This is a genomic window from Pseudomonas sp. BE134, from assembly GCF_031456105.1.
Classification (GTDB): domain Bacteria; phylum Pseudomonadota; class Gammaproteobacteria; order Pseudomonadales; family Pseudomonadaceae; genus Aquipseudomonas.
On the sequence record NZ_JAVDUA010000003.1, the window covers coordinates 169088 to 226220 of the forward strand.

A 57133-nucleotide genomic window follows, 5' to 3' on the forward strand; every position below is an offset into this window, starting at 1 on the left:
CTGGTCTTGCGTCCGCTGATTGCCAGTCACAAGCAGGACATCATCGATCTGGCCAACGAAATCGGGACGGCCGACTTCGCCAAGCACATGCCGGAATACTGCGGGGTCATCTCGGTCAATCCGAAGACGGCTGCCAAGCGCCACCGGGTGGAGCACGAAGAGAAAGAATTCGACATGGCGGTCCTTGAGCGTGCGCTCGAGAACGCCAAACTGGTACCGATCGATCGCGTCATCGACGAATTGGGCCAGGACTTGCAGATTGAAGAAGTCAGCGAAGCGCTGGCGGGGCAAATCATCATCGACATCCGTCACCCGGATGCCGCTGAAGATGATCCGCTGGCCCTGGCTGGTATCGAGGTACAAGCGATGCCTTTCTATGCATTGAACGCTCGTTTCAAGGAACTGGACCCTACTCGCCAGTACCTGCTGTATTGCGACAAAGGCGTGATGAGTCGCCTGCATGCCCACCATTTGCTCAGTGAGGGGCATGCCAATGTGCGCGTTTATCGACCGAGCTAAGAGCCCGGGGCTGTATGCCTGTGGCCTGCGTCACCGGCCCCCCGACTCTGCCGTCAAGCTGTAACGGCAAGGCCTGACTCTACTGTAATCGCTGCCAAGACTTGTCAGCACACCGAATCCTCTGATCGAGATACACAAGTGATCGAAAATCTACGCAACATCGCCATCATTGCTCACGTTGACCATGGTAAAACCACCCTGGTAGACAAACTCTTGCGTCAATCCGGCACCCTGGAGCGCAACGAGCTCAACGACGAGCGCGTGATGGACTCCAACGACCAGGAGAAAGAGCGCGGTATTACCATTCTGGCGAAAAACACCGCCATCAACTGGAACGGCTACCACATCAACATCGTGGACACCCCGGGCCACGCCGACTTCGGCGGCGAAGTTGAACGCGTAATGTCGATGGTTGACTCCGTTCTGCTGCTGGTTGACGCTCAAGACGGCCCTATGCCGCAAACCCGTTTCGTGACCAAGAAGGCTTTCGAAGCCGGCCTGCGTCCAATCGTGGTCATCAACAAGGTTGACCGTCCAGGCGCGCGTCCGGACTGGGTTCTGGACCAGATCTTCGACCTGTTCGACAACCTCGGTGCTACCGAAGAACAGCTGGACTTCAAAGTCGTCTACGCCTCGGCCCTGAACGGTATTGCCGGTCTGGACCACACTGCCATGGCTGAAGACATGACCCCGCTGTACCAGTCGATCGTCGACGACGTACCTGCGCCGAAAGTCGACCGTGACGGTCCGTTCCAGATGCAAATCTCCGCTCTGGACTACAACAGCTTCCTGGGTGTTATCGGCGTTGGCCGTATCGCTCGTGGTCGCGTCAAGCCGAACACCCCGGTAGTAGCGATCGACGCCGACGGCAAGCGCCGTAACGGTCGTATCCTGAAGCTGATGGGTCACCACGGTCTGCACCGCATCGACGTTGAAGAAGCAGCGGCCGGCGACATCGTCTGCGTCAGCGGCTTCGACCAGCTGTTCATCTCTGACACTCTGTGCGACCCACTGAACGTCGAAGCGATGAAGCCGCTGACCGTTGACGAACCAACCGTTTCGATGACCTTCCAGGTTAACGACTCGCCGTTCTGCGGCCGTGAAGGCAAGTTCGTGACCAGCCGTAACATCAAGGAACGTCTGGACAAAGAGCTGCTGTACAACGTTGCTCTGCGCGTTGAAGAAGGCGACTCGGCTGACAAGTTCAAAGTCTCCGGCCGTGGTGAGCTGCACCTCTCGGTACTGATCGAAACCATGCGTCGCGAAGGCTTCGAAATGGGTGTTGGTCGTCCTGAAGTGATCATCCGTATGGTTGACGGCGTCAAGCACGAACCGTACGAAAACGTGACCATCGACCTGCCGGAAGAATCCCAGGGCGCGATCATGGAGCAAATGGGCCTGCGTAAAGGCGACCTGACCAACATGGTTCCGGATGGCAAGGGCCGTGTGCGCCTTGAGTACAACATCCCGGCTCGTGGCTTGATCGGTTTCCGTAACGAGTTCCTGACCCTGACCTCCGGTGGCGGCATCCTGACTTCGATCTTCGATCGTTACGACGTGATGAAGTCCGGCGACATGTCCGGCCGTCAGAACGGCGTGCTGGTATCGGTTGCTACCGGTAAGGCTCTGACTTACTCGCTGGAAACCCTGCAGGCGCGTGGCAAGCTGTTCGTAGAACACGGCCAGGACATCTACGAAGGTCAAATCGTTGGCTTGAACAGCCGCGACAACGACCTGGGTGTCAACCCGACTAAAGGCAAGAAGCTCGACAACATGCGTGCTTCGGGTAAAGACGAAACCATCGCACTGGTTCCGCCTGTCAAGTTCACTCTGGAGCAAGCTCTGGAGTTCGTACAGGAAGACGAACTGTGTGAAGTCACTCCTAAGTCCATCCGTCTTCGCAAGAAGATCCTGGGCGAAAGCGAGCGTACCCGCGCTGCGAAGAAGTCCGGTAACTAAGTCATTTAGTTAGCTGATAAAAAAACGCCCCCGACCGCAAGGTCGGGGGCGTTTTTGTTTGTCTGGCTGTAGCAACTCTTTCGCCTCTGTAGCAGCTGTCGAGCCCCAGCGAGGCTGCGTTCGACTGCGCAGCAGTCGTAAATTCTGTGAATGTAGTCCCCAGGAATCACCGTGGCGCATGGTTTAACGACTGCTTCGCAGCCGAACGCAGCCTCGCTGGGGCTCGACAGCTGCTACGGGGGATTGATGGGGGGTTAGAACTTCTCGAGCGGCCGGCGGCTGGCGCTGGTCTCACGCGCCACTTCCTTCGGCTTGTACGCGCAATACCCCGGCCGCGGTCCGATTTTCGGGTGGTTGCGGCAAGTGTCCGGGCGCTTTTCATAAATAGTGCACAGGCGGCTCTTACGATCCAGATAGAGGCAATCGTTGTTGCTCATGCGCTGGAGGGTGAAGATTTCGGTCTTCTGACTGTAACGCTCGACGATCCCTTCCTTCTGCAGGCGCTTGGCGATGTTCTTCGCCGGCTCGCCGCGCTCGAATTCGTCGACGATGCCGATACGGATCAGGTCCTTGATCTTGACCTCGACCGGCAGCGTGCAGCAGCTGGACACGCAGGAACCGCACATCGGCGCAGAGTACTTGGCCCAGGTATCGAGGCGATCGATCTCAGCGGCGGCGATCAGGTTGGGTTTCATCATCGGTTGTTACCAGCACGTGCATCAGGGCGCGCGATCATACCGGGACTGGTGGATTTTTGAACAACCTTTCGCCAGATTTTTTCTGTAGCACCTCAATAGCACCGTTAATCCGGCACGCCCCCTGCATTGATTCAGGCACACGACAATGTAATGCCGACCTATCTCGCACTATCAGGAAAAACTGCCGAACCCGAGCTCCCACCGTCTGTCAGACCGTCTAGGCTCAACAACTCCACGCTCGCTCGAGGTCTTATCGATGACTCAAGAACCACTTGTTCGCGAAGCAGAGGTGGCCGCATTCCGCGACGCCGTCTTGACCAAACTCACCTACGCGGTGGGTAAAGACCCGGATCACGCCTTCGACCACGACTGGTTCGAAGCCATCGCCCTGGCGGCACGTGATCACATGGTCGAGCACTGGATGGATCACACCCGGCAGATCTACCGCAAAGGGCAGAAGCGGGTTTATTACCTTTCCCTGGAATTCCTCATCGGCCGGCTGCTCTACGACAGCCTGAGCAACCTTGGCCTGCTCGACGTCGCCCGTGCAGCGCTGACCGAGCTTGGCGTCGACCTCGAACGCATTCGCCTGCTGGAGCCCGACGCGGCCCTGGGCAACGGCGGCCTCGGTCGTCTGGCGGCGTGCTTCATGGAAAGCATGTCGACCCTCGGCATTGCCGGTCACGGCTACGGCATTCGCTATGAGCACGGTTTGTTCCGCCAGGCCATTGTCGATGGATGGCAGCAGGAGCAGACCGAACACTGGCTGGATTTCGGCAACCCGTGGGAATTTGAACGGGCGGAGGTCGTTTACCCTATCGGCTTCGGCGGCGGCGTTGAAACCGTCATCGATGAAAACGGTAAATCCAAGCAAGTCTGGACCCCGGTGGAAACGGTGCGTGCGATTGCTTACGACACCCCGGTGGTCGGCTGGCGCGGGGCGAGCGTCAACACACTGCGTCTTTGGCGTGCCCGGGCGATGGAAGATTTGCACCTGGAGCGCTTCAACGCCGGTGACCACTTGGGTGCGGTAGCGGAAGTGGCTCGCGCCGAAAGTATTTCCCGCGTGCTTTATCCAGCGGACAGCACCGAAGCCGGCCAGGAACTGCGCCTGCGCCAGGAATACTTCTTCGTCGCCGCGTCCTTGCAGGATTTGCTGCGCCGCCATCGAAACATGCACACCTCGGTGCTGACCCTGGGCGACCACGCGGCGATTCAGCTCAACGACACTCACCCCTCGATTGCCGTGGCTGAATTGATGCGCCAGCTGGTCGATGTCTACGACGTGGCGTGGGATGCGGCGTGGCAAGTCACCGTTGACACGCTGTCGTACACCAACCACACGCTATTGCCCGAAGCGCTGGAAACCTGGCCGGTCGGTTTGATGGAGCGGATGTTGCCGCGGCACATGCAGATCATTTACCTCATCAACGCCCAACACATCGACTCCCTGCGCGCCAAAGGCATTCATGACTTTGACGTATTGCGCGCTGTATCGCTGATCGAAGAAGACAACGGTCGCCGTGTGCGCATGGGCAACCTCGCGTTCCTCGGCTCCCACAGCGTCAACGGCGTGTCCGGGCTGCACACGCAGCTGATGCGCAAAACCGTGTTCTCCGAACTGCACAAGCTTTACCCCGACCGGATCAACAACAAGACCAACGGCATCACCTTCCGCCGCTGGCTCTACCAGGCTAACCCCGAACTGACGTCGATGATGGTCGATGCCCTCGGGCCTGATTTGCTGGATAACCCCGAAGAGCGCTTGCTCGACCTGGAACCGTTCGCCGAAAAAGCTGCGTTCCGCAAGGCATTCGCCGAACAGCGGCTGCACAGCAAGAAAGCCTTGGCCTACCTGATTCACGAGCGGCTGGGGGTGGCGGTCAACCCGGCGGCGATGTTCGACGTGCAGGTCAAACGGATCCACGAATACAAACGCCAGTTGCTCAATCTTATGCACACCGTCGCGTTGTATCAGGCAATTCGAGCCGAACCGGAAATCGACTGGGTGCCGCGGGTGAAGATCTTTGCCGGCAAGGCCGCCGCCAGTTATCACCAGGCCAAGCTGATCATCAAATTGACCAACGACATTGCCCGGGTGGTGAACAACGACCCGACTGTGCGCGGCTTGCTCAAAGTGGTGTTCCTGCCCAACTACAACGTCAGTCTGGCGGAGAGCATTATTCCGGCGGCGGATTTGTCGGAACAGATTTCCACCGCAGGCTTCGAGGCTTCCGGCACCAGTAACATGAAGTTCGGCCTCAACGGCGCACTGACCATCGGCACCCTGGACGGGGCCAACGTAGAAATGTCCGAGCGCATTGGCGTCGAACACATGTTCATCTTCGGTCTCAGTGCGCAGCAGGTCGAGGCGCGCAAACAGAACCACGAGTTCAATGCGACACCGGACATCGCGGCGTCCCATCGACTCAATGACGTGCTGCAAGCGATTCGCGGCGGGGTGTTCTCCCCGGATGATCCGTCCCGTTACACCGGGCTGATTGATTCGCTGGTGGACTACGATCGCTTCCTGGTCTGCGCCGATTTTGACGCTTACTGGAATGCGCAGATGCGCGTCGAAGCCCATTGGCACGATTCCAAGGAGTGGTGGCGCTCGGCGGTGTTGAACACGTCGCGGATGGGTTGGTTCTCTTCAGACCGGACCATTCGCGAGTACGCCACGGATATCTGGAAAGCACTGGAGTAACTTTTCGCAATAATTGCATGCACGGCCCGGCGGGTGTCGGGACTGGCCGATATACTAAGCAGCGGTTACACCGGATAGCATGCCTTGGCGATCCATTGTGGGAGCGAGCCTGCTCGCGATAGCGGACTGACATTCAATATTGATTCTGAATGTCAGTCCGCTATCGCGAGCAGGCTCGCTCCCACAGGTTTGTGTGGTTTCACACTAAACTTTGCCAATGCTGTCTTTCCGGAATCGCCCTATCGCGGGGTTGCTTAAGGATATCGACCATGCAATGGATTTTCGTGCTGATCGGGCTGGCGTTCGGTTGGATTCTTGGCTGGATATTCGACGAATCGTTCGACGATGCGCTGTTGGGCGCGTTGCTCGGCTTGGGTATTGGCCAGGCTATCCGCATCGCCCGTTTAGGTTCACAAGCTGCCAGGCAGCACCTTCTGCTGGAGCAGACGCAGGTTGCGCTGAGTGCAGTGCAGCAACGCCTGGCCTTGCTGGAGGTGTCAGGCGTCAAAGCGCCTGAAACCAGCGAGCCGGCTGCAAGCGAACCCATTGGGCCTTCTGATTTTGCCCACGACGAAACCCCTGTCGAAACCCCGGAACTGATCTGGGACCTCCCCCCCGAACTCGAACCGATCACCGCTATGGCAACTGACACCAGTCAGCCACTGCCTGTCGACGCCTGGAAACCCGAGCCGCAAGCCCCCGCCACCCCACGCGTCCCTAACCTCTTTGATCGCGCCATCAGCGGCGCCCGCGCCTGGCTGTTCGGCGGTAACACCGTGCTGCGGGTCGGCGTGGTCCTGTTGTTCCTCGGTCTGGCCTTTTTATTGCGGTATGCGACCGAAGGCATGGTGGTGCCGATCGAGCTGCGTTACGCCGGCGTCGCGGCGTTTGCGTTGGGGCTGCTCGGTTTGGGTTGGTGGCTGCGTCATCGCAATGCCAATTACGCGTTGATGCTGCAAGGCACCGGCATTGCCGTTTTGTACCTGACTGTGTTCGCCGCCATGCGTTTGCATCCGCTGCTGGATCCGACGGCAGCGCTTGGCCTGCTGGTGGCGGTGACGGCGTTCTCAGCGATTCTGGCGATCACCCAGGATTCATTGGCGCTGGCCTGCGCAGCAGCGCTGGGCGGTTTTGCCGCGCCGATTCTGACGTCTACCGGTGCCGGCAGCCACGTCGCGCTGTTTAGCTACTTCACCTTGCTCAACGCCGGCATCCTCACCATTGCGTGGTTCAAGGCCTGGAGATTGCTCAACCTGATCGGCTTTGCCGGCACGTTCAGCATCGGTTTCGCATGGGGGCTGCGTTCCTATACGCCGGATTTGCTGTGGAGCATCGAGCCGTTCCTGATTGTGTTTTTCCTGATGTACCTGGCCATCGGTCTGTTGTTCGCCCGGCGCAAATTGCTGGCAATCAGCGATGCACCGGAAGACGACAGCCGCGAGGCGTTGCTGCACTGGTCGGCGCGCAAGGGCGATTACGTCGACGGCACTCTGCTGTTTGGCCCACCCGTGGTGGGATTCGGTTTGCAGTTCACGCTGGTCCAGCACATTGAGTTTGCTGCAGCCTTTAGCGCATTGACGTTGGGCATGATTTACCTGGGCCTGACCCGATTGCTGGTGGGAGGCCGCGCATTGTTGTTGGCAGAAACTTGTTTGGCACTGGGCGTGATCTTCGCCAGTCTGGCCATTCCGTTGGGGCTTGATGCGCGCTGGACGTCTGCTGCCTGGGCCGTTGAAGGCGCCGGGATCTTCTGGCTCTGCCTGCGTCAGCAACGACCCACGGCACGAGCTTTTGCCTTGCTGCTGCAACTGGGCGCAGCGGTGGCGTTTATCCGCGAGCTGCGACTCGGCGAAAGCAGCCTGCTCGACGGCGCACCGTTGGGCGCGTTGATGCTCGGCATGGCGTTGCTGTTCAGCTTCTATCAATTGCGCAACGCGGCACCTGGGCAGACGGTGGAATGGGAGCGCAAAGGGAATGCGGTTCTGGCATGCCTCGGTTTGATGTTTCTCTACCTGCTGGCGCCCTTGTTTTTCTTCACTCAGGGCACCGCGATCAGTTGGGCGCTGGCCGGTTTGGCGACGTTGTTTGTCGGCCTGCGCCTGCAATCGCGCACGTTCCTGTTCACCGCGTTTGTCGTGCAATTGCTTGGCGGTGCGTTGTTCCTGCTGCGGCTGGAAAGTAGCGGGGGTGAGTCTGCGGCGGTGTTCAGCGCTGGCTGGAGCGGTTTGCTCAGTGCCTCGCTGATCGGTCTGGCGTTGGTCGCCGGCATGCTGCTGGCGGCGCGGGATGAGATGGTGCGCAGCGACGTGCGGCTGCTACTCGGTGTGTCGGTGGTGTTGCTGGCCGGTCTGGTACTGATCAATCTGGCCGTTCTGTTCGTCCTGCCGTGGCAAACCGCGAGTGCGGTGTGGGCGGCCAGTGGTTTGTTCATCATCTGGTTGAGCCTGTTCCTGAAGCTGCGCGTCAGTTTTGTCTTCGGTTTGCTGTTGCAGGTGATTGGCGGCGCGGCGTTTGTGCTGGCAGGGCCGGCCCTGCTCGGACCGTTGGCCAGTGAAGGTTTGAATCCAATGGCGCACAGCGGTTTCTGGACGCCGTTGGCATTGGGTTCGGCGGCGCTGGTCGGTGCCTGGCGCTTGCAGGTCGGCAATCATGCTTCGGCGTTTGATGTGCTGAGTTTGAGGCGGCTGTCCGAAGTGCTGCTGTTGTGGGGCGGGGGTTGGTGGGCGTTGGCGTGGATCAGTGAAGTGCTGCGTTTTGCGCCGGTCAATCTGCAAGCGACGCTGTTGCTGGTGGTCGCCGCAGTCAGCGTGGCGCTATGGACTGCGTTGGCGCTGCGCTTGAAATGGTCCTCGCTGGGTTTGCTCTGCACCTTGCTGATGCCAGTGGCCGGCGTGGTGTTGTGCGCGGCGTGGCACTCGCGTTATCACCCGGCGGCCAGTTTTGGCTGGCTTGCCTGGGCGGCGGTGTTCGTCGTGCATTTCGTCTCGCTGAAGCGACTGGCGCCGATGCTGCCGGCGCGAGCTGTGAGCACGGCGCATGTGCTTGGCTGCTGGTTGTTGATTGGTGTGCTGGCGCTCGAACTGCGCTATGGCTTGCTACTGTTGTCCGAACAATACAACGCCTGGCGCTGGTTGGGCTGGGCGATTCTGCCAGGCCTGTATCTGGTGCTGATGGCTGCGCCACGCAGTTGGCCGTGGCCGGTATCGGCGTATCCCCGCGAATACCGACTGTATGCGGCGGCACCGCTGGCGCTGCTGATGCTCGGCTGGTTCTGGCTGGCGAACGTCGCCAGCGACGGCACCGCCGAACCACTGCCGTACGTGCCGTTGATCAACCCGCTGGAGTTGGGCCTGCTGTTTGCGCTGTTCGGCATCTATATCTGGTCGCTTGGCGCCGTGACGCAACTGGCGATCCGCAAGGACTACACCGAAAACGCCACGCAATTGATCGCAGGGGTTTCACTGTTTGCTTTCTTTACCGCATTGGTGATGCGCACGGCGCACCATTGGGGCGGTGTGCCGTTCGAGTTCGATGCGTTGCTTGAATCCATGTTGGTTCAGGCCGGCCTGTCTATCGTCTGGACCCTGATGGCGCTGAGCCTGATGATCGGCGGTCATTTGAGCCGTCGTCGCGAGGTCTGGCTGATCGGCGCGGCGTTGATTGGCGCAGTGGTGGCCAAGCTGGTCTTTGTGGAATTGAGTAACCGCGGCGGGCTCGCGCGGATCGTGTCGTTTATCGGCGTTGGCGTGTTGCTGCTGGTGGTGGGCTATTTCGCGCCGCTGCCGCCCAAGCGTGTCGAGGCTGCGCCGGATGTGGAAAAACCGGCACCGGAAACCGAAGGAGTGTCGTCTTGAGTCAGAAGCTGAACCTGGGCTGGTGGGGCGCGGTTGCGCTGGGTGTGACGCTGTCGGTCAGCGCGCAGGAGCAACCGGCGGACTTCACCACTCAAGTGCTGTTGTCTGTGAGCGGCGAAGGCCCATGGTATCGCCTTGATTTACCGTTAAGCGTGCAATTGAAAGCGCGGCAAACCGACCTCAGTGATGTGCGTGTCTTCAACGCCGCCGGTCAGGTTCAGGCGTATGCCGTGGCAAGAGAGCCGGCCCAAACCCGCGAAAATCGCGCTTTGACTGATGTGAAGTGGTTCCCGCTGTACAGTTCGGCAGATTCTACCGAGCACGCGCCCAGCGTGCGGGTGCAGTCAACTGCCAGCGGTGCGCTGGTCGAAGTGCAGCCGTCCATTCAGCTGGAAGCGGGCGAAGAAGTGCTGCGCGGCTGGTTGCTCGATGCCAGCGCCATCAAGGCACCGTTGCAGCAATTGGTCCTCGACTGGACCAGCGAACGCGAAGGCTTCCAGCAATTCAGCATCGAAGCCAGCGACGACTTGCAGCATTGGCAGTCGTGGGGCAGGGGGCAGGTCGCACGGTTGACGTTTGCCGACGAACGGGTCGAGCAGCATGAAGTCGCTCTGCCGGGGCAATCGGCACGCTATCTGCGCCTGTTGTGGAGTTCGCCGCAGTCGGCTGCAACGCTGACGTCGGCGCAGCTGGAAAGTGCAAGCAGACGCAGCCTGCCGCTGCCGTTGGTCTGGTCGCAACCGTTGGCCGGCAGCAGCGTGAAGACCGGTGAATACACCTGGCAATTGCCGATGGGGCTGAATGTCGAGCGGGTGCAGGTTGAACTGAGTCAGCCCAACAGCTTGGCACCAGTCACCTTATCCGGTCGCCGCGAGAGCAGCTTGCCGTGGCAGCCGCTGGGCAGTGGCTTGCTGTATCGCCTGACCCAGAATGGCCAGGACGTGGTGCAGAACGAATTGCAACTGCCGGGGCAAACCGTACAGCAGTTGAAGCTGGTTGTGGACGAGCGCGGTGGAGGCCTGGGTGCCGAGGCGCCGACGGTGAAGTTTGCCGTGCGTCCGACGCAACTGGTGTTCCTCGCGCGCGGGCCAGAGCCTTATACGCTGGCGTTGGGGAATGCGACAGTGAGGGCAGCGAGCTTGCCATTGTCGACGCTGATTCCGGATTACAGTGCGCAGAAGTTGGCGACATTGGGTAAGGCTGTGGTGGAGGGCGGAGTGCAGGTGACGCCTGCATCGAGGGTGACCACTGGCACGAACTGGAAGAAATTCGGGTTGTGGGCGGTGTTGTTGCTTGGGGTGCTGGTTCTGGCGGCGATGGCGTTCAGCTTGCTGCGCAAGCCCCCCGTCAAACCCTGAAAGCGGGTGCTGCGCACCCATCGCCGGCAAGCCGGTCTCGCTCCCACAGTTGAATGCGCACCCATGTGGGAGCGAGACCGGCTTGCCGGCGAAAGCGGTTTATCGGTCGGTAAAAATGCCCGTTTCGAACTACGCTCAACCCCGCGCATGAACTCTCTTGGGTGTATCACGTCTGATAGGAGGAAATGCGCCTCGACTCGCGTTAAACTGCGCGGGTTTTTAGCCCCCCATTCCACCGGAGCCTTCCATGTCCCGCGTTACCTTGAGTCGCTATTTGATTGAGCAGACCCGTAGCAACAACACGCCTGCCGATCTGCGTTTCCTGATCGAAGTGGTGGCGCGTGCTTGCAAAGAGATCAACCACGCCGTGTCCAAAGGCGCCTTGGGTGGTGTTCTGGGCAGCATGGGCACTGAAAACGTCCAAGGTGAAGTGCAGAAAAAACTCGACGTGATCTCCAACGAGATCCTGCTCGAAGCCAACGAATGGGGTGGTCACCTGGCCGGCATGGCGTCCGAAGAAATGGACAATGCCTACCAGATCCCGGGCAAATACCCGAAAGGTGCGTACCTGCTGGTATTCGACCCGCTGGACGGTTCGTCGAACATCGATATCAACGCGCCGGTCGGTACGATTTTCTCGGTGCTGCGTTGCCCGAACGAATACCTGAGCCAGAATGAGCCCTTGAACGAAAAGGCTTTCCTGCAGCCAGGCACCGAGCAAGTGGCTGCCGGTTACGCGATCTACGGTCCACAGACCATGTTGATCCTGACCCTGGGCGACGGCGTAAAAGGCTTCACCCTGGACCGTGAAATGGGCAGCTTCGTGCTGACCCACGAAGATATCAAGATCCCGACCTCCACTCAGGAATTCGCGATCAACGCCTCCAACCAGCGCCACTGGGAAGCGCCGGTACAACGCTACGTCAGTGAATTGCTGTCTGGCGAAGAAGGCCCGCTGAAAAAGAACTACAACATGCGCTGGGTCGCCGCGATGGTCGCGGACGTGCACCGCATCCTGACCCGTGGCGGTCTGTTCATGTACCCACGCGACAGCCGCGAGCCGTCCAAGCCGGGCAAGCTGCGTCTGATGTACGAAGCCAACCCGATGTCGTTCCTGGTTGAACAGGCTGGCGGCGCCTCCACCGATGGCCATCAGCGCATCCTCGACATCAAGCCAGACGGCCTGCACCAGCGTGTTGCCGTGTTCCTCGGTTCGAAAGAAGAAGTCGAACGCGTCACGGCTTACCACAAGGCATAAACCATGACCGCGCCCTGGCAGCCGTTGCTCGATTGGTGGTTCGGATCTTCCGAATCAGCGAACGAAACAGCGGCCGCCAAGGGCAAGTTATGGTTCGGCAAGCGCGACAGCCAGGACCTCGAAGCGCAGACGCGTTTCGGGGACTGGGTTGAGCAGGCACTGGCCGGCGGATTGACTGACTGGGCGCATCGTCCCCAAGGTTGGCTGGCGCTGGTGCTGCTGCTCGATCAACTCCCGCGAATGATCTATCGCAACACTCCCCAATCCTATTCCGGCGATCTCAGGGCTCAGGCACTGGTGGCGCAAGGCATTGCTGCGGATTTTGATCGGCAGTTGCGGCCTCTTCAGCGAGTGTTTATCTACCTGGTGATGGAGCATTGCGAGAATCTGGCGGTGCAGAACGAGTGCATCTCGCGTTACATCGATCTGCTGTCGCAGCAGCCGGAGGCGGATCGAACACTGTTTACCGACTATCTGGACTATGCCGAGAAGCATCAGCGGGTGATTGCTGAATTTGGGCGGTTTCCGCATCGCAATGCGGTGTTGGGAAGGGAGTCGACGGCTGAGGAGTTGGCGTTTCTCGCAGGACCTGGGTCTCGGTTTTAGGTTTTCCTTGCGGCTGATGCCGTCATCGCCAGCAGGCTGGCTCCCACGTTGGGTTTGTGTCGTTCACAAATCCCCTGTGGGAGCCAGCCTGCTGGCGATGGGGCCAGTGAAAGCAACTTAAATCCGGAAGCTGCCGACCAACTGCTTCAACCGCGCCGCCTGCTGCTCAAGATCCGCACACGCACGCAAGGTCGATTGCAAGTTCTCCACGCCTTCCTGGTTCAGCGTATTGATCTCGGTAATGTCGACGTTGATCGACTCCACCACGGCAGTCTGCTCTTCAGTCGCGGTGGCCACGGACTGGTTCATTCCGTCGATTTCGCCAATGCGCTGCGTCACACTGCCCAGTCGTTCACCCGCCTGGTTGGCGATGCCGACGCTGCTTTCGCTTTGACGCTGGCTGTCAGTCATGATGCTCACCGCTTCGCGGGCGCCGACTTGCAGTTCCTCGATCATCTTCTGCACTTGCTGCGCCGAATCCTGAGTGCGGTGCGCCAGGTTGCGTACCTCATCCGCCACCACGGCAAAACCGCGACCGGCTTCGCCGGCACGAGCGGCTTCGATCGCTGCGTTGAGTGCCAGCAGGTTGGTCTGTTGGGAGATGCTGGTAATCACTTCCAGAATCTGCCCAATGTTGACGGTGTTGCTGTTGAGCGTTTCGATGTTGCCGCACGAATCGCTGATCTTCGCCGACAGCTGCTGCATCGCGGCGATGGTTTTATCCACCACTTGCTGACCGTCTTCGGCCATGGAGCGAGCGTCGCTGGAGTGTTGGGAGGCGAGCGCGGCGTTCTGGGCGATTTCCTGGGCAGCGGCACCCAGTTCGTTGATCGCTGCGGCCACGCTGCTGGTACGCGAGGCTTGCTGGTCGGAGTTGAACATCGACGAGTTCGACGCGGCCACGACGCGCAGCGCTACTTCGTTGACCTGGCCGGTGGCGGAGGACACTTCGCGAATCGAGGTATGAATACGCTCAACAAAACGGTTGAACGAGGTGCCCAGCGCGCCGAATTCGTCCTGGCCGTGGATGGTCAGGCGTTTGGTCAGGTCACCCTCACCTTCGGCGATGTCCTGCATCGCGCGGCCCATGGTCAGCAGCGGCTGCATCAGGACGCTGATCAACATGCCCAGCAACGCAATGATGATCACCACCGCGATGACCATGGCGATGATTGCCGAGGTGCGGAATTCGCTGAGCATCGAGAACGCGGTGTCCTGATCCAGCACCAGCGCCACGTACCAGTCTGCCGACGGCACGCCGTTGACGCGGGTGAAGGAGATGAACTGCTTCTTGCCGTCGATCTCGACTTCTTTCATTCCCGGGCTGACTTTCGGTGCGCCATTCGGGTAGGCGTCTGCCAGGCCTTTGAGCACCAGTTTGCTGTCCGGGTGAATCAGGATCTTGCCATCGGTGCTGACGATGAACGCATGGCCGTGGCCGCCGAAGTTCAGCGAGTTGATGATGGCGCTGACACTGGACAGGTCGATATCCGCACCGGCGACGCCGATCATCTGGCCCTGATACTTAACGGGTGTGGCAACGGTGATCACCAGTTTGCCGGAAGACGCGGCGATGTACGGTTCGGTGACGATGGTCTGTTGCGCACTGTTCGCTGCCTTGTACCAGCCACGGGCGCGAGGGTCGTAGTCGGCGGCACGATTGCCCGCCGGGACCGAAAACATCACACCGTCAGTGCCGCCGAAATAGCTCAGTTGGAAGTTGCTGGTGTAGGCCGGCAGGTCGATCGCGCGTTTCAGGCTGGCCTGTGCGCTGCCGTCCACGGCGATCTGCTGGGACAACGACTGCAGCAACTGGATGCGGCTTTCCAGCCAGGTCTGAATGTTGCTGGTAGTCAGGCTGCCGAGTTCCTGCATCGAGGATTCGGTACTGCTGCGCAGGGTCTGGCGCTGGCGATAGTCGTTGAACAGGATAAAACAGGCGAATGCAACGGCTACCACGAGGGCAGCTGCCAGCAGGATCTTGTGGCTGAATTTCATGTTTCTGGTCATTAAATGCACTACCGCGGAGGGGCTTGTCAGCGAGGGGGCGTCAATTGCCACAGTCGAGGGCTTTACGCTGCTTCTATGTCGACAGCCCAGCGCCAAAGATGAGGCGTCTTACGTAAAAATTGACGAAAACATCAATGGCTCAGGAAAGTTGCTTGTTTTTCGAAAATGGCAGACGAGCGGCCTGATAAATAGCGCGGCGGTCGGGGAACCAGATGGGGGTTTGCTCTTCTAAGCTTCTGCTTGGCAGCCATGCCATTCCCCTTCGCCCCAGGAGTTTCACCATGTCGCTGCGATCTCTCGCCTTGCTCTCGTTCTGCGTGTTGTTGGCCGCATGCAGCAAGGTCAATCAGGAAAACTACTCAAAGCTATCGACCGGCATGCCTAAGGCCGAGGTCGAAACGTTGCTGGGTAAGCCTGCTGATTGCTCGGGCGCACTGGGTATGTCCAGTTGCACCTGGGGCGACAAAAACAGCTTTATCAGCGTGCAGTATGCCGGTGACAAAGTATTGATGTTTTCCGGCCAAGGCCTGAAGTAAACCGGGGCGATACGCCCACGGGAGAAAAACAATGATGCGGTTATTACTTGTACTTTTTGCCGGCCTGATATTGGCTGGCTGCGCCACTTCTGGCAGTGATCAGTTGGCACCGAAAACCGTCAACAGCGTCAACCTCAAGCGTTACCAGGGAACCTGGTACGAGTTGGCTCGCATGCCCATGTATTTCCAGCGTGACTGCGCCCAATCCGAAGCCCATTACATGCTCAAACCTGACGGTAACATGGCGATACTGAACCGCTGCCTGACGGCGCAGTGGCAGTGGGAAGAGATCAAGGGCACGGCTTATCCACAGGAGCCGGGCAAAACCGACAAATTGTGGGTCGAGTTCGATACCTGGTTTTCTCGTCTGATTCCGGGTACGGCGAAGGGGCAATACTGGGTGTTGTACGTCAGCGATGACTACAAGACGGCCATTGTTGGCGACCCGAGTCGCAAGTACCTGTGGCTGTTGGCGCGAACCCCAACCGTCAATGGCGTGGTGCGTGAGGAGTTGCTGAGCAAGGCGCGGCAGCAGGGTTACGACACCTCGCGGCTGATCTGGCGTGCGTCGGAGACGCAGATGGCCAAGACCTCGAACTAACATCCACCGCAAAGCAAACCTGTGGGAGCGAGCCTGCTCGCGAAGGCGGACTGTCAGTCAACATCTCTGTTGAATGTGACGGCCCTTTCGCGAGCAGGCTCGCTCCCACAATTGTTTCCGGTGTCAGCCCAGTAGATCGCGCAGGACCTGGGTGAACGCGCGATTGCTTTCTTCTTCCCCGGCATGACGCCCGTCACGCACAACCCACTGGCCATTGACCAGCACATCGCGAACCTGGCGATCGCCGCCGGCAAACAACCAACGATTGAGAATTGCGTCGCCACTGGCGGTCGCCAGGTAGGGATCGTTGCCGTCCAGCACCAGCCAGTCCGCACGCTTGCCCACTTCCAGCGCGCCAATCGGCTGCCCCAGCGCCTGAGCGCCGCCATCGAGTGCTGCGTCATACAGCGTGCGGCCAACCATCGGCTGATCCGCGCCATACAGGCGATTACGTCGCTGATCGCGCAGGCGCTGGCCGTATTCCAGCCAACGCAATTCTTCCACCACGCTCAACGACACATGGCTGTCGGAACCGATGCCCATGCGCCCGCCCTGAGCGAGGAAATCCACTGCCGGGAAAATCCCGTCGCCCAGGTTGGCTTCGGTGGTCAGGCACAGCCCGGCAATGGCACGACTCTTGGCCATCAGGGTGACTTCTTCCGCATTGGCGTGAGTGGCGTGTACCAGGCACCAGCGCTGATCGACCTGAGTGTTTTCAAACAGCCATTGCAACGGACGACGACCGCTCCAGGTCAGGCAGTCCTCGACTTCCTTCTGCTGTTCGGCAATGTGGATGTGCACCGGGCATTGCTTGTCGCTGGCGGCCAGCACTTCGCTGATTTGCGGTGGCGTGACTGCGCGTAGCGAGTGGAAGCACAAGCCCAGGGATTGCGCCGGTTGCCGGGCCAGAAGCGGCTGCAAACGCGACTGGAGTTTCAGGTAGCTTTCGGTGCTGTTGATAAAGCGGCGCTGGCCGTCGTTCGGCGTCTGGCCACCGAAACCGGAATGGCTGTAGAGCACCGGCAGCAGGGTCAGACCGATACCGGCGGAGCTCGCTGCCTGGCTGATGCGCAGCGCCAGTTCGGCGGGGTCTGCGTAAGGCTGGCCATTGGTGTCGTGGTGCACGTAATGAAATTCCGCGACCGAGGTATAACCGGCCTTGAGCATTTCGATGTACAGCTGACGGGCGATCACACCGAGTTGGTCCGGGCTGATTTTTCCGACGAGGCGATACATCAAATCGCGCCAGGTCCAGAAACTGTCGTTCGGATTACCCGCCACTTCCGCCAACCCGGCCATCGCCCGCTGGAACGCGTGGGAGTGCAGATTCGGCATGCCCGGCAGCAGCGGACCGCTCAGCCGTTCGGCGCCATCTGCGTGGGAATCGGCCTGGAGATGGGTCAATACGCCCTCGACGCTGACCTCAAGACGTACATTATTGGCCCATCCACTAGGCAGCAGCGCGCGTTCGGCAAAGAAGGCGGACATGGTTCAGCACCCCATCGTGTGTTATTTGTATATACATATACAGACGTTTGCCTGCTCGGTAAACTCCGGCAAGCTAGCAACCTTTCCTAAATGAACAAGGATTAACCGTGCCGACTCCGCCCCCAGTGTCACCGTTGGCCGCGAACATGGGCGACAGTCCGGCGCCCTTGTACGCCCGCGTCAAGCAGATGATCACCCAGCAAATCGACAGTGGAAACTGGCCGCCGCACTACCGTGTGCCGTCGGAAAGCGAACTGGTCAGCCAGCTCGGTTTCAGCCGCATGACCATCAACCGCGCCCTGCGCGAAATGACCGCCGACGGTCTGTTGGTACGCATGCAAGGCGTGGGTACGTTCGTCGCCGAGCCGAAAAGCCAGTCCGCGCTGTTTGAAGTGCACAACATCGCCGACGAGATCGCCTCTCGCGGCCATCGCCACACTTGCAAGGTGATCACCCTTGAAGAAGAGGCCGCCGGCTCCGAGCGCGCCCTGGCACTGGATATGCGCGAAGGGCAGAGGGTTTTCCACTCGCTGATCGTGCATTTCGAAAACGATATCCCGGTGCAAATCGAAGACCGTTTCGTCAATGCGCTAGTGGCTCCGGACTACCTCAAACAAGACTTCACGCTGCAAACGCCTTATGCCTACCTCAACCAGGTGGCGCCGCTGACCGAAGGCGAGCACGTGGTCGAGGCGATTCTTGCCGAGGTATCCGAGTGCAAGCTGTTGCAGATTGAAAAAGGCGAGCCATGCCTGCTGATTCGCCGCCGCACCTGGTCCGGCCGTCAGCCAGTGACCGCCGCCCGCTTGATCCACCCCGGTTCCCGTCATCGTCTGGAAGGTCGGTTCCATAAGTAGAGAGTACAAATGAGGCAGTTAAAGGTTCTACGGGCAAAAGATTACCCACGCATGCCGTGGAAAAACGGCGGCGGCAGCACCGAAGAAATCACTCGCGATGCTGGCACGGGCCTGGACGGTTTTGGCTGGCGCCTGTCGATTGCCGACATCGGCGAGTCGGGTGGTTTCTCGATGTTCACGGGTTACGAGCGGGTCATCACCGTGCTGCAAGGTGATGGCATGACCTTGCGGGTGGAAGGTCAGGACACGTTGCCACTGTTACCGCTGACCCCGTTTGCCTTCAGCGGTGAGAGTGAAGTCTCCTGCACATTGCTCGGCGGGCCGATCCGCGATTTCAACCTGATTTATGCGCCGCAGCGTTACAGCGCGCGGTTGCAGTGGCTGGCGGGTGAGCAGCGGTTTTTCAGTTCGGCGGGCACGGTGCTGGTGTTCAGTATTACCGACGCATTGGAAGTGAATGCCGGTAATAGCGCTTCGCAACTGGGTCGCCATGATTGCTTGCGACTGGACGGTAACACCGGGTTGTTGGAAGTCTCCGTCAACGGCCCGTGCTGCGTGATTGAACTGACTGCACACTGAGTCAACACCTATTTTGTAGCAGCTGGCGCAGCCTGCGTTCGGCTGCGCAGCAGTCGTGAAATCAAACACTGCTGTCTTTCAGGATCAGCTCTCCCTCTGGTTTGCGACTGCTGCGCAGTCGAACGCAGGCTTCGCCAGCTGCTACCGATCTTATGTTGCCTTGGCGTTTCATATCCGTTTCCCAGCGCGCACCATCTTGTTACCGAACGCCCCAGTGTGGCGCAAAACCACACTCAAGTAACAGCCGTTTCCTCCTACGCAAAATTCCCCCAAAAAATTTCATCCCCCTCAGAGCCCTTGATTTACAAGCGCTCCAGCCTCCAAAAAACTTTTCTTGAACACCCATCCAACAAGTTGGCCGCTTGATTGCATATGCTTGTATGTACAAGTAAAGACGTATGCGTATGAGTCGACCGAGGCTCTCCGCAGCGTCCACTGATTCGCTTGTGGCGCGACGATGCGCACAAGCTGGCTTGCCCACTGCCCGGGTTGGTTTGAATTGATCGCTGAGGAGTCTTTTTCGTGACTGACAATACCCAGAAACCTACGCCTACGTTTACAAAGCGCCGCAACGTTGAAATCCGCGCCGCCCGCGGTAACACGCTGACCGCCAAGAGCTGGCTGACCGAAGCGCCGCTGCGCATGCTGATGAACAACCTCGATCCGGAAGTCGCCGAGAACCCTAAAGAACTGGTGGTTTACGGTGGCATCGGTCGTGCGGCACGTAACTGGGAATGCTACGACAAGATCGTCGAAAGCCTGACTAACCTGAATGACGACGAGACCCTGCTGGTGCAATCCGGCAAGCCGGTCGGCGTGTTCAAGACCCACAGCAACGCCCCGCGCGTGCTGATCGCCAACTCCAACCTGGTGCCACACTGGGCGAGCTGGGAGCACTTCAACGAACTCGACGCCAAAGGCCTGGCCATGTACGGCCAGATGACCGCTGGCAGCTGGATCTACATCGGTAGCCAAGGCATTGTCCAGGGCACCTACGAAACCTTCGTTGAAGCCGGTCGCCAACACTACAACGATGACCTGAAAGGTCGTTGGGTCCTGACCGCCGGTCTGGGTGGCATGGGCGGCGCCCAGCCTCTGGCCGCTACCCTGGCCGGTGCTTGCTCGCTGAACATCGAATGCCAGCAGGTCAGCATCGATTTCCGTCTGAACAGCCGTTATGTCGATGAGCAAGCCACCGACCTCGACGACGCACTGGCCCGCATCGAAAAATACACCAAGGAAGGCAAGGCGATTTCCATCGCTCTGCTGGGCAACGCGGCAGAAATCCTGCCGGAACTGGTTCGTCGTGGCGTGCGCCCGGACATGGTCACCGACCAGACCAGCGCCCACGATCCGCTCAACGGCTACCTGCCGGCTGGCTGGACCTGGGACGAGTACCGCGCTCGCGCCAAGACCGAGCCGGCTGCCGTGGTCAAAGCCGCCAAGCAGTCCATGGCCGTACACGTTAAAGCGATGCTGGATTTCCAGAAAATGGGCATCCCGACCTTCGACTACGGCAACAACATCCGTCAGATGGCCCAGGAAGAAGGCGTGGAAAACGCATTCGACTTCCCAGGTTTCGTACCGGCTTACATCCGTCCGCTGTTCTGCCGTGGCATCGGTCCTTTCCGTTGGGCCGCGCTGTCGGGCAATGCCGAAGACATCTACAAGACCGACGCCAAGGTCAAAGAGCTGATCCCGGACGACGCCCACCTGCACAACTGGCTGGACATGGCCCGTGAGCGCATCAGCTTCCAGGGTCTGCCGGCGCGTATCTGCTGGGTTGGCCTGGGTCTGCGCGCCAAGCTGGGTTTGGCGTTCAATGAAATGGTGCGCAGCGGCGAACTGTCCGCGCCAATCGTGATCGGTCGTGACCACCTGGACTCTGGCTCGGTAGCCAGCCCGAACCGCGAAACCGAATCGATGCAGGACGGTTCCGATGCTGTGTCCGACTGGCCGCTGCTCAACGCTCTGCTGAACACGGCGAGCGGCGCGACCTGGGTTTCCCTGCACCACGGCGGCGGTGTCGGCATGGGCTTCTCCCAGCACTCGGGCATGGTGATTGTCTGCGACGGTACGGACGAAGCGGCCGAGCGTATTGCGCGCGTCCTGCACAACGACCCGGCGACCGGCGTTATGCGCCACGCCGACGCGGGTTACCAGATCGCCATCGACTGCGCCAAGGAACAAGGGCTGAACCTGCCGATGATCACCGGCAAATAAGCACCCATGTAGCAGCTGCCGAAGGCTGCGTTAAGGGCCGAAGGACCTTCGTTCCGCGTTGGAGTGCCAGGGTCGCTTCGCAACCCGACGCAGCCTTCGGCAGCTGCTACAGGGGTTTAGTGAAACCAGAATAAGAACCCACAGAGGTTGAACCATGGCTGTTAACAACGATCGTGCAGGCAACAAACCGTTGATCGAGAAACGCTCGATCGACTACATCCCGGAAGCGGAGAGACACGGTCGTCTATTTAGCCAGTTCACCCTGTGGATGGGTGCCAACCTGCAAATCACAGCGATTGTCACCGGGGCTTTGGCCGTGGTGCTGGGTGGTGACGTGTTCTGGTCGCTGATCGGCCTGTTGATCGGTCAATTGCTCGGCGGCGGCGTCATGGCGTTGCATGCGGCGCAAGGGCCCAAGCTTGGCCTGCCGCAGATGATCTCCAGCCGGGTTCAGTTCGGCGTGTATGGCGCGGCCATCCCAATCGTGTTGGTGTGTCTGATGTACCTCGGTTTCACCGCAACGGGCACCGTGCTGTCCGGCCAGGCGTTGGGCCAGTTGTTTGGCGTCAGCGACAGTGTCGGCATCCTGATTTTCGCCAGTGTCATTGTGCTGGTGACGGTGCTCGGTTATCGGGTGATTCATTGGATCGGCCGTGTTGCCAGTGTCATTGGCGTGATTGCTTTTGTTTATCTGTTCAGCCGTCTGATGAGCCAGGTTGATGTTGGCGCACTGTTGCAAATCCGCCACTTCAGCTGGAGCAGTTTCTTGCTCGCGGTATCGCTCGCGGCGTCCTGGCAGATCGCCTTCGGTCCTTACGTAGCTGACTACTCTCGCTACCTGCCGAGCAAGATTTCCTCGGTGAAGACTTTTTTTGCCGCAGGCGCAGGTTCGGTCATTGGTGCGCAGGTGGCGATGGTCCTCGGCGTGTTTGCTGCCGCATCGGCCAACGGCCAATTCGCCGGCCACGAAGTGGCCTACATTGTGGGTCTGGGCGGTACCGGTGCCACCGCTGCGCTGCTGTACTTCAGCATCGCGTTCGGCAAAGTCACCATCTCTACGCTGAACTCCTACGGCAGCTTCATGTGCATTGCGACCATCATCAGCGGTTTCCGTGGTGATCTGAAAGTCACGCGCTTGCAGCGTCTGGTCTTTGTGCTGGTGATCGTCGGTGCGGCGACCCTGATGGCTTTGCTCGGTCAGCACTCGTTTCTCGGTGCGTTCAAGTCCTTCATCCTGTTCCTGCTCGCGTTCTTTACGCCATGGAGCGCGATCAATCTGGTGGACTACTACTGCATCACCCGTGAGCGCTATGACGTGCCGGCGCTGGCCGATCCGAACGGTCGCTACGGCCGTTGGAACGTCCTCGGTATCAGCGTCTATGTCTTCGGTGTGCTGGTGCAACTGCCGTTCATCTCTTCCAAGTTCTATACCGGTCCGCTGGTGGAAGCCCTGGGTGGTGTGGATATTTCCTGGATCATCGGTCTGGTGCTTCCAGCATCCCTGTATTACGTGTGCGCGAAAAAATGGCACGGCACAGTGCCCGATCAACTGATTCTGCCGGTCGAGCAGAGCAGCGATGTACAACCTAAAACAAGCGGGGCCGGTCGCGTTGCGACGCAGGCCTGATTGGACGTGGACAGGGCTGGATGCCTCTTGACTGCCGTAAGCCAATTCATGATTAGGAGCGTCACTACAATGAAATCGAACAAGACCCTGCTGACCACATTGCTTTCCATGGGCCTGCTGGCCAGTGCTGGCGCCACTCAGGCTGCCGGTTGGTGCGAGTCGGGTAAACCAGTGAAATTTGCCGGTCTGAACTGGGAAAGCGCCATGCTCCTGACTGACGTGATGCAAGTCGTGTTGGAGAAAGGCTACGACTGCAAGACCGACAGCCTGCCGGGCAACTCCATCACCATGGAAAACGCCCTGAGTAGCAACGACATTCAAGTGTTTGCCGAAGAGTGGGTCGGCCGCAGTGAAGTCTGGAACAAGGCTGAGAAGGCCGGCAAAGTGGTGGGTGTCGGCGCTCCTGTCGTGGGCGCGGTAGAGGGCTGGTATGTGCCACGTTATGTGGTCGAAGGCGACGCCAAGCGCAAGTTGGAGCCTAAAGCCCCGGACCTGAAAGCCATTGCTGATCTGGGCAAATACGCCTCCGTGTTCAAGGACCAGGAAGAGCCTTCCAAGGGCCGTTTCTACAACTGCCCGGCGGGTTGGACCTGCGAGCTGGATAACAGCGAAATGCTGAAAAGCTACGGCCTGGAAAGCACCTACACCAACTTCCGCCCAGGCACCGGCCCGGCGCTGGATGCCGCCGTGCTGTCGAGCTACAAGCGTGGCGAGCCGATCCTGTTCTACTACTGGTCGCCAACCCCGCTGATGGGCCAGGTTGACCTGGTCAAGCTCGAAGAGAAACCAGGGGTGAACAAGACCGTGGATATCAAGGTCGGCCTGTCCAAGACCTTCCACGACGAAGCCCCGGAACTGGTGGCCGTGCTGGAAAAGGTCAACGTGCCGATCGACATCCTCAACCAGAACCTCGGGCGCATGACCAAAGAGCGGATCGAGTCGCCAAAACTGGCCAAGATCTTCTTGAAGGAACATCCTGAAGTCTGGCACGCCTGGGTGAGCGAAGACGCAGCCAAGAAAATCGACGCGGCCTTGTAGGTCGGGCCTCTCCGGCTGCCGGCGACAGCAGTCGGACGCTTGATCGCAACCCCCTTGATTGAGAGTCTCTTATGTTTCCCGAAAGCTTTACCTTTTCCATCGCCGACTGGGTCAACAGTTGGGTCGATTCGCTGGTCACCAACTACGGCGACGTGTTCCGGCAGATCTCTGACACGCTGTTGTGGGCCATCGTCAATCTTGAAGGGCTGCTGCGCGCGGCGCCCTGGTGGCTGATGCTGGCCATCGTCGGGGGCGTTGCCTGGCACGCGACCCGCAAAGTCGTGACCACGGCTGTGATTGTCGGCTTGTTGTTCCTGGTGGGTGCGGTCGGCCTCTGGGACAAGCTGATGCAGACCCTGGCGCTGATGATGGTGGCGACGATCATTTCGGTGCTGATCGGCATTCCGCTGGGCATTCTTTCGGCACGCAGCAATCGCCTGCGTTCGGTGCTGATGCCGTTGCTCGACATCATGCAGACCATGCCGAGCTTCGTGTACCTGATTCCGGTGCTGATGCTGTTCGGCCTGGGCAAGGTCCCGGCGATTTTCGCCACTGTGATTTACGCCGCACCGCCGCTGATTCGCTTGACCGATCTGGGCATCCGCCAGGTTGACGGTGAAGTGATGGAAGCAATCAACGCCTTCGGTGCCAACCGCTGGCAGCAACTGTTTGGTGTGCAACTGCCGCTGGCCCTGCCGAGCATCATGGCCGGGATCAACCAGACCACCATGATGGCGCTGTCGATGGTGGTGATTGCCTCGATGATCGGTGCCCGTGGCTTGGGTGAAGACGTGCTGGTGGGGATTCAGACCCTCAACGTCGGACGTGGCCTGGAAGCCGGTCTGGCGATCGTGATTCTGGCCGTGGTGATCGACCGCATTACTCAGGCGTACGGTCGGGCACGGCACGAGGTGAGCAAATGAACAACGCGACCGTAAGCAAGATCGAAGTCAAAAACGTCTTCAAGATTTTCGGCAACCGTTCCAAGGATGCCCTGGCGATGATTGGCCAGGGCAAAACCAAAGACCAGGTGCTGTCCGAAACCGGCTGTGTGGTCGGCGTGAACGATTTGTCCCTGAGCATCGGCACTGGCGAGATCTTCGTGATCATGGGCCTGTCGGGTTCCGGTAAATCGACCCTGGTGCGCCACTTCAATCGCCTGATCGACCCGACCAGCGGTGCGATCCTGGTGGACGGCGTGGACATCCTGCAATACGACATGGAAGCCTTGCGCGAATTTCGCCGGCACAAGATCAGCATGGTGTTCCAGAGCTTCGGCCTGCTGCCGCACAAGACCGTGGTGGATAACGTCGCCTATGGCCTGAAAGTGCGCGGCGAGAGCAAGCAAATGTGCTCCGAGCGCGCATTGCACTGGATCAACACCGTGGGCCTCAAGGGCTACGAAAACAAATACCCGCATCAGCTCTCGGGTGGCATGCGTCAACGTGTGGGCCTGGCCCGCGCCCTGGCGGCGGACACCGACATCATCCTGATGGACGAAGCGTTCAGCGCCCTCGACCCGTTGATCCGCGCCGAGATGCAGGACCAGTTGCTGGAGCTGCAAAAGACCCTGCACAAGACCATCGTCTTCATCACCCACGACCTCGACGAGGCCGTGCGCATCGGCAATCGCATTGCGATCCTCAAGGACGGCCGCCTGATTCAGGTCGGCACTCCAAGGGAGATCCTGCATTCGCCGGCGGATGAGTATGTCGACCGGTTCGTGCAGCGTCGGGCTGCGGTGGTTTAAGAGATTTGCGGTGACTGTGCTGGCCCCTTCGTGAGCAGGCTCGCTCCCACATTGGAATGCGTACCCCTGTGGGAGCGAGCCTGCTCGCGAAGGCGGCGGTGGAGCTGCATTAAAATTGAAGAAATACAGTTGAGGTCAAAGATGTCCCAGGCTGAAAAAATCGTTATCGCCGATGCCCCGGTGCGTTGGCAGGATGTGGTGGCCGTCGCCCGTCATGGCGCGCAGCTTGAGCTGTCGACGCAGGTCTGGGCACGCATTGAAAACGCCCAAGGCATCGTCCAGCGCATCGTCACCAGCGGCGAGCGCGCCTATGGCATCAACACCGGGCTCGGTGCGTTGTGCAACGTCTCCCTGCAAGATGAACAACTCAGCCAGTTGTCGCGCAACACCTTGCTCAGTCACGCCTGCGGCGTTGGCGCACCGCTGACCAACGAGCAGACTCGCGCAATCATCTGTGCCGCCGTCATCAACTACAGCCATGGCAAATCCGGCCTGCACCGTCAGGTGGTTGAAGCCCTGCTGGCGCTGCTCAACCGTGGTATTACCCCGCAAGTGCCATCCCAGGGGTCCGTGGGCTACCTGACGCACATGGCGCACATCGGCATTGCGCTGCTGGGTGTCGGCAATGTCAGCTATCGCGGGCAGATCGTTTCCGCCCAGCAAGCCCTGGCCGAAGAAGGCCTGCAACCGGTCAAGCTCGGCGCCAAAGACGGTTTGTGTCTGGTCAACGGCACGCCATGCATGACCGGCCTCAGCTGTCTGGCGATTGCCGACGCCGCGCATTTGCTGCACTGGGCCGACGTGATCGGCGCCATGAGTTTCGAAGCCCAACGCGGTCAGATCGATGCGTTCGACGCCGAAATCATCGCGCTCAAGCCGCATCCGGGCATGCAGCAAGTCGGCATCAATTTGCGCGCTGTGCTCGATGGCAGTGAAGTGATCGCCAGCAGCAAAGGCATTCGTACTCAGGATGCGTTGAGCATCCGTTCGATCCCGCAGGTACACGGCGCTGCCCGTGATCAGTTGGTTCATGCGACCAAACAGATCGAAAACGAACTCAACGGCGCCACCGACAATCCATTGGTGCTCGGCACGCCGGACAATTACCGCGTCGTTTCCCAGGCCAATCCGCACGGCCAGTCCGTAGCGATGGCGGCGGACCTGCTGGCCATCGCCATGGCCGAAATCGGTTCCATCGCCGAGCGCCGTCTGGACCGTCTGATCAACCCGCATGTCAGCGGTCTGCCGGCGTTCCTTGTGGCCAATCCGGGCGTTAACTCCGGAATGATGATCGTCCAATATGTCGCCGCTTCCCTGTGTGCGGAAAACCGTCAATTGGCGCAACCCGCCGTGCTCGACAACTACGTCACGTCCGGCCTGCAGGAAGACCACTTGAGCCTGGGCACCAACGCCGCGCTGAAGCTGCATCGTGCGCTGGAAAACTGCACGCAGATCCTTGCCATCGAGTACTTGCTGGCGGCCCAGGCGTTTGAATTCTTGAAAGAGCAACGCTTTGGCGCGGGCACTGATGCGGCGTGGCGTCTGCTGCGCGAGCATGTCCCGGCTTATGATCAGGACCGCTGGCTGGCCCCGGACATCGCTGCGGCGGCCGCTGTGTTGAAAGAACAGAATTTGCTGCACAAGGCTTTACCAAACCTGAACTGATTTCCAATAAAAACCAGCGTGCCAAGGCGCCAGCCCCCTCATAAAGGGGGAAGCGACGGACAACGGATATTTCCGGAGCGTCTGGTCTGCCTCTCTATACAGAGAGCATTAACAACTCTCAAAAGGAGCATGAAATGACTGCGCTAAACCTGATTCCCGGCCAATTGAGCCTTGCCCAGCTGCGTGATGTCTACCAGCAGCCAGTGAAACTGACCCTCGACAACAGCGCCTCGACCCAGATCGAAGCCAGTGTTGCTTGCGTGGAACAGATTCTCGCCGAGAACCGCACCGCTTACGGTATCAACACCGGTTTCGGCCTGTTGGCGTCGACCCGTATCGCCAGCGAAGACCTGGAAAACCTCCAGCGCTCGCTGGTGTTGTCACACGCCGCCGGTGTCGGCGAGCCGATCAGTGACGCGCTGGTGCGGCTGGTGATGGTGCTCAAGGTCAACAGCCTGAGCCGTGGTTTTTCCGGTATTCGTCGCGTGGTCATCGACGCGCTGATCGCGCTGATCAACGCCGAGGTCTACCCGCACATTCCATTGAAAGGCTCGGTCGGTGCTTCCGGTGACCTGGCGCCATTGGCGCACATGTCGCTGGTGCTGCTGGGTGAGGGCAAGGCGCGCTACAAGGGCGAATGGATGGAAGCGACCGAAGCGCTGAAAGTCGCTGGTCTCACTCCGCTGACCCTGGCCGCGAAAGAAGGCCTGGCACTGCTCAACGGCACCCAGGTGTCGACCGCTTATGCCTTGCGTGGTCTGTTCGAAGGCGAAGACCTGTTCGCTGGCGCGGTGGCGCTGGGTGCGTTGACCGTTGAAGCAGTGTTGGGCTCGCGTTCGCCGTTCGATGCCCGCATCCATGCTGCTCGTGGCCAGAAAGGCCAGATCGACGCTGCTGCCGCTTACCGAGATTTGCTGGGCGAACGCAGTGAAGTGTCCGACTCGCACGAGAACTGCGAAAAGGTCCAGGATCCGTACTCCCTGCGTTGCCAGCCACAAGTCATGGGCGCCTGCCTGACCCAGTTCCGTCAGGCCGCCGAAGTGTTGGCCGTCGAAGCCAATGCCGTCTCCGATAACCCACTGGTATTCGCTGCTGAAGGCGATGTGATTTCCGGCGGTAACTTCCACGCCGAACCAGTGGCCATGGCCGCTGACAACATGGCACTGGCCATCGCGGAAATCGGCTCCCTGAGCGAACGCCGCATCTCGCTGATGATGGACAAGCACATGTCGCAACTGCCACCGTTCCTGGTGGCCAACGGTGGCGTGAACTCCGGCTTCATGATCGCTCAAGTGACGGCAGCGGCACTGGCCAGCGAGAACAAGGCACTGGCACATCCGCATTCGGTAGACAGCCTGCCGACCTCGGCGAACCAGGAAGACCACGTGTCCATGGCCCCGGCGGCGGGCAAGCGTCTGTGGGAAATGGCCGAAAACACTCGCGGTGTGCTGGCGGTGGAATGGTTGGCGGCGGTTCAAGGTCTGGACTTGCGCAATGGTCTGAAGACTTCGGCAAAACTGGAAAAGGCCCGGGCGATTCTGCGTAAAGAAGTGCCGTTCTATGAGAAGGACCGCTTCTTTGCGCCGGACATCAATGCGGCGACCGAGTTGTTGGCGACCCGCTGCCTGAATGAACTGTTGTCGGTGAAGTTGCTGCCTAGCCTTTAACCCCCCCCATCGATCGTTCCCACGCTCTGCGTGGGAATGCAGCCCGTGACGCTCCGCGTCACTGGACGCGGAGCGTCCCTAGAGGCATTCCCACGCAGAGCGTGGGAACGATCACAAGACGAGGAATTCGGGATGAAAACTCTCTGGCAACACTGCCACGTCGCAACCATGGCGCAAGGCGTCTACTCGATCATCGAGGATGCGGCCATCGTGACGTCCGGTGCGCACATTGAGTGGATCGGCCCGCGCGCTGAACTGCCGGCGGGTGAATACCCGGCCGTCAACGATTTGAATGGGGCCTGGGTCACTCCGGGCCTGATCGACTGCCATACCCACACGGTGTTTGGCGGTAACCGCAGCGGCGAGTTCGAACAGCGTCTGCAAGGTGTCAGCTACGCGCAAATCGCCGCGGCCGGTGGCGGCATCGCCAGTACCGTGCGCGCCACGCGCGCGGCGACCGAAGACGAGTTGTTCGCCAGCGCCGCCAAGCGTCTGAACAGTCTGATGCGCGACGGCGTGACCACGGTCGAAATGAAGTCCGGCTATGGCCTCGACCTGGCCAGCGAACGCAAAATCCTGCGCGTGATCCGCCGTCTCGGCGCCGAACTGCCGGTGAGCGTGCGCAGCACCTGCCTTGCCGCTCACGCCTTGCCGCCGGAATACGCCGATCGCGCTGACGACTACATCGATCACATCTGCGCCGAGATGCTCCCGGCGCTTGCCGCTGAAGGGCTGGTGGATGCGGTGGATGCCTTCTGCGAATACCTGGCGTTCTCGCCAGCGCAGGTCGAGCGCGTGTTCATCACCGCACAGGAACTCGGTTTGCCGGTGAAGCTGCACGCCGAGCAACTGTCATCGCTGCACGGTTCGAGCCTGGCGGCGCGTTATCACGCACTGTCGGCCGATCACCTGGAGTTCATGACCGAGGACGACGCCATCGCCATGGCCAAGTCCGGCACTGTCGCGGTGTTGCTGCCCGGCGCGTTCTACTTCCTGCGGGAAACCCAATTGCCGCCGATGGAGGCCTTGCGCAAACACGGGGTGAAAATCGCCATCGCCAGCGACCTCAACCCCGGCACCTCGCCAGCGCTGTCGCTGCGTTTAATGCTGAACATGGCCTGCAGCTGTTTCCGCATGACCCCGGAAGAAGCGCTGGCCGGTGCGACCATTCACGCCGCCACGGCGTTGGGCATGGCCGACACCCATGGTTCGCTGGAAGCCGGCAAGGTCGCGGACTTTGTCGCCTGGCAAATCGATCGTCCCGCCGACCTGTCGTACTGGCTGGGCGGTGACCTGGAAAAACGCGTCGTGCGTCACGGCGTCGAGACAAGCGTTTAGGAGAGCAGTTGTGGATAAGGTTCTGAACTTCAAACAAGGCCGCGTGCCACTACTGATCAGCATGCCCCACGCTGGTGTGCGCCTGACCCCGGCGGTCGAAGCCGGGTTGATCCCCGACGCCCGCAGCCTGCCGGATACCGACTGGCACATCCCGCAGCTTTACAATTTTGCCGCAGAACTGGGCGCCAGCACCCTGGCCGCCGAGTATTCGCGGTTCGTGATTGACTTGAACCGGCCGTCCGACGACAAGCCTTTATATGTCGGCGCGACCACCGGTCTGTATCCGGCGACGCTGTTTGACGGCATACCATTGTTCCGCGAAGGGCTGGAGCCTTCGAAAGAAGAACGCGCGACCTGGCTGGAACAGATCTGGACGCCGTATCACACAACCTTGCAGAACGAACTGGCGCGACTCAAAGCCGAGTTCGGCTATGCGCTGCTGTTTGACGCGCACTCGATCCGCTCGATCATCCCGCACCTGTTCGACGGAAAATTGCCGGACTTCAACCTTGGCACCTTCAATGGCGCCAGTTGCGATCCTGAGTTGGCCAGCCAGCTGGAAGCCATTTGCGCGCGTCACGGCGATTACAGCCATGTGCTGAACGGTCGCTTCAAGGGCGGCCACATCACCCGGCATTACGGCAATCCGGCCGAGAACATCCACGCCGTGCAACTGGAGTTGGGGCAGTGCACTTATATGGAAGAGTTCGAGCCGTTCCGCTATCGGCAGGATCTGGCTGCGCCGACGCAAGTGGTGCTCAAGGAGTTGCTGCAAGGTTTGTTGGAGTGGGGATCTAAAAATTCCTTGAGGTAAGGTTGGGGGGCGGGCATTAAATAGAATGATTGCCACGGTTTAACAGATTGAAGCTTCCAAATAGTTGGAAGGGTTCTTCTTGGGCGTTTTCAACTAGAAGGCTGAAAGCGCCTGTGATGCATGTTTTTTCTTTATTCCACAAGTAGGTTGTACTGCCAGATTTGCCAATGTGGTATTCGATCGTATCTGTTGGTTTGCCATTGTCAGGTTTTATGACGACTATCTTGAACAGGTTTCCACTGTTTTTGGTCAGTATTGGCGGGCGGGTCCCGGGCTGGAATGGTTGGTTATTGGCGGATGTCTCTCCGGCAATAGTTAGCTGAATGGAGAAAATTTCGTCGGCTAAACCGCTTTTAATGGCTGGATCTTTGTAAGTGTCTTGGAAAGCTTTTAGTACCCAGCATTCACTTCCTGATGAGTCAACGCTCTTTTCTATGCCTATTTTATTTGCCTTGAATACGAAGTCTCCCGCTGGGAATTTTATGGTCGCATTGAATTCTTCTTTAGGGTTTTGTGATGTAGATGGCGTGCTCATAATATAGTCTCCAGATTGAAATATTGCCTTTGCGGATGGCGGTTACTGTTTGCTTGTTGATTTAATATTTCTCAATATTTTTTGTCTGCTGGTATTTTTGACAGTTTTTTATATTGTTTAGTTATATTGATCTGTCTGTATGCAGGAAACCGCCAGTATGGATACGACCTGTTATTAGGCGTGGGACTAGTACACGGCTGTTTGTACGCGCGCGGCGAGGACATTGAGCTCGGCGCACTCTTTGAAACGCTGCTCGGATTTTTTGCTGACAGACGCTGACGCAGCAAGGGCATGCTCATCGACGTAATTCGGGTTTATGATGCCGGACGGTAGAATATTAGAAGTCCCCCCAGGGATGACCTCGACCCCTTACGGAGCGCGCAATGCAGACTTTGTACCCGCAGATCAAACCCCACGCCCGGCACGATCTGGCCGTCGACGAAACCCACACGCTGTATGTCGACGAAAGCGGTTCTCCTGAAGGTTTACCGGTGGTGTTCATCCACGGCGGCCCCGGCGCCGGGTGTGATGCCCAGAGCCGCCGGTATTTCGATCCGAACCTGTATCGCATTGTCACCTTCGACCAGCGCGGTTGCGGTCGCTCCACTCCCCACGCCAGCCTCGAAAACAACACCACCTGGGATCTGGTCGCCGACCTTGAGCGGATTCGCCAGCACCTGGGCATCGACAAATGGGTGTTGTTCGGCGGCTCCTGGGGTTCGACCCTGGCGCTGGCCTACGCGCAAACCCATCCGGAGCGTGTGCACGGTCTGATCCTGCGCGGGATTTTTCTCTGCCGTGCGCAGGAAATCGAATGGTTCTACCAGGCTGGCGCCAGCCGCCTGTTCCCTGATTACTGGCAGGACTACGTTGCGCCGATCCCGATGGACGAGCGCGACGATTTGCTCGGCGCTTTCCACAAGCGCCTGACCGGCAATGACCAGATTGCCCAGATGCACGCGGCCAAGGCCTGGTCTCTCTGGGAAGGTCGGACCGCCACCCTGCGTCCGAATCCACTGGTGGTCGATCGCTTCTCGGAGCCTCAGCGTGCGCTGTCGATTGCACGCATCGAGTGTCACTATTTCACCAACAACGCCTTCCTTGAGCCCAACCAGCTGATTCGTGACATGGGCAAGATCGCCCATTTGCCGGGTGTGATTGTCCATGGTCGCTACGATGTAATTTGCCCGTTGGACAATGCTTGGGAATTGCATCAGAACTGGCCGAACAGCGAGTTGCAAGTCATCCGTGACGCTGGTCATGCCGCTTCCGAACCCGGCATCACCGATGCATTGGTGCGCGCCGCCGGCCAGATGGCGCGCCGCCTGCTCGACCTGCCGCCTGAAGAAGCATGAAGGGCCTGCTGCAACGCGTGCGTGGTGCGCGAGTCGAGGTAGCGGGGGAGGTGGTGGGTGCGGTCGACCAGGGATTACTGGTGCTGGTCGCCGTCGAGCCCGAGGATACGAGGGCCAGCGCCGACAAACTCCTGAATAAACTGCTTAACTATCGGGTATTCAGTGACGCCGAAGGCAAGATGAATCTGTCCCTGACAGATGTCGGCGGCGGGTTGCTGCTGGTCTCACAGTTCACCTTGGCCGCCGACACAAAAAACGGGTTGCGTCCGAGTTTTTCTACTGCGGCCCCTCCTGCCTTGGGTGAGGAACTGTTCGACTATCTATTAGGTAAAGCGAAACAGGTGCATGGCACTGTGGCATCAGGTAGATTCGGCGCGGATATGCAGGTGCACCTGGTCAACGATGGCCCGGTAACCTTCCTGTTACAGACCTGAAAGCACTTGAAACAACTTTTTTAAGGCTTTTCGACTGCAAACAGGCGTTTTTCGCGTGAAATACTTTGTTGCGCATGATGCGTTGTAACGCGGCCTGCTAGATAATCGCGCGCTACGGGGATCGGCGTTCGTTGGTCCATTTTGACTTAGGTAGAGACTTGTCCTGGACCGTTTGGGGAATCATTTAGCCCCATCGGAGTCGGAACAATGCTCGCCAACTTGGCAAGAGTGGTTTGCAAGGTCGGTTTTTTCATGCCGTTGACCGTGCAGGCCCTTCAACTGGCCGTTGGTTTTTTGATCTGTTTTCGGCGAGGGTTGCTCGTGATTGTTAGTCCCTGTAATGCACCAAAATTGACTGCCAAACGGTTCCGAAACGCTCTGGTAGCGGGCTCTGCTCTGCTTTGCCTGTTCAGCGCCGGCCAGTTGTGGGCTTTCAATCTGGAGGATGTGTCGGTCAAGGCAAAAGAGCTGGCCGCGCAAAAATACGAAGCTCCGCGCAGTAACCTGCCGAACGAATTCCGCGATATGAAATTCGCGGACTATCAGAAAATTCGTTTCCTGACCGAAAAAGCTGAATGGGCGGACCAGAAAACTCCGTTCAAGCTGTCGTTCTATCACCAGGGTATGCATTTCGATACGCCGGTGAAAATCAACGAAATCACGGCTAACTCCGTCGCAGAGATCAAGTACGACCCGACTCGTTTCGATTTCGGCGACGTGAAATTCGACCCTAAAGCCACCGAGCAACTCGGTTATGCCGGTTTCCGGGTGTTGTACCCGATCAACAAGGCTGACAAGCAAGACGAAATCATGACCATGCTCGGCGCCAGCTACTTCCGCGTCGTCGGCAAGGGTCACGTCTATGGTTTGTCTGCTCGGGGCATGGCGATTGATACCGCGTTGCCATCCGGCGAAGAGTTCCCGCGCTTTACCGAGTTCTGGATTCAACAGCCAAAGCCGGGCGACAAGCATCTGGTGATTTTTGCGTTGCTGGATTCGCCGCGTGCTACCGGTGCCTATCGCCTGACCTTGCGTCCGGGCAGCGACACCATTGTTGACGTCAAGGCGCAGGTGTTCCTGCGTGACAAGGTCGGCAAGCTGGGTATCGCTCCATTGACCAGCATGTATCTGTTCGGCGCCAACCAGCCATCGAAAGTGCTGAACTACCGCCGTGAACTGCACGACTCCAGCGGCCTGGCAATCCATGCCGGCAACGGCGAATGGATCTGGCGCCCATTGAACAACCCGAAACACCTGTCGGTGAGCAACTTCTCGGTCGAGAATCCGCAAGGCTTCGGCTTGCTGCAACGTGGCCGTGACTTCAGCCACTACGAAGACCTTGATGATCGTTATGACAAGCGTCCAAGCGCGTGGATCGAGCCGAAGGGTGACTGGGGCAAGGGTACCGTGGATCTGGTCGAGATTCCGACCGCCGACGAAACCAACGATAATATCGTTGTTTTCTGGAACCCGGAAAAACTGCCAGAGCCTGGCCAGCCGCTCGATTTTGCCTATCGCCTGCACTGGACCATGGACGAAGCCTCGCTTCACGCCCCCGACAGCGCCTGGGTCAAACAGACCCTGCGTTCTACCGGTGACGTCAAACAGTCCAACCTGATTCGTCAGCCGGACGGTAGCGTTGCTTATCTGGTGGACTTCGAAGGTCCGTCCCTGGCGGCATTGCCGGCAGAGTCGGACGTGCGTAGCCAGGTCAGCGTGGGTGACAATGCCGAGCTGGTCGAGAACAGCGTGCGTTACAACCCTGAAACCAAGGGCTGGCGCCTGACTTTGCGCATGAAGATCAAAGACCCGGGCAAAGCCACCGAAATGCGTGCGGCGCTGGTGCAGAGCATCGTGCCGGCCGACCTGGCCAAGACGTCGCTTCCCGCGTCGAATTCGTCTGTCGCCAAAGCCGACAAGGTTGCCGCCAAGCAACAGGAAAAAGCCGACAAGGAAGCCAAGCAAGCAGAGGCCAAGCAGGCCGATGCCAAGCCGGTTGCAGATGCCAAGGACAAGGCCAACAAAGACGCCCAGCAGCCTGTTGCTGCCGACGCGGCCCCAGCCACACCGGAATCGGCGCCGACTGAAGAAGTCCTGACCGAGACCTGGAGCTACCAGTTGCCTGCCGATGAGTAATTCTCAAGTACAGCCAGAGACACTTGCCGAGTATCTGGCGCATCTACCGATGACCGACCAGCAGCGCGCGGAACTCGCGGGCTGCCAGTCCTTTAGCGAATTGCACCAGCGTCTGTCGTCTTCAACGTTCGATGCACCGACCGAGGCCGCCCAGGCTTCGGTAGGCCGTCGCTTGACCCTGAGCACGGCGCAAGAGCTGGAAGAAGCGGAAATGCTGGCGGTCGACGCCAGCGGTCGGGTTTGCCTCAAGGCGACTCCGCCGATCCGTCGGACCAAAGTCGTGCCGGAGCCGTGGCGCACCAACATCCTGGTGCGTGGCTGGCGTCGTCTGACCGGTCGCACCAATCCGCCGGCTCCGCCGAAAGATGAACGCGTGTTGCCGGCTGCCCGCTGGCGCACCGTGGGTTCGATCCGTCGCTATATCCTGCTGGTGTTGATGCTCGGCCAGACCATCGTGGCCGGCTGGTACATGAAAGGCATCATGCCGTATCAGGGGTGGTCGTTCGTCGACCTCAACGAAGTCCTGCATCAACCGCTGCTGCAAACCGCCACGCAAGTGATGCCGTATGCGCTGCAAACCAGCATCCTGATTCTGTTCGGGATTCTGTTCTGCTGGGTATCGGCCGGTTTCTGGACCGCGCTGATGGGCTTCCTCGAGTTGCTCACCGGTCACGATAAATACCGCATCTCCGGTAAAAGCGCCGGTAATGAGCCGATTCCAAAGGACGCACGCACCGCACTGGTGATGCCGATCTGCAACGAAGACGTACCCCGGGTATTTGCCGGTTTGCGCGCGACGTTTGAATCGGTTGCGGCCACGGGTGACCTGGATCGCTTCGACTTCTTCGTCCTCAGCGACAGTAACGACGCGGATATTTGCGTTGCCGAACAGCAAGCCTGGCTGGACGTGTGCCGCGAAGCCAAGGGCTTCGGCAAGATCTTTTACCGCCGTCGCCGCCGTCGTGTGAAACGCAAAAGTGGCAACCTCGACGACTTCTGCCGTCGTTGGGGTGGCGATTACAAGTACATGGTCGTGCTCGACGCGGACTCCGTGATGAGCGGCGAATGCCTGACCAGTCTGGTGCGCTTGATGGAAGCCACGCCGGACGCCGGGATCATTCAGACCGCGCCGCGTGCATCGGGCATGGACACGCTGTATGCGCGCATGCAGCAGTTTGCGACTCGCGTGTACGGTCCGCTGTTTACCGCCGGTCTGCACTTCTGGCAGTTGGGCGAATCCCACTACTGGGGCCACAACGCGATCATCCGCATGAAGCCGTTCATCGAGCACTGCGCCCTGGCGCCGTTGCCGGGTAAAGGTGCTTTCGCCGGTGCGATCCTGTCCCACGACTTCGTTGAAGCCGCGCTGATGCGCCGTGCCGGCTGGGGCGTGTGGATTGCCTATGACTTGCCGGGCAGCTACGAAGAACTGCCGCCGAACCTGCTGGACGAACTCAAGCGTGACCGTCGCTGGTGCCACGGTAACCTGATGAACTTCCGCCTGTTCCTGGTCAAAGGCATGCACCCGGTTCACCGGGCGGTGTTCCTGACCGGCGTGATGTCTTATCTGTCGGCGCCGTTGTGGTTCTTTTTCCTCGTGCTGTCGACGGCGCTGCTGGCGGTCAATACGCTGATGGAGCCGCAATACTTCATGGAGCCGCGTCAGCTCTATCCGTTGTGGCCGCAATGGCACCCGGACAAAGCCGTCGCGCTGTTCTCCACGACGGTGGTGCTGTTGTTCCTGCCGAAGCTGTTGAGCATCATCCTGATCTGGGCCAAAGGCGCGACAGAGTTCGGTGGCAAGCTCAAGGTGACCCTGTCGATGCTGCTGGAGATGCTGTTCTCCATGCTGCTGGCGCCGGTGCGGATGATTTTCCACACCCGTTTCGTACTGGCCGCGTTCCTCGGTTGGGCCGCGACCTGGAACTCGCCACAACGTGACGACGACTCCACGCCATGGAGCGAAGCGGTCAAGCGCCACGGTCCGCAGACCTTGCTGGGCTTCTTCTGGGCCTTGCTGGTGATCTGGCTGAACCCGAGCTTCCTGTGGTGGCTGGTGCCGATCGTCGGTTCGTTGATGCTGTCGATCCCGGTGTCGGTGATCTCCAGCCGGGTCGGTCTGGGCCTGAAATCCCGTGACTCGAGCCTGTTCCTGATTCCCGAGGAATACAATCCGCCGCAGGCGTTGCTGGCGACTGACCAGTACACCCACGAAAATCGTTATCACGCACTGAACGACGGCTTTATCCGGTCGGTGGTCGACCCGCAGCAGAACGCCCTGGCGTGCTCGCTGGCGACGTCGCGTCACGGTCAGGCCGAGCCGATCGAGTGGTTGCGGGTAGAGCGGGTTCGTCACGCCTTGAAAGTCGGGCCTCATGGCTTGAACAATAATGAGCGTGTGCAACTGCTGAGCGACCCGGTGGCATTGGGTCGTCTGCATGAGCAGATCTGGAGCGAAGGCCACCCCGAATGGCTGAAGGCCTGGCGCACATCGGTGAAAGCCGATCCCCACGCGCCGCTGTTGCCGCTCAAGCCGCTGAGTGCACAGCCTCAGTTGGCGTAATGAAAAACCCCGCGAAAGCGGGGTTTTTTTGCGCCCAGGATCGCTGGATCGTTCCCACGCTCCCCGTGGGAAAGCATCCTGTGACGCTCTGCGTCACGCTTGAGAAGGGACGCGGAGCGCCCCGGACGGCATTCCCGCGCGGAGCGTGGGAACGATCATGCGGCTGATCAAACCTTGAACCTGCCCACCAGCATCTGCAGTTGCGTCCCTAACCGCGCCAGCTCAACGCTGGACGCTGCGGTCTCTTCACTGGCTGCCGAGGTCTGCTCGGACACATCGCGCACGTTCAGCGCGCTGCGATTGATCTCCTCGGCCACCGCTGTTTGCTGCTCGGCTGCGGCGGCAATCTGCTGGTTCATCGTCTGAATCGCCGACACGGTGCGGGTGATGCTTTCCAGTGAACCGCCGGCCCGGCGGGTCAGTTCGACGCTGCTGTCAGTCAGGGCGCGGCTGTTGTCCATGATGGTCGCGACTTGCTGGGTGCCGGTTTGCAAACCGACGATCAACTCTTCGATTTCTTCGGTGGACTTCTGGGTGCGTTGCGCCAGGCTGCGAACTTCATCGGCAACCACCGCAAAACCACGTCCCGCTTCACCGGCACGGGCCGCTTCGATGGCTGCGTTGAGGGCCAACAGGTTGGTTTGTTGGGCGACGGATTTGATCACGTCGAGCACGCTGCCGATCTTGTCGCTTTCGCGTTTCAAATCGCCCATCGCGGCGGTGGAATTGCCGACTTCGAGGGCCAGGCGCTCGATCTGGGCGATGGCTTCACCGACCACTTTGTCACCTTCACGGGCTTGCTGATCGGCGGCGACAGCGGCTTCGGAGGCTTCTTCGGCATTGCGCGCGACTTCTTGCACGGTCGCGGTCATTTCATTCATGGCCGTGGCCACCTGATCGGTTTCGACCTTCTGGCTGTTGACCCCGGCGCTGGTTTGCTCGGTGACTGCCGACAGCTCTTCAGCGGCGTTGGCGATTTGCGTGACGCCGTCGCTGATACCGCCGATCAATTCACGCAGACCCAGGATCATGCTCTGCATGGCGCGCTGGAGCTGACCGAGTTCGTCGCGACGCTTGGAGGTCAGATTGTGAGTCAGGTCGCCGGCCGCCACACGTTCAGCCACTTTGAGGGTCTGGCTCAGCGGTATGACGATCTGACGAGTGATCGCCCAAGCTGCGATCATGCCAAAGACCAAGGCCAGGGCGGTGGCCAGCAGCAGCATGTTCTTGGCATGTGCAGCATCGGTATCGCGCACTACGGTTTGCGAAATCGTGAGCTTTTTGCTGGTGCCAAGCAGGATTTCGCCTTGGGCGGCCATGCGTTTGATCGCGTCGGCGCTGGCGACCTGAGAGTCGCGGTACTGGCTGACAGCCGCGCGGTAATCTTTGAGCGATTCGGTGGCCTGTTGCAGTTGGGCAGCGTGTTGTTCAGACAGTTCGGGCGGCAGGCTTTCCAGGTTTTTCAGGGCGTTGTCGATGGCGTCCAGCGCGGGCTGTTCGGCTTCTGGCTTGCCGCTGTAGGTGTAGCCGCGAACCTGGAAGCGCGCTTGCTGAATCAGTTTGCTCAGGTCAATCACGCTGTTGAATTGCGTAACACTGTCGCCCTGCAGCATGATTTTTTCGATTTCAGCAACCTTGGCCACGGCGTTGTCGGCGGTGGCACCGAGTTTGCTGCGGGCGTTTTCGCGGTTGGCACCGGCCTGGGTCAGGGCGATGAAGGCTTGCTTGTACTGGCTGACGGCGGCCAGTTGCTGGTCGATCATGGCCACGTCGGCAGGTTGCTCGATCATCTGGCGGGCGGCTTGCAGGCCGGTTTCGAGCTTGCCCAGCATCTCGTTTACGGCATCGGGGCTTTGTTCGCCGCGACGGTTTTCGTAGTCCAGACGGGCGATGCGCAGGTCTCTGCTCAGGTCATTGATACTGGAAATGAAGCCCAGCTTATCGCCGCGGCTTGTCACATCACTCAGGCCGGTCCAGCCAGTAAAGGTGATCAATAAAGTAAGCAGCAGCACCAGGCCGAAACCGATCCCCAGTTTGCGATTGACGCTGACGTTTCCCAGACTCTCGGCTAGCCATTGGTACATGCTGCAACTCCCTGGACCACTGATTTGGTTTTGTGGGAACTGTATCGGCAGGCGGGAGAGAATCTGTAGGCGCTGGTTAAATGACTGTGGCGAGTCAGAAGAGGCGGGCGAGCAGCGCGGTGACGGCGGTTTCGACGCGCAGGATGCGCTCGCCGAGTTGCACCGGTTGCAGGCCGGCCTTGCCCAACAGGTCGATTTCGTAAGGGATCCAGCCACCTTCAGGGCCGATGGCCAGGGTCACCGGTTCGGCCAGGCCACGGGGGCAGGGCGGGTACTGGCCGGGATGGCCGACCAGTCCGAGGGTGCCTTCGGTAATCGCTGGCAGGCGGTCCTCCACGAACGGCTTGAAGCGCTTCTCGATGACGATTTCCGGCAGCACACTGTCCCGGGCCTGTTCGAGGCCGAGGATCAACTGCTCGCGAATCGCCTCGGGTTCCAGAAACGGGGTTTGCCAGAAGCTCTTCTCGACGCGGTAGCTGTTCACCAGCACGATACGTGGCACACCCATGGCGGCCACGGTCTGAAACACCCTGCGCAGCATTTTCGGGCGTGGCAGGGCCAGCACCAGGGTCAATGGCAGCTTGGTCGGGGGCGGTTGGTCGAGGGTGACCCGCAGTTCGGCTTCAGCGGCGTCCAGGCGTAGCACTTCTGCCGAGCCCATCAACCCGCCGATCCTGCCGACGCGCATGCTGTCACCGACTTCGCAGCGGTGGACTTCCTGCATGTGCGTCAACCGGCGATCACGCAGGATCACCCGGTCGGCCGCTATGAAGTCGGCTTCTTCGAGGAGTAGCAGGTTCACGGTTGGGTCGCTGGCGGCTGGTCGTTGTGATCGTCAACCGGTTGATCGTCCGGATGCTCGCCACGTTTGCTGATCAGGCTGCCAAACAAGATGCCGATCTCGAACAACAGCCACATGGGTACGGCCAGCAAGGTCTGCGAGAAGATGTCCGGCGGCGTCAGGATCATGCCGACCACGAAGCAACCGATGATCACGTAAGGGCGGATTTTCTTCAGATACTTGACGTCGACCACGCCGATCCATACCAACAGCACCACGGCCACCGGAATTTCAAACGCCACCCCGAAGGCGAAGAACAGCGTCATGACGAAATCGAGGTAGCTGGTGATGTCGGTCATCATTTCCACGCCGGCCGGGGTGGCGGCGGCGAAAAACTTGAAGATCAGCGGAAACACCAGGTAATAGGCGAACGCCATGCCGGCGTAGAACAGCACGATGCTGGACATCAACAAGGGTACGGCAATGCGCTTCTCATGCTTGTACAAACCCGGTGCGATGAAGCCCCAGATCTGATGCAGGATCACCGGAATCGCCAGGAACAGCGACACCATCATGGTCAGCTTCAGTGGCGTCAGGAACGGCGACGACACGTCGGTGGCGATCATGGTCGCGCCGGCTGGCAGGTACTCGCGCAGTGGCGTGGAGACGAAGGTGTAGATCTGCTGGGTAAAGGCAAACAACCCGGCAAAGATGATGAAGACCGTCGCTACACAACGCAGCAGGCGGGTACGCAACTCGGTGAGGTGCGAAACCAGCGGCATGTGCTGGTCGTTTTCGGGGAGATCGCTCATGGGGCTCGCGGCGGCAGTGTTGGGTCATGAGGGGCCGGCGCGGTCGGCGCGACGGCAGGCGCTACCGGTTCTACCGGGGTTGCTGAAGCAGCGGGCGCAGGTTGTTCCATCGCAAAAACAGGTGCAGGCGCGGGTGCAGGCTCAGTGGCGGCGGCAGGCGCGTGAATCGTCTGCGCCCCCACGTGTTCCACCGGCGTCGGCTCCTGCTGAGTCGGCGAGAAGATTTTCCGCGCCTCCTGTTCCAGCGACAGAATGTGCTCGTTGTGCAACTGCCGACGTATCTCGTCGGCGCCTATTTCACGTTCAACTTCCTGCTTGATCGCGTTGAAGCTGCGCTTCAAGCGTCCGACCCACAGGCCGGCGGTGCGCGCAGCACCCGGCAAGCGCTCGGGGCCCAGCACCAGCAGGGCAACGAGGCCGACGAGCAGCAGTTCAGAGAAGCTGATACCAAACATTAGTCAGTGCTCACACGTCTTTGCGGATCGGCTCTTCGACTTTTTTTGCCTGCACATCGATGGTGTGCGGCTGGTTCACGGACTGCGTGGTCTGTGGTTGAACAGGTGGAACCGGTTGGGCCGAGGTCGCCGTCGGATCAGCCGGCTTTTCGTCATCGTTCATGGCCTTGCGAAAGCCCTTGATCGACTCGCCCACGTCAGTGCCGAGGTTTTTCAGTTTCTTGGTGCCGAATACCAGTACGACAACAACCAGGATGACGATCCAGTGTTTCCAGTCAAAAATGCCCATGTTGCTGCTCCTCTCTAATAGTTATTCAGGCGGACGGGCGCGAGGCTTTCTCGGCGTGTCCGGACAGACCGAAACGACGGTCCAGTTCATCGAGTACAGCCTGTGGATGTTGGCCCAGTTGGGCGAGCATGACCATGCTGTGGAACCACAAATCGGCGGTCTCGTAGATCACATCGCTGCAGTCGCCACTGATGGCGGCATCCTTGGCGGCGATGATGGTTTCGACCGACTCTTCGCCGACTTTTTCCAGAATCTTGTTCAAGCCCTTGTGGTACAGGCTGGCGACATACGAACTGTCGGCGGCAGCGCCTTTGCGCTCTTCCAGCACTTGGGCCAGGCGGGTCAACGTGTCACTCATGGGTGTGTCCTGCGGAGTAGATGGCGTGCGGGTCCTTGAGCACCGGGTCGACGGTTTTCCAGTCGCCGTTCTCGAAGACACGGTAGAAGCAGCTTTGGCGGCCGGTATGGCAAGCGATGTCGCCAATTTGCTCCACCATCAGGATGATCACATCGGCGTCGCAGTCCAGGCGCATCTCATGCAGGGTTTGCACGTGGCCGGACTCTTCGCCCTTGCGCCACAGCTTGCCACGGGAGCGTGACCAGTAAATGGCACGATTCTCCGAAGCGGTGAGTTCCAGCGCTTCACGGTTCATCCAGGCCATCATCAGGACGCGCCCGGTTTTGTAATCCTGGGCAATCGCGGGCACCAGGCCATCAGCGTCCCACTTGATCTCGTCCAGCCAGTTTTTCATCTTCAGTTCCTGAAGCAGCTCCAAGCTTTTAGCTTTAAGCGGCAAGTAAAAGCCAGTGTGCGTCTGTCTTTCGTAAGGTGCAACGCGCATATCTACAGGCGTGAATCAAACGTGAGTGCTGCGAACATCGCTTGAAGCTTATAACTTGCAGCTGATTCGTGCTATCGGCGAACGACCAGATACAAACCGACGGCCATCATGATCCCGGCCGGCCAATAAGCCATTTGGTTCAGCGGCCCCCCGGCGGCGAGGATCGCGCCACCGGCCAGATGGGCCGTGCCGAGCAGCCGCAGGAACCAGTCGTCACGACGTCGGTGCCACGGGGGTGGCGGGTCGTAGGCGTGGGGTTGGGACATGCGTTCGAGCAGGTCGCGGGCCATGTTGGCCAGGTGCGGCAACTGTTCGAACTGGCTTTGCACGTTGCCGAGCAAGGCTTTAGGGCTGACACGCTCGCGCATCCAGCGTTCAAGGAACGGTTGCGCGGTGTTCCACAAGTCCAGGTCCGGGTAGAGCTGACGGCCCAGGCCTTCGATGTTCAACAGGGTTTTTTGCAGCAATACCAGCTGCGGCTGCACTTCCATATTGAAGCGTCGGGCGGTCTGGAACAGGCGCATCAGCACCTGGCCGAAGGAAATATCTTTTAACGGTTTTTCGAAAATCGGCTCGCACACGGTGCGGATTGCCGCTTCGAATTCGTTGAGTTTGGTTTCCGCCGGCACCCAGCCCGAATCGATGTGCAATTGCGCCACGCGACGGTAGTCACGCTTGAAGAAGGCAAAGAGGTTGCGCGCCAGGTAGTCTTGATCTTCCGGGGTCAGGCTGCCGACGATGCCGCAGTCGATCGCAATGTACTGCGGGCTCCACGGGTTGACGGTGCTGACGAAGATGTTTCCGGGGTGCATGTCGGCATGGAAGAAACTGTCACGGAACACCTGGGTGAAGAAAATCTCTACGCCGCGCTCAGCCAGCATCTTCATGTCCGTGCGCTGGTCGGCGAGCGTCGTCAGGTCGGTGACCTGGATGCCGTAGATACGTTCCATCACCAACACTTTCGGCCGGCACCAGTCCCAATAGACTTGCGGCACATACAGCAGCGGCGAGCCTTCGAAATTACGCTTCAGCTGGCTGGCGTTGGCCGCTTCGCGCAGCAGGTCGAGTTCGTCATAGATGGTTTTTTCGTAGTCGCTGACCACGTCCACCGGGTGCAGTAGGCGCGCGTCTGCCGAGAGCTTTTCGGCGGCGCGGGCCAGAATGAACAGCCACGCCAGATCCTGGGCAATAATCGGTTTGAGGCCTGGGCGGATCACCTTGACCACCACTTCCTCGCCGGTTTTCAGCTGCGCGGCATGCACCTGCGCCACCGAGGCGGACGCCAGGGGCTCGACGTCGAAGCGACTGAACACTTCACTGATCTTTTTGCCGAGCTGTTCTTCGATCAGCTTGACCGACACTTGCGAGTCGAACGGCGGCACGCGGTCCTGCAGCTTCATCAGCTCATCGGCGATGTCTTCCGGCAACAGGTCACGGCGGGTGGAGAGAATCTGCCCGAACTTGATGAAAATCGGTCCAAGGTCCTGCAACGCCAGGCGCAATCGCGCGCCACGGCTCAAGTCCAGCGTCTTGCGCGGGAACCAGCGCCACGGCAGCGCGTACCGCAGTGCCAGCAGGAACCAGGGCAGCGGCAGGGCAAACAGCAGGTCATCGAGGCGGTAACGAATCACAACGCGCTGGATGCGCAACAAACGGCGGACGGCAAGCAGCTTCATGCGTTATCGCTTGGGTCGAGGGATCGGGAAAGGCGCTCGAAGTGCGCCTCGAGACGTTCCAGATCGAGTTTGATCTGGTCCAGTTCACTGAAACGGGCTTCGGCTTCGCGCTGACCGACGAGGGTGCGCGACTCTTCTGCAAGGTATTCGCCCAGGTTTTGGCCCAGGCTGGCAAACCCTTGCTGATACCAGCGTGCGCGGCTGCGCAGGTGGCCGCCGACCAGTTGCGTGGCCACCGGGCCGAGCCAGCGTGAGAGTTCGTACTCCCAGTCCAGCTCCAGGTCCTGAAGGATCGCCGCCAGTTCCAGCAGCACGCCGCTGTCACCGTCGAGTTCGACTTCAGGGCCATGCAGGACCGAGGTCTTGTCCTTGCTCATCGCCAGTTTCAACAGGCTGGAGGCCGGCGCACGCAAGGTGCAGTCGGCGCCGGTTTCCCAATGAGCGGCCAGCATCAGGCCTTCGTCACTGGGCAAGATGAACAGCTGCAACGCCGGGCTGCGACAGTCGACGGCAATCACCCGGCCGCTCAAATGCGCCAGCCGCGGCAGCGCTGTGCTGTCGAGACGCAGCACCCGGTTAAGGCCGAGTTCAACGCTGGCGAGCAGACCGGCCAGCAACATCAGGGTTTGATGCCACGGTGCAGGGCGACGATGCCTGCCGTCATGTTGTGGTAGGTCACGCGGTCGAAACCGGCCTCGACCATCATCGACTTCAGGGTTTCCTGATTCGGGTGCATGCGGATCGATTCGGCCAGGTAGCGATAGCTTTCCGAGTCGTTGGTGATCAGCTTGCCCATCAGCGGCATGAACGCGAACGAATAGGCATCGTAGGCTTTGGACATCAGCGCGTTGGTCGGCTTGGAGAACTCCAATACCAGCAGACGACCGCCAGGCTTGAGTACGCGCAGCATCGAACGCAGTGCGTCTTCCTTGTGCGTCACGTTGCGCAGGCCGAAGGCGATGGTCACGCAGTCGAAGTGATTGTCCGGGAACGGCAGCTTTTCAGCGTCTGCCTGAACAAATTCGACATTGCCGGCCACACCGAGGTCCAGCAGGCGGTCACGACCGACCTTGAGCATGGATTCGTTGATGTCGGCCAACACCACCTGGCCGGTCGGGCCGACGAGGTGCGAGAATTTTTTGGTCAGGTCGCCTGTACCGCCAGCGATGTCCAGCACGCGATTGCCGGTGCGCACGCCCGAAAGCTCGATCGCGAAACGCTTCCACAAACGGTGCATGCCGCCCGACAAGAGGTCGTTCATCAAGTCGTACTTGGCGGCTACGGAGTGGAAAACCTCAGCGACTTTTTCCGCTTTTTGGCTTTCCGGAACGTTTTTGAAACCGAAGTGAGTGGTGGGTTCGGCATCGCTGCCTTTGCGCTGATCAGTCATATCGCTGTCACCAGAAGAGAATGCGGGACATTCTAATCCCCAAGGCATGCTTTGTCTTGGCAAGGCTGAAGGTAAGATGGGCAACCACCGGGACGTTTTGACGCAGCAATGGTCAAGATGCTTCAGGAAAGTATCCACAAAGCAGGAGTCATTCGATGGCCCGTATTAGTGTTGAACGTGCCCACGGCCTGGGTAAGGAAGCGGCCCGCGAGAAGGCCAACATGCTGGCGCAGAAACTGTCCGATCAATATGGCCTGGAGCCGCAGTGGTCCGGTGACACGCTGAACCTCAAGCGCTCGGGCGTCAAAGGCGCGGTGCATGTCAGCGAGGATTCGATTCGCGTCGATGTGGAATTGGGGCTGATGATGTCGGCCATGAGCGGCATGATCAAATCGGAAATCGAAAAGGCCCTCGATAAAGCGTTGGTCTGATCCCGTTCCTTTTTGTGAATCGAGATCCCTGTGGGAGCGAGCCTGCTCGCGATGACGGAGTGTCAGTCGACATCTAAGTCGGATGATGGACCGCTATCGCGAGCAGGCTCGCTCCCACAATTTTTTGTTGTGGTGCTCCCGAAGGTTTATGTCAGTTGTTAGGGTGCCGTTTCTAATTTTTCTCCCTACTTTGTGCCCAAGCCCGACACTTTCGCGGGCCGTTCCTCAAACCTTCTGAGCGTGAGGTGCACCATGGCCAAAGTAATTTTGAAGAAAAAAATCGACGCATCGACCACTGCACTGGGCGACGTTAAATCCTATGCCCGCAAGATCTGGCTAGCAGGCCTGGGTGCCTACACCAAGGTCGGTCAAGAGGGTGGCGAGTACTTTCAAGAGTTGATCAAGGCTGGTCAAACTGTTGAAAAGAAAGGCAAAAAAGTAGTGGCCGAAAAACTTGAAGCCGCCAATGCCGAGATCGTTGAAGCCAAGAGTGAAGTGAGTACTTTCAAAGGCAAGGTCGAAGTTCAACTCGACAAGGTCGAGAAGGCTTTTGACTCGCGTGTCGCAAGTGCCTTGAATCGTATCGGCATTCCGTCTAAACATGACGTTGAGACACTCTCTGCTAAGCTCGATGAGCTGACGGCATTGCTCGAACGCGTCGCGCGTAAATCTTAAGGAGAACGGGATGGCTGGTAAAAAGAACACCGAAAAAGAAGGCAGCTCGTGGATCGGGAAAGTCGAAGACTACTCCCGCAAAATCTGGCTGGCTGGTTTAGGCGTGTACTCGAAGATCGACACTGACGGCAGCAAGCTCTTCGATACATTGGTCAAAGACGGCGAGAAAGCCGAGAAGCTCACCAAGAACGCTGTCGGCAAGAAAGTCGACGCCGCCAAGGATTCTGCTACTTCGGCCAAGTCACGTATCACTGGCGTTAAAGATCGTGCACTGGGCAAGTGGGACGAGCTGGAAGGGGCTTTCGACAAGCGTCTGAACAGCGCCATTTCGCGCCTCGGTGTACCGAGCCGCAACGAAGTGAAAGCACTGCACAGCAAGGTCGACACGCTGACCAAGCAAATCGAAAAACTCACCGGTGCCAAGGTTGCGCCTGTAGCGGCGAAAACCGCAGCGGCAAAACCAGCGGCTAAAACCGCTGCCAAGCCACTGGCAAAAGCAGCTGCCAAACCAGCGGCCAAGCCTGCAGCCAAAACTGCCGCAGCCAAGCCAGCGGCCAAACCGGTTGCTGCTAAACCTGCTGCCAAACCGGCAGCCAAGCCAGCAGCAAAACCTGCTGCAGCGAAGAAGCCCGTGGTGAAAAAACCGGCAGCGCCGAAAGCCGCCGCACCAAAACCAGCAGTGGCAGCTGCCAAGCCGGCAACTCCGGCCGCACTGGTCAGTGCATCGAACTCTTCAACCGCGCCGACCCCTGCTGTAACCCCGACTGTAGCGCCAGCAACGACGCCAACCAGTCAGTCCTGATTTCAGGGCTCAAAAAAACGCCCGGCCTGCAAAGGTCGGGCGTTTTTGTTTGTGCAGGGATTTAAGGTCACTACAAAACCAATGTGGGAGAGAGCCTGCTCGCGAAAGCAGTGTGTCAGTCGACATCAATGTTGAATGATATGCCGCTTTCGCCGGCAAGCCGGTCTCGCTCCCACACGGTCATCTGTGGTCAGGACTACTCGTGCGCTTCCAGGTATTCAAGTGCCATCTGCTCGGTAGCGACCTTGATCGGCGGCAACAAGTGCGGTGCCACCAACATCATGATCTGGTACACCACCAGCCTCACTTCACCCTCGCGATCCAGAATTCGCTGGTAGTCCAGCGAGAACAGCAGCGTCATGGTGATTTGCTCTACCAGTTGTCCCAACGCCTGGGTGTCGCTGACCAACTGCCCTTGGGCCTTCAACCGCGCCAACAATGACGCCAGCGTGCGCTTCAATGCATTGAGCAGGTTGCGTATCCCCTTGGCCAGTTTTGGCAGGCGCCCGGCGAGGTTCGACAGGTCCTGGAACAGAAACCGGTAATGCGCCAGACGTTCGACGATCAAGTGCAGGAACAGCCAGTAATCGTCCGGTGCCAGTTCCACATCGGAGGGTGGGTCGAGCAACGGTGCCAGTTCAGACTGAAAGCGTTCGAACAACCCCAGAATCAGCGGCTCCTTGCCGTGAAAGTGGTAGTAGAGATTGCCAGGGCTGATGCCCATCTCATTGGCAACTTCCATGGTGGAGACGTTCGGTTCGCCTTTCTCATTGAACAACTGCAATGCACATTCGAGAATCCGGTCGCGGGTTTTCATCCAGTCTTCTTATTGATCGAGTCAGGCCACGGCCAGCGTCGGCCGTGGTGGGTTGAACGTCAGCGCACTCGCACGTAGGTACCGGGTGCTGCCTCCTGCGGTGGATAGTTCTGATTGCCAAGGGTCGTGTGGGTTTCTTTTAGCGCGCCAGAGCGTTGCTGAATCCACTCCAGCCATTGCGTCCACCAACTGCCGTCGACTTGCTTGGCGTCGTAGTACCAGGCCCGTGGGTCGCTGCTCAATTTCGGGCCTTCGACATAGTTGGCTTTCGGGTTGCTCGGTGGGTTGAGAATGCTCTGCACGTGACCGCTGTTGGACAAGACAAAACGTCGCTCACCCCCCAGCAGCAGTGTCGAGCGGTACACGGCATCCCATGGCGTGATGTGGTCGTTGATGCCCGCGACGCTGAAACTGTCGACGGTGACTTTCTGCAAATCGATGGGTGTGCCGCACACTTCAAGGCCGCCCGGATGAGTCAGCGGGTTGTGTTTGAAGAAATCCAGCAGATCGCCATGAAAGGCTGCCGGTAGTCGAGTGTTGTCATTGTTCCAGTAGAGGATATCGAACGCTGGCGGTTCTTTGCCGAGCAGGTAGTTGTTGACGAAATAGCTCCAGATCAAGTCGTTGGGACGCATCCAGGCGAACACCTTCGCCATGTCGCGACCCTCCAGCACGCCTTTCTGATAAGACTTGCGCTTGGCGGCCTCAAGGGTCTGTTCGTCTGCGAAAAGCGTTGCCGGGGAGTCCATTTGACTGTCGAGCAAGGTCACCAGATAAGTTGCGCTGGACACTCGCCGCAGTTGCCGTTTGGCCTGCAAGTGGCCTTGCAGCGCAGCGATGGTCAGCCCGCCGGCGCACGCGCCCATCAGGTTGACCTCGCGTGCACCGGTGATCGCCCGGCAGACATTCATCGCTTCTTCCACGGCTTCAACGTACGTCGATAGCCCCCATTCGCGATGGCGCACATCCGGATTGCGCCAGCTGATCATGAAGGTTTGCAGGCCATTTTTCAGGGCGTACTGGACGAAGCTGTTTTGCGGACTCAGGTCGAAAATGTAGTACTTGTTGATTTGCGGCGGGACCACCAGCAGCGGTTTTGAATACTGTTTTTCGCTCATCGACTTGTACTGGATCAGTTCCAGCAATTCGTTGCGAAACACTACGGAGCCGCTCGTCGTGGCAACGGTTCGTCCCACTTCGAACGCTTGCTTGGTGACTTGCCGGGGCAGGCCGTCGTTGTGCAAGAAGTCGTCGAGCAGATGGCTGATGCCCCGCACCAGGCTGCTGCCGCCAGAATTGAAGATCTCCTTGATCGCCAGCGGATTGAGCAGGGTATTGGTCGGCGCCACGGCGTCATTGAGCAAGGCAAACGCAAAGTGCGCACGGGCTCGATCGTCGGGGGACATCGCGCTGTCGTCAATCCAGCTTTTGACCTGTTTCTGCCAGCTCAGGTAAGCCTGCAGGCTGCGCCGATAAAAAGGGTTGAGACTCCACGCGGGGTCGTTGAAGCGACTGTCCTGCGGATTGGTCGGGTGCAAGGTTTCACCCAGCAATACGCGGCCCAATTGACCGCCCAGTTTCAAGGCGTGTCGGGCGCTATGCACCGGGTTGCGCAAACCGTGGGCCGCCACACTGCGCAGAGTCGAAATCAGGTCCCGGCCACGCAGGCCGGTAATCGCACTCTGTGCGTTGATGAACGTGGCGGGAGTAGGCAAATGGTCTCTCGCTGGTTTGTCGCGCATGTCTCAACACTCCTTCGTTTCAAGCCAAAAACAAACACACTGAACCAGATCACCATAGACGTTGTTGTGGGTTGTTGCGCGGCGCGGCGTCCTGCCGGCCTCCAGGCAAGAGCCTGCGTCCTTAGCTTCTCAACGGCGATGGATGCGGATGCATCACGGCACGCTGACGTTCTTCTTCGAGGAATTTCATGATGATCGGTGCTACCGCTTCGGCGCGAGTAATCAGGAACAGATGCCCGTCATCGATGATGTGCAACTGGGCATTGGGAATTCGCCAGGCCAGCAGGCGCATGTTGACCAGCGGGATCAGTGGATCATCGTCGCCTGCCAGGACCAGGGTTGGCTGATTGATCTTGTGCAGCCAGTGGATGCTGGTCCAGCCAAAGCCGGCAAACAGTTGCCAGTAATAACCGAGCTTGCCCGCCGAACGGACTTTCGCCGCGTGGCTGGCCGCCAGGGTCGGATCGCGACGGAAAGCGCCGCCATAGATCATCGGTGCGATGCGAATCACGTGGGACGGCTGGATGTAGCGCCGTGGGCTGGCCATCATCCATAGCACTTTCGGCTTGCCCGGCACCATCACCGCGCCGGCCGCCGTGGCCGCCAACACGAGTTTCTTGCAACGCTCGGGGTAGGAGTACGCAAACTGCTGCGCAAGGGCGCCGCCCCAGGACACGCCGATCACGTTGACTTGTCCGTAGTCGAGGTAGTCGAGCATCCGCGCCGTGAGTTTCGCCAGGCCCGGAAAGCGATAAGGCCGACTCGGTGTCGACGAGCCGCCGACACCGGGTACGTCGAATGCAATCACTTCCAGGTCCGGGTCCAACGCCGCGACGAACGGAAACACCAGCTCCAGGTTGGCGCCGATGCCGTTGAATATCAGCAAGGGCGTCAAGTGAGGCTTGCCGGGGCGTACCGCCGTGCGGAGGGTCTGGCCATCCAGGTCGACGGTACGAAAAATAAACGGTTGCGGCATGCTTCAGGCCCTGTGGGTTAATTCATCCCTGACCCCCTGTGGGAGCGAGCAGGCTCGCTCCCACAGGGGGTGGGGTGTGTCAGTTACCGCTCATGTACATAAGTGCCCGGTGCTGCTTCGCCGGCGGTGTAGGTTTTGTTGCCCAGGCTGGTGGGCGCCTTTTTCATCTTGCCTCCACGTTCGGCTTGCCATGCCTGCCAGTGCAGCCACCAGGAATCGGTATGCTTGGTGGAGTTCTCCTGCCACTCTTCGGCCTTGAGGGGCATCTCGCTGCTGGTCATGTAGCGTGATTTAGGATTGCCCGGCGGGTTCAGAATGCTCTGGATATGCCCGCTGCTCGACAGCACGAATTCGACCTTGCCACCGAACAATTGCGCGGACTTGTAGCAGGACTTCCACGGGGTGATGTGGTCGCTGGTGCCCGCCAGGCAATAGATGTCCGAGGTGACTTGTTTCAGGTCAATCGGCGTACCGCACACTTCCAGTGCATTGGGGCGGATCAGTGGATTACTTTTGAACATTTCGATCAGGTCGCCGTGGAACGCGGCCGTCAACCGTGTGGTGTCGTTGTTCCAGAACAGGATGTCGAACACCGGTGGTTCGTTGCCCAGCAGGTAGTTGTTGACCCAGTAGTTCCAGATCAAGTCGTTGGGGCGCATCCAGGCAAAGACTTTCGCCATGTCGCGGCCTTCCAGCACACCGGCCTGATAGGACTGGCGCTTGGCGGATTCCAGGGTTTGCTCATCGACGAACAGGGCGACGTCGCTGTCCAGGGTGGTATCCAGCACGCTGACCAGCAGCGTAAGGGAGTTGACCTTTTTCTCGCCGATTGCCGCGTAATGGCCCAGCAGCGCGGTGCAGGTGATGCCACCGGAGCAAGCGCCGAGCATGTTGATGTCTTTGCTGCCCGTGATGGCGCTGACCACATCGACCGCTTCCTTGAGCGCTTCGATGTAGGTCGACAGGCCCCACTCGCGCTGCTCCTTGGTAGGGTTGCGCCAGCTGACGATAAAGGTCTGCAGATTACTGCGCAGGCAATAGCGCGCCAGGCTCTTGTCCGGGCTCAGGTCGAATACATAGAACTTGTTGATTTGTGGCGGTACCACCAGCAGCGGGCGCTCGAGCACTTGCTCGGTGGTCGGCTTGTACTGGATCAGCTCCAGTACATCGTTGCGGAACACCACGGCGCCTTCGGTTACGCCCAGGCTCTTGCCAACTTCGAATGCGCCCATGTTGACCTGGCTCGGCATGCCGCCGTTGTGCACCATGTCCTTGGCCAGATGGGAGAGGCCGTCGAGCAGGCTTTTGCCGCCTGTTTCGAAGAAGCGTTTGACCGCCGCCGGGTTGGCCGCCGAGTTGGTCGGGGCCATGGCTTCGGTCATGAGATTGATCACGAAATGCCCGCGAGCGACATCCTTGGGTGACAGATTACTGTCGCCGATCCAGTCGTGGAGTTCCTTGCGCCACGCCAGGTAGGTTTGCAAATAACGTCGATAGAGCGGGTTCTGAGTCCAGGCCGGATCGTTGAAACGACGGTCTTCAGGTGTCGGTTGAAGCGCAGATTTACCAAACACCACGTTCTTCAGTTCAAGGCCGAAATGCGCAACATGCTTGGCACTGTGAATCGGTTGTTTGATGGCCTGTCTGAGCACCATGCGAGCAGAAGCCAAAAGATCCTTGCCGCGCAGCCCAACGACTGGATTCAGCCCCAAGGTGTTTTCCGAGGCTTGTGATTTCAAGTCATCGTTATTCTTATCACTCATCTACGACGCTCCATTGCCTTGAGACGAGTACCTGGGGCTGACTAAGTAGTCAAAAATCCAATGCCAGGTACTGCAACTTGGGTGACCAATAATTCTGCATCGCTGCTTTTAGTTCAGAGAGCATTGCAGGGAACTTGCCAGTTCCATTGGTTACCCGAGTTTAATTTTTTTCGCAAGCAGGCCATTCATTGACCTTTGAGCCGAGCATTCAAACAGATGAAATTAGAAAATGCCTTCTAAAGAGCAAGAGGGCCGATTTAGAGCATTAGTTTGACGATGGATTCGTTCGGGTCGCGGGTTTTTCCGGCGGCTTTGAGCTCGGCAAGATAGTCTTCCCAGAGTGCGTCATAACGTCGCGCCAGTTCGTACAGGTATTCCCAGGTGAACAGGCCGCTGTCGTGGCCGTCATCGAAGGTCAATTTGAGTGCGTACTGACCGGCCGGTTCTACCTTGGTCAGGCCGACGTTGATCTTGCCAAATTGCAGGATGGGTTTGCCGTGGCCCTGGACCTCGGCGGAGGGAGAATGCACGCGCAGAAACTCGGCGGGCAGGTGATATTCCTCGCCGGACGCGTATTTCAGCGTCAGGGTTTTCGAGGCTTTGTGCAGTTTGATGTCGGTGGGAATCATAGGAAAAGCCTTCAGCTGCAAGCTACAAGCGGCAAGCTTAACTCAGCTTGCCGCTCGCGGCTTGCGGCTTGCAGCTCTACAGAATGTAGCGCGACAGGTCTTCGTTCTGCGCCAATTCACCCAAGTGGCTGTTCACGTAGTCGGCGTCGATCATGATCACCTTGTCGTCATGGGCGCTGGCCAGATCACCGGCGCTGAACGACACCTCTTCAAGCAAACGCTCAAGCAAGGTGTGCAGGCGACGGGCCCCGATGTTCTCGGTCTTCTCGTTGACCTGCCAGGCGATCTCGGCAATGCGCTTGATGCCGCTCGGCTGGAACTCGATGCCCAGGCCTTCGGTTTTCAGCAGGGCGCAGTATTGCTCGGTAAGCGATGCATGCGGTTCGCTGAGAATGCGCTCGAAATCTTCAGGCGTCAGTGCCTTGAGCTCGACGCGAATCGGCAAGCGGCCTTGCAGCTCCGGCACCAGGTCGCTCGGCTTGCTCAAGTGGAACGCGCCGGAAGCAATGAACAGGATGTGGTCGGTCTTGACCATACCCAGCTTGGTGTTGACGGTGCAGCCTTCGATCAGCGGCAGCAAGTCACGCTGTACGCCTTCACGGGATACATCGACACCGCCGGAATTACCGCGCTTGGCGACCTTGTCGATTTCGTCGATGAACACGATGCCGTGTTGCTCGACCGCTTCCAGCGCCTTGGCCTTCAACTCTTCTTCGTTGACCAGGCGACCGGCTTCTTCGTCGCGCACCAGTTTCAGTGCTTCCTTGACCTTGAGCTTGCGGCTTTTCTTCTTGCCCTTGCCCATGTTGGCAAACAGGCTCTGCAACTGGTTGGTCATTTCTTCCATACCCGGAGGCGCGGAGATATCGACGCCGGCCATTTCGGCGACTTCGATTTCAATCTCCTTGTCGTCCAGCTGACCTTCGCGCAGGCGCTTTCGGAACAGCTGGCGGGTGTTGGAGTCGGTTGGCGATCCGGCGTCTTCGTTACTGAAACCCATGCGTGCCGGTGGCAGCAGGGCGTCGAGGATACGATCTTCGGCAGCGTCTTCGGCGCGGTGGCGAACCTTGGTCATTTCCTGTTCGCGCAGCAGCTTGATGGCCGCGTCTGCCAGATCACGAATGATCGATTCAACGTCGCGGCCCACATAGCCGACTTCTGTGAATTTCGTTGCTTCGACTTTGATGAACGGCGCGTTGGCAAGTTTGGCCAGGCGGCGGGCGATTTCGGTTTTGCCGACACCGGTCGGGCCGATCATCAGGATGTTCTTGGGGGTTACTTCAACGCGCAGTTCTTCTGGCAGCTGCATCCGGCGCCAGCGGTTACGCAGCGCGATGGCGACGGCGCGCTTGGCATCGTCCTGGCCGATGATATGGCGATTGAGTTCGTGGACGATTTCACGGGGAGTCATGGACATAGTATTTAGCGGACCTCAGGCAAGAATGAGCCGTGGCGCGATGGCCAACACGGACTTACTCGGCGCAGTCCTGCTCCTCAATGGTCTGAGTGTGATTGGTGAATACGCAGATGTCGCCAGCGATGCCGAGGGCGGTTTCGACGATTTCCCGGGCTGACAGATCGGTTTTCTTCAGCAGCGCGCTGGCAGCGGCCTGGGCATAACCGCCGCCGGAACCCATGGCGATCAGGCCTTCTTCGGGTTCGACCACGTCACCGTTGCCGGTGATGATCAGGGAGGCGTCCTTGTTGGCAACCGCGAGCATGGCTTCAAGGCGGCTGAGGGTGCGGTCGGTACGCCATTCTTTGGCGAGTTCGACGGCAGCGCGAACCAGGTGACCTTGATGTTTCTCAAGCTGGCCTTCGAAACGTTCGAAGAGGGTGAAGGCGTCAGCCGTGGCCCCGGCAAAACCGGCGATAACCTGGCCGTGGTACAGGCGGCGAACTTTCTTCGCGTTGCCTTTCATCACGGTATTGCCGAGAGAAACCTGGCCGTCGCCGCCCATGACGACTTTGCCGTGGCGGCGAACTGAAACGATGGTGGTCAAGGGAGAGTCTCCACGCAGGGGGGCGAAAATGCCTTATGCCAACTCATATGGGGGTGGTGGAGCGTTTTTCAACTGTAGGACGCGGCGGGAGACGAGCGGTGTGAGTCTGTGGGGGATGATTGTTCCCACGCTCTGCGTGGGAGCGCCTCTAGGGACGCTCTGCGTCCAGTGGCGCGGAGCGTCACGGGCTGCATTCCCACGCGGAGCGTGGGAACGATCAGAGGAGGATCAGCGGCTTTGGCGTTGTTGTAACAACAGGTTGCTAAACCCTGCGCCGGCCAGTTGTTTCTGTGCGGTCGTCAGTTGTTCGCGGTTGCTGAACGGCCCGACCAAAACGCGATACCAGGTCTCATCCTTCACGGTGCCGGACTCAACCGCCACCGCCTGACCCAGCAGAATGATCTGCGCCCGAACCTTGTCTGCGTCAGTCTGTTTGCGGAACGAACCGGCCTGCAGGAAGAACTTGGTCACTGGCGCCGCTTTCGACACCGGTGGCGCTGGCGGCGGTGTAATCCCGGCCAGAGCAGCCTGAGCTCGCGCCGTATCAATCTTCGCCGCTTCCGCAGGCGTGACCGGCGTGGTCGGAATGGCCGGCACCTGTGGCGTCGGCAGGGTTTTCTCCGGCACGGCATCCGGCGGCACAATCACTTCCGATTCCGGCAGCAGGGTGTAGAAGTCGTATTTCGGCTTCACCGGTTGCGTCGGGCTCGGCGGGGTTTTATTGGCCTCGGCGATCTTGGTGGCTTTCTGTTGCTGTTCCACCTTCTCGCGCTTGACCGTGTCACTGCCCT

Annotated in this window: 49 protein-coding genes and 2 pseudogenes (2 of these 51 cut by a window edge); 27 read left to right on the forward strand and 24 right to left on the reverse strand. The window is 59.3% G+C overall.

Features of this window, described 5'->3' with window-relative positions:
- Positions 1–519: the 3' portion of a tRNA uracil 4-sulfurtransferase ThiI gene (gene thiI / locus J2Y56_RS04360; protein ID WP_007949015.1), read on the forward strand. The gene continues 936 nt to the left of window position 1, outside the view; 519 of the gene's 1455 nt are visible here — the last part of the coding sequence; its start codon lies beyond the left edge, outside the window; the stop codon is at positions 517–519.
- A gap of 138 nt (positions 520–657) precedes the next feature.
- Positions 658–2478, forward strand: coding sequence for a translational GTPase TypA (typA, locus tag J2Y56_RS04365; RefSeq protein WP_007949013.1), 1821 nt, complete (start codon positions 658–660; stop codon positions 2476–2478).
- A 254-nt stretch (positions 2479–2732) separates the two neighbouring features.
- On the opposite strand, the gene J2Y56_RS04370 is transcribed toward typA, so the two are convergent.
- Complete coding sequence (locus J2Y56_RS04370) at positions 2733–3173, reverse strand: YkgJ family cysteine cluster protein (RefSeq protein ID WP_085984721.1); 441 nt, start codon at positions 3171–3173, stop codon at positions 2733–2735.
- Positions 3174–3432: 259 nt separating this feature from the next.
- Between J2Y56_RS04370 and J2Y56_RS04375 the strand changes: the two genes are divergently transcribed.
- The 5 genes from J2Y56_RS04375 to J2Y56_RS04395 all read left to right on the forward strand — a co-directional run bounded on the left by J2Y56_RS04375 (position 3433) and on the right by J2Y56_RS04395 (position 12959).
- Entirely contained in the window at positions 3433–5883 is a 2451-nt protein-coding gene (locus J2Y56_RS04375) for a glycogen/starch/alpha-glucan phosphorylase (protein ID WP_007949009.1), read from the forward strand.
- 269 nt (positions 5884–6152) lie between these two features.
- The gene (locus J2Y56_RS04380) at positions 6153–9737 is read left to right on the forward strand and encodes a DUF2339 domain-containing protein (protein ID WP_310348838.1); all 3585 of its coding nucleotides are present in this window, start codon (positions 6153–6155) and stop codon (positions 9735–9737) included.
- Positions 9734–11095, forward strand: coding sequence for a DUF3999 domain-containing protein (locus J2Y56_RS04385; RefSeq protein ID WP_310348841.1), 1362 nt, complete (start codon positions 9734–9736; stop codon positions 11093–11095). Before J2Y56_RS04380 ends, J2Y56_RS04385 begins: the two co-directional genes overlap by 4 nt.
- 247 nt (positions 11096–11342) lie before the next feature.
- Positions 11343–12353, forward strand: coding sequence for a class 1 fructose-bisphosphatase (locus J2Y56_RS04390; RefSeq protein ID WP_007949006.1), 1011 nt, complete (start codon positions 11343–11345; stop codon positions 12351–12353).
- A 3-nt stretch (positions 12354–12356) separates the two neighbouring features.
- Positions 12357–12959, forward strand: coding sequence for a DUF924 family protein (locus J2Y56_RS04395; RefSeq protein ID WP_310348843.1), 603 nt, complete (start codon positions 12357–12359; stop codon positions 12957–12959).
- Between the two features lie 117 nt (positions 12960–13076).
- On the opposite strand, the gene J2Y56_RS28405 is transcribed toward J2Y56_RS04395, so the two are convergent.
- Entirely contained in the window at positions 13077–13841 is a 765-nt protein-coding gene (locus J2Y56_RS28405; protein ID WP_405046840.1) for a methyl-accepting chemotaxis protein, read from the reverse strand.
- Positions 13842–13934: 93 nt separating this feature from the next.
- Positions 13935–14969, reverse strand: a pseudogene (locus tag J2Y56_RS28410) (cache domain-containing protein); the annotation flags it as partial.
- Between the two features lie 281 nt (positions 14970–15250).
- Here J2Y56_RS28410 and J2Y56_RS04405 point away from each other — a divergent pair.
- Positions 15251–15505 (forward strand): hypothetical protein, encoded by a 255-nt coding sequence (locus tag J2Y56_RS04405; RefSeq protein WP_007949003.1) that lies wholly within the window; start codon positions 15251–15253, stop codon positions 15503–15505.
- A gap of 31 nt (positions 15506–15536) precedes the next feature.
- Positions 15537–16106 (forward strand): lipocalin family protein, encoded by a 570-nt coding sequence (locus J2Y56_RS04410; RefSeq protein ID WP_310348845.1) that lies wholly within the window; start codon positions 15537–15539, stop codon positions 16104–16106.
- A gap of 123 nt (positions 16107–16229) precedes the next feature.
- On the opposite strand, the gene J2Y56_RS04415 is transcribed toward J2Y56_RS04410, so the two are convergent.
- Positions 16230–17594: a formimidoylglutamate deiminase gene (locus J2Y56_RS04415; protein ID WP_310348848.1), complete on the reverse strand. Its 1365-nt coding sequence runs from the start codon at positions 17592–17594 to the stop codon at positions 16230–16232.
- Positions 17595–17740: 146 nt separating this feature from the next.
- Here J2Y56_RS04415 and hutC point away from each other — a divergent pair, with 146 nt between their 5' ends.
- From hutC to hutG, 11 genes are all read left to right on the forward strand, one after another.
- Positions 17741–18451, forward strand: coding sequence for a histidine utilization repressor (gene hutC, locus J2Y56_RS04420; RefSeq protein ID WP_177323450.1), 711 nt, complete (start codon positions 17741–17743; stop codon positions 18449–18451).
- Positions 18452–18460: 9 nt separating this feature from the next.
- Positions 18461–19030: a HutD family protein gene (locus J2Y56_RS04425; RefSeq protein ID WP_310348851.1), complete on the forward strand. Its 570-nt coding sequence runs from the start codon at positions 18461–18463 to the stop codon at positions 19028–19030.
- A gap of 522 nt (positions 19031–19552) precedes the next feature.
- Positions 19553–21253 carry a urocanate hydratase gene (gene hutU / locus J2Y56_RS04430; RefSeq protein WP_007948996.1) on the forward strand — a complete coding sequence of 567 codons (1701 nt, stop codon included), beginning with the start codon at positions 19553–19555 and terminating at the stop codon, positions 21251–21253.
- Positions 21254–21407: 154 nt separating this feature from the next.
- Positions 21408–22880, forward strand: coding sequence for a cytosine permease (locus J2Y56_RS04435; protein ID WP_310348854.1), 1473 nt, complete (start codon positions 21408–21410; stop codon positions 22878–22880).
- Between the two features lie 69 nt (positions 22881–22949).
- Positions 22950–23918: an ABC transporter substrate-binding protein gene (locus J2Y56_RS04440; RefSeq protein ID WP_007948994.1), complete on the forward strand. Its 969-nt coding sequence runs from the start codon at positions 22950–22952 to the stop codon at positions 23916–23918.
- 71 nt (positions 23919–23989) lie between these two features.
- Positions 23990–24841, forward strand: coding sequence for a proline/glycine betaine ABC transporter permease (locus J2Y56_RS04445; protein WP_310348857.1), 852 nt, complete (start codon positions 23990–23992; stop codon positions 24839–24841).
- Complete coding sequence (locus J2Y56_RS04450) at positions 24838–25668, forward strand: glycine betaine/L-proline ABC transporter ATP-binding protein (protein WP_007948989.1); 831 nt, start codon at positions 24838–24840, stop codon at positions 25666–25668. The genes J2Y56_RS04445 and J2Y56_RS04450 overlap by 4 nt, the downstream gene beginning before the upstream one ends.
- A 141-nt stretch (positions 25669–25809) precedes the next feature.
- On the forward strand, positions 25810–27333 hold the full coding sequence (hutH, locus tag J2Y56_RS04455; protein ID WP_310348862.1) for a histidine ammonia-lyase: 1524 nt from the start codon (positions 25810–25812) through the stop codon (positions 27331–27333).
- A gap of 134 nt (positions 27334–27467) precedes the next feature.
- Positions 27468–29000, forward strand: coding sequence for a histidine ammonia-lyase (hutH, locus tag J2Y56_RS04460; protein WP_310348865.1), 1533 nt, complete (start codon positions 27468–27470; stop codon positions 28998–29000).
- Positions 29001–29132: 132 nt separating this feature from the next.
- A complete protein-coding gene (gene hutI, locus J2Y56_RS04465; RefSeq protein ID WP_310348868.1) occupies positions 29133–30338 on the forward strand; it encodes an imidazolonepropionase in 1206 nt (401 codons plus the stop codon).
- A 10-nt stretch (positions 30339–30348) separates the two neighbouring features.
- Positions 30349–31152, forward strand: coding sequence for an N-formylglutamate deformylase (gene hutG, locus J2Y56_RS04470; RefSeq protein ID WP_310348870.1), 804 nt, complete (start codon positions 30349–30351; stop codon positions 31150–31152).
- Between the two features lie 16 nt (positions 31153–31168).
- Here the strand turns inward: hutG and J2Y56_RS04475 are convergent, their stop codons facing one another.
- A complete protein-coding gene (locus tag J2Y56_RS04475; RefSeq protein ID WP_310335875.1) occupies positions 31169–31687 on the reverse strand; it encodes a hypothetical protein in 519 nt (172 codons plus the stop codon).
- A gap of 383 nt (positions 31688–32070) precedes the next feature.
- Between J2Y56_RS04475 and pip the strand changes: the two genes are divergently transcribed.
- The 4 genes from pip (at position 32071) to mdoH (ending at position 38175) form a co-directional block, all read left to right on the forward strand.
- Positions 32071–33042, forward strand: coding sequence for a prolyl aminopeptidase (pip, locus tag J2Y56_RS04480; protein ID WP_150778900.1), 972 nt, complete (start codon positions 32071–32073; stop codon positions 33040–33042).
- Positions 33039–33476 carry a D-aminoacyl-tRNA deacylase gene (gene dtd, locus J2Y56_RS04485; protein ID WP_007948982.1) on the forward strand — a complete coding sequence of 146 codons (438 nt, stop codon included), beginning with the start codon at positions 33039–33041 and terminating at the stop codon, positions 33474–33476. Before pip ends, dtd begins: the two co-directional genes overlap by 4 nt.
- Positions 33477–33797: 321 nt before the next feature.
- Positions 33798–35612 (forward strand): glucan biosynthesis protein G, encoded by a 1815-nt coding sequence (locus J2Y56_RS04490; RefSeq protein ID WP_033049763.1) that lies wholly within the window; start codon positions 33798–33800, stop codon positions 35610–35612.
- Positions 35605–38175, forward strand: a complete 2571-nt coding sequence (gene mdoH, locus J2Y56_RS04495; RefSeq protein WP_033049757.1) for a glucans biosynthesis glucosyltransferase MdoH — start codon at positions 35605–35607, stop codon at positions 38173–38175. The genes J2Y56_RS04490 and mdoH overlap by 8 nt, the downstream gene beginning before the upstream one ends.
- A 167-nt stretch (positions 38176–38342) precedes the next feature.
- On the opposite strand, the gene J2Y56_RS28415 is transcribed toward mdoH, so the two are convergent.
- From J2Y56_RS28415 to ubiE, 11 genes and pseudogenes are all read right to left on the reverse strand, one after another.
- Entirely contained in the window at positions 38343–39215 is an 873-nt protein-coding gene (locus J2Y56_RS28415) for a methyl-accepting chemotaxis protein (protein ID WP_405046841.1), read from the reverse strand.
- A pseudogene (locus J2Y56_RS28420) lies at positions 39201–40259 on the reverse strand (methyl-accepting chemotaxis protein); the annotation flags it as partial. The gene J2Y56_RS28415 and the pseudogene J2Y56_RS28420, both read right to left, overlap by 15 nt.
- A gap of 94 nt (positions 40260–40353) precedes the next feature.
- The gene (locus tag J2Y56_RS04505; RefSeq protein ID WP_310335880.1) at positions 40354–41061 is read right to left on the reverse strand and encodes a 16S rRNA (uracil(1498)-N(3))-methyltransferase; all 708 of its coding nucleotides are present in this window, start codon (positions 41059–41061) and stop codon (positions 40354–40356) included.
- Entirely contained in the window at positions 41058–41852 is a 795-nt protein-coding gene (gene tatC, locus J2Y56_RS04510; protein WP_310348879.1) for a twin-arginine translocase subunit TatC, read from the reverse strand. Before tatC ends, J2Y56_RS04505 begins: the two co-directional genes overlap by 4 nt.
- On the reverse strand, positions 41849–42307 hold the full coding sequence (gene tatB / locus J2Y56_RS04515) for a Sec-independent protein translocase protein TatB (RefSeq protein ID WP_310348882.1): 459 nt from the start codon (positions 42305–42307) through the stop codon (positions 41849–41851). Before tatB ends, tatC begins: the two co-directional genes overlap by 4 nt.
- A 10-nt stretch (positions 42308–42317) precedes the next feature.
- Complete coding sequence (locus J2Y56_RS04520; protein WP_310348885.1) at positions 42318–42596, reverse strand: twin-arginine translocase TatA/TatE family subunit; 279 nt, start codon at positions 42594–42596, stop codon at positions 42318–42320.
- Between the two features lie 25 nt (positions 42597–42621).
- Complete coding sequence (locus J2Y56_RS04525; RefSeq protein ID WP_007899279.1) at positions 42622–42954, reverse strand: phosphoribosyl-ATP diphosphatase; 333 nt, start codon at positions 42952–42954, stop codon at positions 42622–42624.
- On the reverse strand, positions 42947–43348 hold the full coding sequence (gene hisI, locus J2Y56_RS04530) for a phosphoribosyl-AMP cyclohydrolase (protein ID WP_007948971.1): 402 nt from the start codon (positions 43346–43348) through the stop codon (positions 42947–42949). Before hisI ends, J2Y56_RS04525 begins: the two co-directional genes overlap by 8 nt.
- A 161-nt stretch (positions 43349–43509) precedes the next feature.
- Complete coding sequence (gene ubiB / locus J2Y56_RS04535) at positions 43510–45114, reverse strand: ubiquinone biosynthesis regulatory protein kinase UbiB (RefSeq protein ID WP_007948970.1); 1605 nt, start codon at positions 45112–45114, stop codon at positions 43510–43512.
- Positions 45111–45734 carry an SCP2 domain-containing protein gene (locus J2Y56_RS04540; protein ID WP_310335890.1) on the reverse strand — a complete coding sequence of 208 codons (624 nt, stop codon included), beginning with the start codon at positions 45732–45734 and terminating at the stop codon, positions 45111–45113. The genes ubiB and J2Y56_RS04540 overlap by 4 nt, the downstream gene beginning before the upstream one ends.
- Positions 45734–46504, reverse strand: a complete 771-nt coding sequence (gene ubiE / locus J2Y56_RS04545; RefSeq protein WP_007948968.1) for a bifunctional demethylmenaquinone methyltransferase/2-methoxy-6-polyprenyl-1,4-benzoquinol methylase UbiE — start codon at positions 46502–46504, stop codon at positions 45734–45736. Before ubiE ends, J2Y56_RS04540 begins: the two co-directional genes overlap by 1 nt.
- Positions 46505–46659: 155 nt before the next feature.
- On the opposite strand from ubiE, the gene J2Y56_RS04550 reads away from it, so the two are divergent.
- The 3 genes from J2Y56_RS04550 (at position 46660) to J2Y56_RS04560 (ending at position 48412) form a co-directional block, all read left to right on the forward strand.
- Positions 46660–46935, forward strand: a complete 276-nt coding sequence (locus J2Y56_RS04550) for a polyhydroxyalkanoic acid system family protein (protein ID WP_007948967.1) — start codon at positions 46660–46662, stop codon at positions 46933–46935.
- Positions 46936–47187: 252 nt separating this feature from the next.
- Positions 47188–47610 (forward strand): phasin family protein, encoded by a 423-nt coding sequence (locus tag J2Y56_RS04555; protein ID WP_007948966.1) that lies wholly within the window; start codon positions 47188–47190, stop codon positions 47608–47610.
- Positions 47611–47620: 10 nt separating this feature from the next.
- On the forward strand, positions 47621–48412 hold the full coding sequence (locus J2Y56_RS04560; RefSeq protein ID WP_310348891.1) for a phasin family protein: 792 nt from the start codon (positions 47621–47623) through the stop codon (positions 48410–48412).
- Positions 48413–48608: 196 nt separating this feature from the next.
- On the opposite strand, the gene J2Y56_RS04565 is transcribed toward J2Y56_RS04560, so the two are convergent.
- The 8 genes from J2Y56_RS04565 to J2Y56_RS04600 all read right to left on the reverse strand — a co-directional run.
- The gene (locus J2Y56_RS04565; RefSeq protein WP_007948962.1) at positions 48609–49229 is read right to left on the reverse strand and encodes a TetR/AcrR family transcriptional regulator; all 621 of its coding nucleotides are present in this window, start codon (positions 49227–49229) and stop codon (positions 48609–48611) included.
- A 59-nt stretch (positions 49230–49288) separates the two neighbouring features.
- A complete protein-coding gene (phaC, locus tag J2Y56_RS04570; protein ID WP_007948961.1) occupies positions 49289–50971 on the reverse strand; it encodes a class II poly(R)-hydroxyalkanoic acid synthase in 1683 nt (560 codons plus the stop codon).
- 121 nt (positions 50972–51092) lie between these two features.
- Positions 51093–51947, reverse strand: a complete 855-nt coding sequence (gene phaZ, locus J2Y56_RS04575) for a poly(3-hydroxyalkanoate) depolymerase (protein WP_007948960.1) — start codon at positions 51945–51947, stop codon at positions 51093–51095.
- Between the two features lie 83 nt (positions 51948–52030).
- Positions 52031–53710, reverse strand: a complete 1680-nt coding sequence (gene phaC / locus J2Y56_RS04580) for a class II poly(R)-hydroxyalkanoic acid synthase (RefSeq protein ID WP_310348894.1) — start codon at positions 53708–53710, stop codon at positions 52031–52033.
- 257 nt (positions 53711–53967) lie between these two features.
- Positions 53968–54339 (reverse strand): gamma-butyrobetaine hydroxylase-like domain-containing protein, encoded by a 372-nt coding sequence (locus tag J2Y56_RS04585; protein ID WP_007948958.1) that lies wholly within the window; start codon positions 54337–54339, stop codon positions 53968–53970.
- 76 nt (positions 54340–54415) lie between these two features.
- Positions 54416–55756 (reverse strand): ATP-dependent protease ATPase subunit HslU, encoded by a 1341-nt coding sequence (hslU, locus tag J2Y56_RS04590; RefSeq protein ID WP_007948956.1) that lies wholly within the window; start codon positions 55754–55756, stop codon positions 54416–54418.
- 55 nt (positions 55757–55811) lie between these two features.
- Entirely contained in the window at positions 55812–56342 is a 531-nt protein-coding gene (gene hslV, locus J2Y56_RS04595) for an ATP-dependent protease subunit HslV (RefSeq protein ID WP_007948954.1), read from the reverse strand.
- A 228-nt stretch (positions 56343–56570) separates the two neighbouring features.
- On the reverse strand, positions 56571–57133 hold the 3' portion of the coding sequence (locus J2Y56_RS04600) for an SPOR domain-containing protein (protein ID WP_007948953.1). Its footprint extends 148 nt past the window's final position; 563 of the gene's 711 nt are visible here — the last part of the coding sequence; its start codon lies beyond the right edge, outside the window; its stop codon occupies positions 56571–56573.

What these genes read in the sequence shown, in the direction of transcription:
- tatB (WP_310348882.1), bottom strand. Translation starts at nt 42,307, where the DNA reads ATGTTTGGTATCAGCTTCTCTGAACTGCTGCTCGTCGGCCTCGTTGCC.
- hutH (WP_310348865.1), top strand. Translation starts at nt 27,468, where the DNA reads ATGACTGCGCTAAACCTGATTCCCGGCCAATTGAGCCTTGCCCAGCTG.
- mdoH (WP_033049757.1), top strand. Translation starts at nt 35,605, where the DNA reads ATGAGTAATTCTCAAGTACAGCCAGAGACACTTGCCGAGTATCTGGCG.
- J2Y56_RS04475 (WP_310335875.1), bottom strand. Translation starts at nt 31,687, where the DNA reads ATGAGCACGCCATCTACATCACAAAACCCTAAAGAAGAATTCAATGCG.
- J2Y56_RS04395 (WP_310348843.1), top strand. Translation starts at nt 12,357, where the DNA reads ATGACCGCGCCCTGGCAGCCGTTGCTCGATTGGTGGTTCGGATCTTCC.
- phaC (WP_007948961.1), bottom strand. Translation starts at nt 50,971, where the DNA reads ATGCGCGACAAACCAGCGAGAGACCATTTGCCTACTCCCGCCACGTTC.
- J2Y56_RS28415 (WP_405046841.1), bottom strand. Translation starts at nt 39,215, where the DNA reads ATGCAGAGCATGATCCTGGGTCTGCGTGAATTGATCGGCGGTATCAGC.
- phaZ (WP_007948960.1), bottom strand. Translation starts at nt 51,947, where the DNA reads ATGCCGCAACCGTTTATTTTTCGTACCGTCGACCTGGATGGCCAGACC.
- J2Y56_RS04520 (WP_310348885.1), bottom strand. Translation starts at nt 42,596, where the DNA reads ATGGGCATTTTTGACTGGAAACACTGGATCGTCATCCTGGTTGTTGTC.
- J2Y56_RS04435 (WP_310348854.1), top strand. Translation starts at nt 21,408, where the DNA reads ATGGCTGTTAACAACGATCGTGCAGGCAACAAACCGTTGATCGAGAAA.
- pip (WP_150778900.1), top strand. Translation starts at nt 32,071, where the DNA reads ATGCAGACTTTGTACCCGCAGATCAAACCCCACGCCCGGCACGATCTG.
- J2Y56_RS28405 (WP_405046840.1), bottom strand. Translation starts at nt 13,841, where the DNA reads ATGTTCAACTCCGACCAGCAAGCCTCGCGTACCAGCAGCGTGGCCGCA.
- J2Y56_RS04390 (WP_007949006.1), top strand. Translation starts at nt 11,343, where the DNA reads ATGTCCCGCGTTACCTTGAGTCGCTATTTGATTGAGCAGACCCGTAGC.
- J2Y56_RS04560 (WP_310348891.1), top strand. Translation starts at nt 47,621, where the DNA reads ATGGCTGGTAAAAAGAACACCGAAAAAGAAGGCAGCTCGTGGATCGGG.
- J2Y56_RS04370 (WP_085984721.1), bottom strand. Translation starts at nt 3,173, where the DNA reads ATGAAACCCAACCTGATCGCCGCCGCTGAGATCGATCGCCTCGATACC.
- J2Y56_RS04445 (WP_310348857.1), top strand. Translation starts at nt 23,990, where the DNA reads ATGTTTCCCGAAAGCTTTACCTTTTCCATCGCCGACTGGGTCAACAGT.
- hutI (WP_310348868.1), top strand. Translation starts at nt 29,133, where the DNA reads ATGAAAACTCTCTGGCAACACTGCCACGTCGCAACCATGGCGCAAGGC.
- dtd (WP_007948982.1), top strand. Translation starts at nt 33,039, where the DNA reads ATGAAGGGCCTGCTGCAACGCGTGCGTGGTGCGCGAGTCGAGGTAGCG.
- J2Y56_RS04540 (WP_310335890.1), bottom strand. Translation starts at nt 45,734, where the DNA reads ATGTTGCTGGCCGGTCTGCTCGCCAGCGTTGAACTCGGCCTTAACCGG.
- hslU (WP_007948956.1), bottom strand. Translation starts at nt 55,756, where the DNA reads ATGTCCATGACTCCCCGTGAAATCGTCCACGAACTCAATCGCCATATC.
- ubiB (WP_007948970.1), bottom strand. Translation starts at nt 45,114, where the DNA reads ATGAAGCTGCTTGCCGTCCGCCGTTTGTTGCGCATCCAGCGCGTTGTG.
- hisI (WP_007948971.1), bottom strand. Translation starts at nt 43,348, where the DNA reads ATGAAAAACTGGCTGGACGAGATCAAGTGGGACGCTGATGGCCTGGTG.
- J2Y56_RS04375 (WP_007949009.1), top strand. Translation starts at nt 3,433, where the DNA reads ATGACTCAAGAACCACTTGTTCGCGAAGCAGAGGTGGCCGCATTCCGC.
- hutH (WP_310348862.1), top strand. Translation starts at nt 25,810, where the DNA reads ATGTCCCAGGCTGAAAAAATCGTTATCGCCGATGCCCCGGTGCGTTGG.
- J2Y56_RS04555 (WP_007948966.1), top strand. Translation starts at nt 47,188, where the DNA reads ATGGCCAAAGTAATTTTGAAGAAAAAAATCGACGCATCGACCACTGCA.
- J2Y56_RS04415 (WP_310348848.1), bottom strand. Translation starts at nt 17,594, where the DNA reads ATGTCCGCCTTCTTTGCCGAACGCGCGCTGCTGCCTAGTGGATGGGCC.
- J2Y56_RS04405 (WP_007949003.1), top strand. Translation starts at nt 15,251, where the DNA reads ATGTCGCTGCGATCTCTCGCCTTGCTCTCGTTCTGCGTGTTGTTGGCC.
- J2Y56_RS04425 (WP_310348851.1), top strand. Translation starts at nt 18,461, where the DNA reads ATGAGGCAGTTAAAGGTTCTACGGGCAAAAGATTACCCACGCATGCCG.
- J2Y56_RS04440 (WP_007948994.1), top strand. Translation starts at nt 22,950, where the DNA reads ATGAAATCGAACAAGACCCTGCTGACCACATTGCTTTCCATGGGCCTG.
- phaC (WP_310348894.1), bottom strand. Translation starts at nt 53,710, where the DNA reads ATGAGTGATAAGAATAACGATGACTTGAAATCACAAGCCTCGGAAAAC.
- J2Y56_RS04565 (WP_007948962.1), bottom strand. Translation starts at nt 49,229, where the DNA reads ATGAAAACCCGCGACCGGATTCTCGAATGTGCATTGCAGTTGTTCAAT.
- J2Y56_RS04525 (WP_007899279.1), bottom strand. Translation starts at nt 42,954, where the DNA reads ATGAGTGACACGTTGACCCGCCTGGCCCAAGTGCTGGAAGAGCGCAAA.
- ubiE (WP_007948968.1), bottom strand. Translation starts at nt 46,504, where the DNA reads ATGACTGATCAGCGCAAAGGCAGCGATGCCGAACCCACCACTCACTTC.
- J2Y56_RS04450 (WP_007948989.1), top strand. Translation starts at nt 24,838, where the DNA reads ATGAACAACGCGACCGTAAGCAAGATCGAAGTCAAAAACGTCTTCAAG.
- J2Y56_RS04550 (WP_007948967.1), top strand. Translation starts at nt 46,660, where the DNA reads ATGGCCCGTATTAGTGTTGAACGTGCCCACGGCCTGGGTAAGGAAGCG.
- J2Y56_RS04380 (WP_310348838.1), top strand. Translation starts at nt 6,153, where the DNA reads ATGCAATGGATTTTCGTGCTGATCGGGCTGGCGTTCGGTTGGATTCTT.
- J2Y56_RS04410 (WP_310348845.1), top strand. Translation starts at nt 15,537, where the DNA reads ATGATGCGGTTATTACTTGTACTTTTTGCCGGCCTGATATTGGCTGGC.
- J2Y56_RS04585 (WP_007948958.1), bottom strand. Translation starts at nt 54,339, where the DNA reads ATGATTCCCACCGACATCAAACTGCACAAAGCCTCGAAAACCCTGACG.
- tatC (WP_310348879.1), bottom strand. Translation starts at nt 41,852, where the DNA reads ATGAGCGATCTCCCCGAAAACGACCAGCACATGCCGCTGGTTTCGCAC.
- hutC (WP_177323450.1), top strand. Translation starts at nt 17,741, where the DNA reads ATGGGCGACAGTCCGGCGCCCTTGTACGCCCGCGTCAAGCAGATGATC.